Source organism: Mitsuokella sp. AF33-22 (assembly GCF_003475755.1).
In the GTDB taxonomy this organism is placed as follows: Bacteria; Bacillota; Negativicutes; order Selenomonadales; family Selenomonadaceae; genus Mitsuokella.
Genome location: NZ_QRQA01000001.1, coordinates 172,122 through 229,792, shown reverse-complemented (window position 1 = coordinate 229,792; position 57,671 = coordinate 172,122). Strand labels below are relative to the sequence as shown.

Below are 57,671 nucleotides of genomic sequence, written 5' to 3'. Positions count from 1 at the left end.
TTCGAGGCGCAGGTCGATAGCCGTCTTGAGGACATTCTTGAGCGTCTTGACGCCGGCCTTATGCCCGGCCGTGCGCACGAGGCCGCGTCCCTGGGCCCAGCGCCCGTTGCCATCCATGATGATGGCCACATGGCGCGGCAGACGTTCCCAGTTGATTCTATCGAACAGCGGGTTGGCGAGTTCCTCCTCGTTTGGCTGTGCCTTGCCGCCAAATATCTTTTTCCACATCTTTGCTTCTCCTCCATCCTGAGGATATCTACACAATAAGGAAAAGCCCCTCTCGACTTTCATAAGAGGGGCCGCTCATCATGCATCAAGGAGCTTCGATTGCGGATACCGGGCAGCCGGCAGCGCAAGCACCGCACTCAACGCATTTGTCTGCATCGATCTCGTAGTGCTCAGCACCCTCGCTGATTGCCTCAACCGGGCAAGTAGCAGCGCAGGAACCGCAAGAAATGCAATCATCCGTGATTTTGTATGCCATAACTTATTTCGCCTCCTTTCTCTGCTTAGCCGCAAGGGTAAGCATGATACTGCCCTGCGGCAGAGTCTTCTGCCGCACGACATAGAGACAGTGTTCATCTGTCTTGAAAAAATCACGCACAGGGCGTGTAATTTCCGTCTGCCAGGCACAGCCCGCCTGCGCGAGCAGATGCTCGGCCTCGTCAAGGGGTCTTCCCAGTACGTCTGGTATCATATCAGACTTCCATGACCTCTTTTTCCTTGACGGCCTTGGCGCTGTCGGCCAGTTTCACGTACTTGTCGACGAGTTTCTGCATGGCTTCCTGGCCGCGCTTCGACTCATCCTCCGTGATTTCCTTGGCCTTCTCGAGCTTCTTGAACTCTTCGTTGCCATCGCGGCGCACATTGCGCAGCGCAACCTTCGCCTCTTCCGTCTTCTTGTTGACAGCCTTGACGAGCTCCTGGCGGCGTTCCTGCGTGAGGGCAGGGATTGCCAGGCGGATGGCCGTGCCATCGGAGTTCGGATTCAGGCCGAGATCCGATTTCATGATGGCCACTTCAATATCATGCAGGATGGATTTCTCCCACGGCTGAATCAGAATCATGCGCGGTTCCGGAACGGAAACCTTCGCAATCTGATTGACCGGCGTCGGCGCACCGTAGTAATCCACCATGACCTTATCGAGCAGGGACGGCGTAGCGCGGCCTGCACGCAGGGAAGCGAATTCATGCTTGAGCGCTTCAATGCTCTTTTTCATGCGTTCCTCATGGGACGCGAGAATCTCATTGGTCATCTGTCATTTCCTCCTACCGTCGTGCCGATTTCCTCACCGAGGGCAGCGCGCACGATATTTTCATGATCGTCGATGTTGAATACGAGCAAGGGAATCTTGTTGTCCATGCAGAGGCTCGTAGCCGTCGTATCCATGACCTGCAGGCCCTTGTTGATGATCTCGATGTACGTCAGAGAATCGAACTTCTTGGCATCTGCATTCTTGTTTGGATCGCAGTCGTAAATGCCGTCCGTGCCCTTCTTGGCCATCAGGATGACATCGGCTTCGATTTCGGCGGCACGCAGTGCAGCCGTCGTATCCGTGGAGAAATACGGATTGCCCGTGCCAGCGCCGAAGATGACGACGCGGCCCTTCTCCATATGACGGATGGCCTTGCGGCGGATGTAGGGCTCAGCGACCTGACGCATCTCGATAGCCGTCTGCACGCGCGTATCGACATCCATCTTCTCGAGTGCATCCTGCAGAGCCAGGGCATTCATAACCGTGGCCATCATGCCCATGTAGTCGGCCGTAGCGCGTTCCATGCCCTTGGCGGAACCGGCCAGTCCGCGCCAGATGTTGCCGCCGCCGACGACGACAGCGACATCGACACCGTGTTCGCGCACCTTCTTGATCTGCTTGGCGATATCCTCAACCACAGACGGATTGATGCCGAAACCCTGCTCACCTGCCAGGGACTCACCACTGAGCTTCAGGACGACTCGTTTATATTTCGCTGTATCCAAAATGCTTACCTCCATCAACGCCAATGCGCCACTCGATACACTACTGCATCTTCCCTTATTATAACCTTTAAAAAAAGAGAACACAATCCATTATGTGTTCTCTTTCTTTCACCGTTTCCAGTCGATTATTTCATCTGAGCAGCAACTTCAGCAGCAAAGTTCTCCTGCTTCTTCTCGATGCCTTCACCGAGCTGATAGCGCGTGAATGCCGTTACCTTGACATCTCCGAGGATATCCTTGACCGTCTTGTCGGAATCCTTGACGAAAATCTGCTCGTTGAGGCAGACTTCCTTGTAGTACTTGTTGATGCGGCCTTCGACCATGCGCTCAACAATCTTCTCCGGCTTGCCCTCTTCGAGAGCCTGCTTGCGGAGAACTTCCTTCTCGTGCTCGAGAGCTGCTGCATCGACGCCGCTGCGGTCGATGGCTGCCGGAGCAGCTGCAGCAATCTGCATGGCAACATCCTTGCCGAGCTCTTCATCGCCGCCCGTCAGGTCAACGAGGACACCAATCTTGCCGCCCATGTGGATGTAGCTTGCCACACGGCCTTCGCTCTGATAACGGACGAAGCGGCGCAGGGAAATCTTCTCGCCGATCGTAGCCGTAGCTTCCGTGATGAGGGCAGCAACCGTCTTGCCATCGAGCTCGCTGTTGTTCAGCGCATCGAGGTCAGCCGGATTCGTGTCAGCGATGTGCTTGGCAATCTTGGCGACGAGAGCGCGGAACTGCTCGTTGCCGGCAGCGAAGTCCGTCTCGCAGTTGACTTCGACGAGAACACCGACCTTGGCATCATCGCTGATGTAAGCTGCGACAGCACCCTCTGCAGCGATGCGGTCAGCCTTCTTCTCAGCCTTCGAGATGCCCTTTTCACGGAGCCAGTCGATTGCCTTGGCCTTGTCGCCTTCCGTAGCCGTCAGGGCCTTCTTGCAGTCCATCATGCCTGCGCCAGTGGTCTCGCGCAGCTCTTTTACCATTGCAGCCGTAATCTTTGCCATTGGTTTTATTCCTCCTATTAAAAAAGAGGAGCAAGGGATAACTCCCTTACCCCTCCCGGTCTATTCTCGATATGGATTACTCAGCAGCCGGAGCTTCTGCAGCTTCCGCCTCGCCATCTTCACCCTGACGACCCTCGAGGACAGCATCAGCCATGCGGCCCGTGAGGAGCTTGACAGCGCGGATTGCGTCGTCATTGCCCGGGATGACGTAATCGATCTCATCCGGATCGCAGTTCGTATCAACGATGGCAACGATAGGAATGTTGAGCTTGCGAGCCTCAGCAACGGCGATGCGCTCCTTGCGCGGATCGACGATGAAGAGTGCGCCCGGCAGCTTGTTCATGTCCTTGATACCGCCAAGGTACTTCTCGAGCTTCTCCATCTCATGACGGAGGCCCTGGACCTCTTTCTTCGTGAGGACTTCAAACGTGCCATCTGCTTCCATGGCCTCGAGTTCCTTCAGACGAGCGATGCGCTTCTGGATCGTCTGGAAGTTCGTCATCATGCCGCCGAGCCAGCGCTCATTGACATAGAACTGGCCTGCACGCGCAGCCTCTTCCTTGATGGCTTCCTGTGCCTGCTTCTTCGTGCCGACGAAGAGAACGCTCTTGCCTTCCTGAGCAACGCTGCGCAGGAATGCATAAGCCTCGTCAACCTTCTTGACCGTCTTCTGCAGATCGATGATGTAGATGCCGTTGCGCTCCGTGAAGATGTACTTTGCCATCTTCGGGTTCCAACGACGCGTCTGATGTCCGAAGTGGACACCTGCTTCAAGTAACTGTTTCATGGAAATAACTGCCATGTTGGTGCACCTCCTGTTTTTTTCTTCCGCGATCTTCATTTCTCCGCACCACCCGCTTGGGGCACAGGGCGGCGATCGAATCGCGTGCTATTTTTACACCGTCAACGATTATATCATACTCCGGCAGGGAAGACAATCCACCTGGAAAATTTATTTTTCATCTCATTCATTCTCTTTTCCTTATTTATAATTACAATTTATCATTATTTCATTATGTATCTTTGATGTATTTCTATGTATACCGTATACTTGCCTTTGATTCGTGGACAAAATACAGTCTTTTCCCTATAATTTAGTCATAAGGATGAGGAGATGTCATCATAATTCATACTAATGCATCATAAAAAGGAGTGATTGCTATGAACCTCTCTATCAAGATCTTTATATCCTTGATCCTGTCTGTCATCGTCGGTCTTATCGTGGGCGAATCCGCCCTGCCATTCATCAACTGGTGGATTGCACCAATCGGCACGATCTTCATCAACCTCATCAAGATGATGATCGTCCCCGTTGTCTTCTGCTCCCTCGTCGTCGGCATGACGAGCCTGGGTGACACGAAGAAACTCGGCCGCATCGGCCTCAAGACGATTGGCCTCTATCTCGTCACCACGGCTATCGCCATCGTCATCGGCTTTGGCATCGCCAGCCTCGTCCATCCGGGCGTCGGCCTCCAGATGACGTCGGATGCTGTCGTCAAAGTCAAGGAAGCACCTTCCATCATGCAGGTCTTCGTCGCCATGATTCCGGCAAACCCGGTCGCATCCATGGCTAAGGCGGATATCCTGCCGGTCATCGTCTTCTCGCTGTTCGTCGGCGTCGGCATCCTCAAGGTCGGCGGCGAACGCGCTGAGTTCCTCGTCAAGTTCTTCGATGCCTGCGCAGAAGTCTCCTATAAGATCATCGGCATCGTTATGCAGTTCGCTCCGTACGGCGTCTTCGCCCTGCTGCTGCCGGTTGTCGCCAAGAACGGCCCGTCTGTCCTGCTGCCGCTGATTTCCGTCATCGCCTGCGTCGCTGTCGGCTGCATCATCCACGCCGTCTGCGTCTACTCCTCGCTTGCCCAAATCTGGGGCGGTCATACGCCGCTGCAGTTCTTCCGCGGCATGAGTGAAGCCATGCTCATCGCGTTCACGACCTGCTCGAGTGCCGCAGCCCTGCCGGTCAACATGAAGAACTGCCAGGAAAAGCTCGGTGTCTCCCGTGACGTATCCTCCTTCGTCCTGCCGCTCGGCGCGACAATCAACATGGACGGCACGGCTCTCTACATGGGCGTCTGCTCGCTCTTCATCGCCAACGTCTTCGGCATCGACCTGACGATGGGCCAGATGGCCATGATCGTCCTCACGGGTACGCTCGCCTCCATCGGTACGGCTGGTGTGCCGGGTGCCGGCCTCATTATGCTCGCGATGGTCCTGCAGAGCGTCAACCTCCCGATGGAAGGTCTCGCACTCGTCGCCGGCATCGACCGTGTCCTCGACATGTTCCGTACCTGCCTGAACATCACGGGCGACGGTGCCGTCGCCATCGTCATGGATCAGGAAGAGAAAAAGCATGCCGCCAAGGCAGCACGCAACGGCTGATTGAATCCCCAAAACCATGCATAACAAAAGGAAGTATCCACGCGGATACTTCCTTTTTTGTATCGTTCGTATAAGCTGTCTGTGCTTACAGCAGGGTAATCATGACCACAAACGCAGCCACGATGGTAGGAATGGCATTGCGTTTTGCCAGTTCCATCGGATTGACACCGGCCATCTTTGCCAGAATGATGCCGGCTCCGGCAACCGGGCTCATGCAGCGTCCGAGTCCGGCACCAATTTGTGCCATGGAGCCGAGTTCTGCGATACCATAGCCGAACTCATTCGCAAACGGCGTGACCGCACCATTGAAGGCCAGTGCCGCCGCGTTGCCGGAACCCGAGATTGCACCAATCAGGAACGGACCGTATGCAGCGGCTACCTGTGCGATCTGCTGCGAGCTCTTCATGGCCTCGATGAGTGCATCCGTAAGGCCGATGACTTTCATGCCGGCCGTAAAGCAGGCAGCTGCCGCAATCAGGCCCACGACATCACACATGCCATCGCCAACACCGCGGAAGAACTTGCAGGTCGTCTCCTTGATATTCGGACGCACGAGGAGCATGCCAAGCGCCACACCGACCAGCATGGCCACCGGCACCGAGATTTCCGGGATCACAGCCACCTGCTTGCTGCCGAGGACCAGCAGCACAAGCGGTACGACCGGCATGACGGCCTTTAAATAATTGACGTGGAAGTCCTCGCTGTCCTCAATATCCTTCGGTGCCACATAGCCTTTGTTTTCTTTGCGCACCCAGGCAATGACCGTCAGAAGCACCGCCGCAATCACGGCCGCGAACAGGACCTGGCGGGAGAAGAGCGCGATGACACTCATGACATCCATTCCTGCCAGCTGGGCGACCTGCGGATTGAACATGAGGCCCGGGCTCATCGTACTGCCCCATGTTCCCAGGAATACGGCCGATGCAGCCATGGCCGGATGCACGCCCGTGCGGATCAGCGCCGGGATCAGGAGTGCGCCGACGGCCGCCGCACAGCCGGCTGCACTCGGCAGTGCGATGTTCACGAGAAAGGTGACGATGACAGCACCTGGTATGATGATGATGGGGACCCGCTTCAGGGCCGAGGAAATGCAGTAGACCATGTGGGCGGAACAGCTCGTATATTCCATGACATAGCTGAAACCGAGCACGGTGCAGATGGTCGGCACCAGGCCGGTATTGGTGAATTCCTTGATGAACGCCGTCGTACCGGCTGACAGCATGCCGCCAATCAGGCACATCAGCATGCCGGAGATAAACAGCACGAAACGCGTTTCATATTTCTTGACGATCAGGACGAAGGTCGCAATGACGATGACGATACCTGCAATAATCATAAAAATCCTCCTCTTATCGGCTCATGCCTCTCATTCCATTGACTTGCCCAGAAGCAGACCGGCTGCTGAGCTGGCAAGCATTTTCAGAGAATACACCAGGGCTGTTTCATCGAAGTCGAAATGTGCATCATGATGACCGGAAGCCAGATTTGCACCAATCATCATGTACGCGGCCTGGCCGCCATGAGACTGCACGCGTTCCATGAAGTACGAATAATCCTCACTGGCTCCGAACGGGCATTCATCCACGATCTTGTGGAAGATGCCGAGTGTTTTGGCCTGACGCATCAGATAGGCGGCCAGCTTTGGCGAATTGCTGCCGCCGGCTGCGCCGCCGACCTGCTCAATCTTGTACTGTACATCGTACATGGCGGCAGCTGCCTTGATGATGCGCAGGGCCTCCTCTTCCATATAGTGATTGATGGCACTGGAACCGCCGCGCGTCTCCAGCTTGATGAGGCCGGTATCGCCGATGATGTTGCGGCCGCTGCCGGCCTCAAGATGTCCTACATTGATGCGGGTAATGCCCTGCGAATGACGGGAAATGGCATGCAGGTTCAGCGTTGCGCAGGCGGCGGCCAGCAGGGCATTCTTCCCCTTTTCCGGTGCCGCTCCAGCATGAGCCGGTTTGCCGATATAGTGGGCATCGTATTTGCTCGTGGCCAGGAAGCCCGTTACATTGCAGGCAATGCTGCCCGTTTCCTTCATCTTGAAGCCGAAATGTGCGCCCAGCATGAAATCCACATCGTCGACCACGCCGCGTTCCACCATGGCGCGGGCGCCGCGCACCCCCTCCTCCGCCGGCTGGAAGACCAGCTTGATGGTTCCCGCCAGCTCATCCTTCAGCGAGGCCAGGACCTTGGCAACCCCGATGCCCACCGTCGTATGGCCATCGTGGCCGCAGGCGTGCATAGCGCCGGGATGCAGGCTGGCAAAGCCTTCGGCATTCGGGCGATGCTTCTCATCCTGCGTTTCCGATACGTCGTTGCAGTCCATGTCAAAGCGCATGCCCACGACGGGCCCGGGCCGCTTGAAATGCATGATACCCACGACACCGGTCATGCCGCCCTGCATGCGTTTCACCCAGGCAGGATCCGCGCCCTCGCGGATTGCACGGGCCTGTGACTGCTCCAGGACTTCGGCAGTCGGCACACCCATCATGTATTCTTTGGCCACGGCCTGTTCGCCCGCCAGTACCTCGTAGCCGAGATCATGCAGCTGCTCCGCCACGAGTGCCGCCGTGCGGAATTCGGTCCACGCCGGCTCCGGATGCATGTGCAGATCGCGGCGCTGCGTCACGAGCTCATCTTTCATGCCATCTGCCATCTTCATGATTGTTTCTTGGATATCCACTGTCATCTTCTCCTCTCTTATGCAAGACCATCGATTGAAACAGCTTTTGTCTGACAAGCCAGCAGCGCCGTCAGAGCTTTCACGCCATAATAAATGCTTTCCAAACTGGCGAATTCATCAGGAGCGTGACTGACGCCATTGCGGCAGGGAATATGCAACACGACGGCCGGCATTCTGCGGGCAATTTCCTGTGTATCGTGTCCGCCGCCGCCCACCATATTAAGATAGGGAATATGATTCTCTTCGCATATCCTGGCAGCCAGTTGAATCAGATGATCGTTCAGATGAACAGGCTTAGCGACAGAAATTGTGTCAATGGATACATTGTTTTTTTCCTCTCTGGCAATGCTCAGGAGGTCGGCACGCACGAGATCGATGACATGGCTCGTCCGTGAAAAATCCCGCCCGCGTACATCAATCCAGAACTCCACTTCACCAGGAATGATATTCATCGCATTGGGCTTGACCTGCATATATCCCACCGTACCGACAATGCCTTCTTCCGCATAGGAACGCGCCCGTTCCCGCACGGAAAGGACCATGCGGGCAGCGGCGGCCAGCGCATCATGACGATTGTCCATCGAGGTCGTACCGGAATGAGCAGCCATCCCCTTCACCTGTACGGACAGGCGGATGGGCGCTGCAATATCGGTTACGATACCAATGGGTGTATGATGCTGTTCAAGCACCGGCCCCTGTTCGATATGCAGTTCTGTAAAGGACGCGAGCTGGGAAAAATCACGTTCACAGCTGGCAAGCTGAGAAAAGTCCAAACCGCATTCCCGAAAGACTTCCGGAATGGTCTTTCCATAGCGGTCAACCAGTTTGCTCCATTTTTCCGTCTCGGTAAAGCCACAGATTGAGCGGCTGCCCAGATGCGCAAAGCCAAAACGGCTGGATTCATGACCGGCGAATACCCATAATTCCATGGAACGAAGCGGCCGCCCTTCCCGCAAAATTCTCCGTATGGCACAAAGTGAACCAATCACTCCGACTGACCCATCAAAATTTCCTCCGGAAGGAACCGTATCGATATGTGACCCTGTCACAACAGCCGGCAACTCCGGCCGACGTCCTTCCAGGCGCCCGATGAGATTGCCCGCAGCATCCATATGGACGACAAGACCAGCTTGTTCCATGGCATCCCGGATCAGCTGCTTCGCCTGCCAGTCGTTCGGCGTATATGCCACGCGCTCATATCCATGCCCAGTCTTCCCGATCTCAGCGAGCTGAGCAAACATCCTCTTAATCCAGTCACGATCTTCCTGCGAAAGAATTTGCTCTCTTGCCATCAAGACTCCCCCTTACCATTTATATTTATTATCGTTTCATAATTTATATACTCATTATAATAGAATTTTCTGCCTATATTATAGATAGATTGAATCAAATCATAGGAAACGTCAATAATAAGAGGTATCATAAATGAGTGAAGTCTATATTATAAGCCGTTCTCCTGTTATACTAATAACATCATAACAAAACCATTACCGGAGGATTGGTCATGGAACTGAAACAATTAGAATATTTTTTAGCGGTCAGCAACACCGGGAGTTTTACGCGCGCCGCAGAACAACTCTACGTTTCCCAGCCGTCCGTCACGACAGCCATCAAGAAACTGGAGGATGAACTCGGACTGGTCCTGTTTGACCGCAATAAAAAGCAGGCCATCCTGACGAGCGAAGGCAAGATTTTCTATCAGCACGCGGGCACCGTCATGAAAGATATTTCGCTGGCCGCGCAGAAGGCCGCAGAACTCAAGAATCTGTCCAGCGGCATCATCCAGATCGGACTTTCACCACTGACCGGCTTAGCCGTGAGTTCGTTCCTGCTGGCAAAATTTCACAATATGTATCCCACGCTGCGGTTCCGTTTCCTTGAGGCCAACACCAAGGAGTTGCGCCACGCACTGGAAGAAGACCAGATTGATCTCGCCTTTCTCCCTCTCCTGCCGCAGGAAGTTGATGCAGAACCTTCACTGGAATGCGCAGTCATTCACCAGGAGCACCTCTCCGCCTATCTTCCCCAATTCCATCTGCTTGCACACAGGCAGGAACTTCATTTCAAGGATTTGAGACAGGAATTGCTCCTGCTGCCCCCTGAATCCTGCGGCTACCGGCAGGTCATCGATCACTGCTTCCAGCAGCAGGATCTGACGGAACGTCCGATATTTGAAACGACATATCCTCAGATGATCGCCAGTCTCATCATTTCAGGCAGCGGCATTGCCATCCTGCCGTCCGGCGCCATCCAGAACGAAATGGTCAAAGAAGTGCCTCTGGCTGACAGTCCGGTCATCGTATTGACCATTGCACGCAAACAAAAACGGACGATTGCCCATGCCGCTGAAAAGTTATATGCATTTTTACAGGAATCCTATGATGGTTGAGAGAGGAAGGATCCACATGACAACTCGCATCATTGCTGCCGGCAGCAACGAGCTCAACGCCGCAGAAGTATTGCACGTCGTACGCCGGATTGTCGGCGGCTCCGTCTACATACGCAGTATGGTCAGTGAAAACATCACCGGTCACGAAGACACGGATCTTTATGTATGCGCACTGACACAGCGGGAGAAAATGCTCTCCCTCATCCCGCCTGAATCCCTCGTCGTGCTCGATTTGAGGCCTACGGCGGAATTCTTCATTGCCCTTTCGCATATTCCTGCCGGTGAGCGCGTCTACATTTTCAACTCCAATGACCGCTTTGCCAAACTCATGGTGAAGATGTGCCGCGATTACCATATCAACGATATCCATTTCGAGATCATCGCCTATGAGGACATGCCGGCCAAGCAGGTCATCCAGAAATTGCGGCAGGCCCGCTATATTATAGGCGTCGGCCATCTCGTCGATAAGGAAGTCCTGCTTTCTCCACAGTACAGCTCCTATCTGAGGGATGACGTCACAATCATCGGCTGTGTGCGTATGGCCACGATGGTGTCGGCCTGTGAACTGATTGAAAGGATGGCATCGATTGAAGGTGATTGTCTCAACAACACCCGCCTCCAAAGGCAGCTGCTGAATTCGCTGGCCGGCCAGTTTTCCGATACGCTCCATGCCGTCAACGGCTTCGATGCCAGCAAGAACAAACAGGCCCTGACCTCCATGCTCGAGAATCTTGAGACGATCATCAAGCAGGCTGCCCATAAAGAAAGCCATTAAAAAAAGCCATTGCCCGGCAAAATCAGGCAATGGCTTTTTTATTCAGTGGATACCGTATTTGGCATTGAAGCGGCGATTAATCTCCCGAATCTCCATCTTGCCCTCGATGTACGGCTTGTACATCTCGAAAGGATCGCCTGCTCCCAGTGCGCAGCCGGAGCAATTCTCACAGCCCGATTCGCAGGAGAGCGTCCTGCGCACGATTTCCTCGCGCTCCTCACGCGTCGTATCCTTGATCAAAATACTCATGCAGATTTCTCCTTTCCAAATACCTCAGCCCTGCTGAAGGATGGTATAGTTTTCCGGATGCATGCCCGGCTTGACCGTTACCTTGATATCCGTGCCGAACTCAGCCGCCAGATTCATCATGAGCTGATTCTGGCGCAGTTCTTCAGCCACGCTTTCGTGGACCTCGATCTCGTAGCCCTCCCTGGCGTGCGATGTGCGCTCCATGCGACGGATATCACGGCTGATGCGGATGGATACCGTTTCCGGCGATTCCACGCGGCCGCGGCCATGGCAGGTTGGGCACTCACTGTAGACAATGCTGTCGATATTCTGGCGGGACTTCTTGCGCGTGATCTCGACGAGTCCAAGACTCGTGATGTCGACGATATTCGTCTTCGTGCGGTCATGCCTGACCTGTTCGCGCATATAGGTCAGAAGCTGCTCCTTCTGTTCCTCCTTCTCCATATCGATGAAATCGATGACGATGATGCCGCCGATGTCGCGCAGGCGGATCTGCTTGAGAATTTCCGCCGCAGCCTCGAGATTCGTGCGGTAAACCGTCTCGGCAAGATTCGATTTGCCGACGTATTTGCCCGTGTTGACATCGATGACGGTCAGTGCCTCCGTCTTGTCGATGACCAGGAAGCCTCCCGAGGGCAGCTCCACCTCCCGGTCTCCGAGTTTCTCGATTTCTTCTTCGATATGATAGGCCTTGAAAATCGGCTGCTTTTTGTCGTAGCAGTGCACGCGGTCCACGAGCTCGGGCGAAAGCCCTGCAACGAGGTCGCGTACCCGCTGGCAGGCCTCGGCGTTATCGATGACGAGTTCATCGATGTCCGCCGTGAAATTGTCCCGCACGAGCCGGATCAGGAGGTCCGCATCGCGGTAGAGCAAAGAAGAGCTCTTCAGTTTGTAGCGCGAAAGGATGGATTCCCAGAGCCGCACGAGATACTGCACGTCACGCCGCAGGCTTTCCTCGCTGTGACCGGCTGCCACCGTGCGGATGATGAGCCCCATGCCCTCCGGGCAGATGCGTTCTGCTATCGCATGCAGGCGCTGGCGTTCCGCTTCATCCTCGATGCGGCGCGACATGCCGATGTAAGCGGCAGTCGGCATCAAGACGACCGTACGACCCGGCAGGGAGATATGCATGGTCGCCCGCGGCCCCTTTGTCCCGATGGCATCCTTAACAATCTGAATGGGCAGACTCTGGCCGATGTGGATGCGCGTGTGCGGCGGCATGGCTTCGATTGTCTCATGGGGAAGGCCATCACCGATGTAGAGGAAGGCGTTCTTCTCCATGCCGATATCGATGAAGGCTGCCTGCATACCGGGCAGGACATTCTGCACCCGCCCCTTATAGATGTTGCCGACGAGGTGGGAATGCGAGGCACGTTCCATCTCCACCGCTTCGAGTTCGCCATCCTCCAGGATGGCCATGCGCGTTTCCTCCGGTACAATATTCACGATGATGGATTTCATCTTTTCACTTCCAATCACGAAATCCTGCTCAAACCAGATCGATGAGCTTGCGCCCCTTGCTCCAGATGCCCTGGCGTTCAATCAGGGCTTCCGCGGGCTTGACGGCAAGCTTGTAATCCTGTTGCAGGAGGGTCAGGATTTCCAGAGGCTTGACGCTGCCCGATGGCGTAATCGCAATGTCCATCGTCAAGTCCAGAGCCCCATCCGTCCATACGGCAGTCACTGGTTTCTTCATGTACTGCTTCGTCTCGATATCGCGCGTCTTCTTCGGCGTCACGCGGTGCCAGACGGCTTCGGGTGCGGCGTTATAGGCGGCAAGCACCCGCAGTGCCTCCTTCTCCGTTCCCGCATACGGAACATGGAGCGTGTAGATGGCTTCATCGGCTTCCGACATCAGTGCCTTGTGCCGGCCCTTGATTTCCCGGAGTTTCAAGAGGCGCACGCCCGGCGGCAATTCCGCCTGCAGGCGGTCGAAGATTTCCGGCTGGCAAAGCGGCTTCGTCAGCTCAAAATCCATATACTCCGAAGCGCTCGTCACACCGAGAGAAAGCGCCGAGGCAAACGATACCTTCATATGCGGATTGAAGCCTTCGGAATAAGCCATCGGCAGCTTCGCGCGGTCAAAGGCGCGCAGGAAGATATTGGCATAGTCGAGATGCGAAACGTAGCGAAGCTCCTCGCCCTTGGTGATCTCTGCACGCCAGGCAAAGAGCTGGCGCGGCCGGCCCGGCCCTCTCGGATCACGCTGCTGCGTCTCTGCATCGACGGCTGGTTCCGTATGCATCGGTTCAGATTCAGCCTCATTTCCTTTTTTCGCTGCCAGGCGCGCCATTTCCTGCTTCTGATAATCGATGACGTGAACGCCAAGATTCGGGCAGATACCGCAGGCACTGCACTTGCCGCGGCGGCAATCCTCGGTGAGCGCCGCGGCCATCGCATGATGCCATTCGCGCAGCAGGAATTCCTGATTGACGCCCGGCGAGGTAATCAGCCACGGCAGCGGCTCCTGGAAGCTGCGCGTGCGCAGATTGTAATATCCCATGTCCACGCCGCATTTGCGAAATGCTTCATGCCAGATTTCATCCTTGTAATGATCGGACCAGCCGTCAAACTTTGCGCCATCCTGCCATGCCTGATAAAGGACGCGGGCAAGCCGGCGGTCGCCGCGTGCGAAGACACCTTCGATCACCGAAAGGCGGGCATCGTGGTAATTGAACGTGATGGCGCGGTCGGTGATGTGTTCCTTCAAGAGCTGCTGGCGGCGCTGGAACTCCTCGATGGGCAGCTGGCCGAACCACTGGAACGGCGTATAGGGTTTCGGCACAAAGCAGGCCACGGAGATCGTGACCTTGCAGCCGCGCCTGCCCTTGATTTCCGTATAGAGATCGACGACCTTCTTGGCGAGCTTGGCAATGCCGATGACGTCTTCATCCGTTTCCGTCGGCAGTCCCATCATGAAATAGAGCTTGACCTGCTTCCAGCCCTGACGGAAGGCCGCGCCGCATGCCTGCATGAGGTTTTCTTCCGTGACGCCCTTGTTGATGACGTCGCGCAGACGCTGCGTACCAGCTTCCGGCGCGAACGTCAGGCCCGATTTCCGGACCTGCTGCATCTTGTGTGCCAGCTCGATGGAAAAGCTGTCAATGCGCAGGGACGGCAGCGAAAAACTGACTTTTTCATCCTGGAAATCCGTCATAAGGTCATCGACGAGGCGGCCGAGGCAGGAATAATCCGCCGAAGAGAGCGAGGTCAGGCTCATCTCATCGTAACCCGTGGCATCGACAAGACCGCGGGCCATCTTGCGCAGATTCTTCTCCGTGCGCTCGCGGGCCGGACGATAGCAGATGCCGGCCTGACAGAAGCGGCAGCCGCGCGAGCAGCCGCGGAAGAGCTCCAGCATGATGCGGTTGTGGACGATATCCATGTACGGCACGACAGGATGCTCCACTGAGATCGCATCATCCATGTCCTTGACCACACGCTTGTAGATGACGGGCTGTGCCTGCTCTGCCAGCGGGCGCATCTCCTGATAATTCCCCTTGTCGTCGTAAACGGGCTCATAGAAAGACGGCACGTAGATGCCATCGACGGCGAGCAGGCGCTGCAGGAAGCCGCGGCGGCCGCCCGGCCGGCCTTCCTTCTTCCAGGCTATCAGCGCATCCGAAACCTCGACGATGACTTCCTCGCCTTCACCGATGATGAAGAAATCAAAGAAATCCGCCACAGGCTCCACATTGTAGACGCAGGGGCCGCCACCGACCACGAACGGCATATCCTCACCGCGGTCCTTCGCCCAGACCGGTATGCCGGAAAGATCCAGCATGTTGAGTACATTGCTGTAAATCATCTCGTACTGCAGGGAAAAGCCCAGGAAGTCAAAGGCGGCGATCTCCGTCTTCGTCTCCAGCGAGAAGAGCGGGATATGGCTCTTGCGCATCTCATCTTCCATGTCGACCCATGGCGCATAGACACGCTCGGCTGCAATGTCCGGCCGACGGTTCAAGATTTCATAAAGGATGGCCAGGCCGAGATTGCTCATGCCGACCTCATAGACATCGGGCAGCGCCAGGGCCCATGTACAAGCCACGTCCGCGTGGTCCTTCCTGACTGCATTCCACTCCCCGCCCGTATAGCGGGCAGGCTTCAATACCGACTGGAGCACTTCATGTTCGAGTCGTACCATTCGTTCATTCCTCCGTTAATCTGTTTGCTCATATGTATTCATTCCGTAAAAAAGCCCTCCCCGATCCACACGATGGAGCCGGGAACGGCGGACGCAGCCGCCAGCAGATCCCGTTGCGGGGAAGGCTTTGCTGTGACGCCTGCCGCAATCGGTCAGACGTGCACTAGAACACCAATTTCTGTCTTCGCCTCTGGATGTTCAGCAGGATGGCGATGGACATGATATTTGTCGTCAGCGAGCTGACGCCGTAACTCATCAGGGGCAGCGGGATGCCCGTGACCGGCATGATGCCCATGGTCATGCCGACGTTGACCAGCACGTGGAAGGCCAGCATCGAAGTGATGCCGACGGCCAGCAGGCGGCCAAAGGTATCACCGGCATCACGGGCTGTCACGATGCCGCGCCAAAGGACCAGCAGGTACAGCAGCAGCAGAAACGTCACGCCGATGAAGCCCAGTTCCTCGCCGACCACGGCGAAGATGAAGTCCGTATGGTTCTCCGGCAGGAAGTTCAGCTGGCTCTGCGTGCCGTGGAAGAGGCCCTTGCCAAAGAGCATGCCCGAACCGATGGCGATTTTGGACTGGATGATGTGATAACCGGAACCAAGCGGATCGACATTCGGATTCATGAAGACCGTCAGACGCATCTTCTGGTAGTCCTTGAGAAAATGCCAGAGAATCGGGCAGGCGGCCACACCCGCGACAAAGATGCCGCCAAGCAGGCGCATGTTGATGCCTGCCGCAAAGACCATACCGAAGAAAATGGCCATGAAGACGAGTGACGTGCCAAGATCCGGCTGCTTGAGGACCAGCAGGAACGGGATGCCCAGGTAAATGGCCACGGGCAGGAGATCGCGCAGCGTATTGAGCTTCCCAACCTTGTCGTCGAGCATCGTCGCCAGCGAGATGATCATGATGAGCTTGGAGAACTCCGACGGCTGTATGCTGATCGGGCCGATCATAATCCAGCGCTGTGCGCCGAGAGCCGACTGGCCGACGAGCATGACGGCAACCAGCAGGATCAGGTTGAACACGTAAAGTTTGTTGCCGTAACCTTGCAGGACCTTGTAGTCAAAATTCATGAGAAAAGTCGCCAGAGCCACATTGACCAGGGCAAAGATGCCCTGCCGCTGCACAAACCAGTAGCGTTCCTCACTTGGTGTATTGATATGCGTCGCACTGCCAATAATGACCAGGCTCATGATGATGATGCCTGCCGTGGCAGCGATGAGAATGAAATCGGTACGACGCCAATAGCGTTTCTTCATCATTTATGCTGCACTCACTTCTTGCCCGCATCATGCTTCATGCGGTTTACCGGGATATTGGCCACGAGGGCAACAGAGTCCTCATCGTTCTCGAGGGCGATATCCATATCCTGCTGATTGATCTCCATGTAATTCGAGATCACCTGAATGATGTCATTCTTGAGATTTTCCATGACCTCCGGAGAAATATTGGCGCGGTCGTGGATCAGGACGACCTTGAGGCGGTCATGCGCAATGCGGCCCGATTTCTCCTTCTTGCCAAAGATCTTCTGCATCAAGTTGTCAAGCATGCCTGTCTCTCCTCCTTAATCTCCGAATACACGGCGCTTGAGGCGCTGGAAGAACGTTTCCTTCGGGAATTCCATGAACGGAATTTCCTCACCGCAGATGCGGCCCACGATATTGCGGTAAGCCTGGCCTGCCTGGGAATTTTCCATCGTGATGCAGGGCTCGCCCTTGTTCGTGCTCGTGACGACCATCTCGTCGTCCGGCACCTGGCCGATGCAGTCGATGGACAGGATGTCGTTGATGTCATTCATGTCAAGCATGTCGCCGCTCTCGACCATCTGCGGGCGGATGCGGTTGACAATGAGCTTGATGTCTTCTTTTTCTGCACGCGCGAGCTCGCCGATGATCTTGTCAGCATCGCGCACGGCCGAGATTTCCGGCATGGTCACAACGATGGCCGTATCGGCGGCGGCAATGGCTGTCTTGAAGCCCTGTTCAATGCCAGCCGGGCAGTCGATGAGGATGTAGTCAAACTCCTTGCGCAAATCCTCGCAGAGCTTCACGAGCTGCTCCGGATTAACGCTCGTCTTGTCCTTGACCTGTGAAGTCGGCAGAAGGAAGAGCGTCTCATACTTCTTGTGGCGCACAAGGGCTTTCTTGTAATTCACGCGGCCCTCGGCCACATCGATGAGATCGTACATGATGCGGTTCTCGAGGCCCAGCAGCAGGTCGAGGTTCCGGAGGCCCGTATCCGTATCGACGAGAACAACCTTCTTGCCGCGCATGGCAAGGCCAACGCCGAGATTTGCCGTGGTCGTCGTTTTGCCGACGCCTCCCTTGCCTGAAGTGATTACATAAATTTTGCTCATACCCCTTGTCCTACCTTTCTATCGGTTCGATAACAATCTGGCCATCCTTGATGGAAGCGCGTTCCGCACGCTCGGTCATCTCCATGTGATCGGGCGATCTGGCAATGAGATTCGCAATGCGGATCTGTGTCGGCATCAGGTGATCGGCGATGATGAAGGAACTCGTATCCCCTGCTGCACCGGCATGCACGAGGCCGCGGCAGGTACCGCGAATGTCGATGCTGCCGCCTGCGATGATCTGCGCGCCCGGATTCACATTGCCGCAGACAAGCACCGAGCTGTCCGTGCGGATCTCCTGTCCACCGCGCAGCGTGCGGTTAACGACCACCATCTCCTGTACCTGTTCCGCCGCCTGTTTGGAAGCTGCGGCCTTGCGGGCAGCTGCCGGCTTCTTCGCAGCCGGTGCCTGCTGCTCTTCCTGCGGAACTGCAGTCCGGCAAATCAGGCCATGTGCATGGAACAATTTCTGGAGTTTTTCGAGTTCCTCGTGCAGGAAACGCTCACGCGGCACCAGCACCAGGGTGCCGCGCAGGAAAAAACCGGAACCGGACTCGAGCTTTTCCTCGATATGTGCCCGGATATCCTCAAATGATGCATCCTCTGCAAAACTCAGCTGCAGTCCCCGTTTTCCGCCTTTGATCTTCACAATCTCATCTTGCATGACGATTCGACGACTCCCCTCTCCCTTACCTCAAGGATCTTCTCTGCTTATTTCTTTTCATCGCCGTTGTCCTGGTTGAGACCGAATGCAGCCTCGAGGATCTTGCGGCCAATCGGTACGGCCGACTGGGACCCGTAACCGCCGTTTTCGACGATGACGGCGACGACGATATTCGGATTGTCAAACGGACCATATGCCACGAACCAGCCGTGATCGCGGCCCTGCGAATTCTCAGCCGTACCGGTCTTGCCGGCGATATCGACGGTAAACCCGCGGAAGCTCGAAGCGGCCGTACCGTACTTCGTGACATCGTGCAGGCCATCCTGCACCAGCTTGATATCTTCTTCCGGCACATCGAGTTGCGACAGCAGCTCTGGCTGGAACTCCTTGACGACACTGCCGTCCGGTGCCAGAATGCGGTTGACGACATGCGGCTTATAGCGCTTGCCGTCAGCTGCAATCTCGCCCATGACCATCGCGGCCTGCAATGGTGTCACAAGGTTGAAGCCCTGGCCAATGGCCGCATCGAACGTCTCGGACAGATACCACTCACCGTCATCGAAGTTCTTTTCCTTATACCGGCGGTTGGCGACAAGGCCCGTGGCCTCATAGGGAAGATCGATGCCCGTCTTCTGGCCGAGCCCGAACATGCGCGCGTACTTCTCGAGGCGGTCGATGCCGAGGCGGTTGCCCATTTCATAGAAATAAACGTTATCGGAGTGTGCAAGAGCCGTGCGGAAATTCAGCCAGCCGAGCGCTTCGCCGTCGGCGTTGCCCTTCGGGATGATCCAGTGGTGACCCGAGTCAAAAATCTGTTCATCCGGCGTCACGACGCCCTCGGTCAGAGCCGCTGTGCCCGTGACGATCTTGAACGTGGACCCTGGCGGATATTCGCCCGTGATGGTCTTGTTGTCCATCGGATGATACGGATTGTTGTTGAGCTGATTCCAGTCCTTCGACGAGATGCCGTGTGCAAAGAGATTTGGATCAAAGGCCGGACGGCTGACCATCGCGAGGATCTCGCCGGTCTGCGGGTTCATGACGACGGCAGCCGCCGCATGAGCGCCGATCTGCGTCAGCTGATCGTCGACAGCCTTCTCCGCAGCCTGCTGCAGTTTGATGTCAATCGTGAGCTCGAGATCATCACCCGGCACAGGCTCCTTGCGGCCAAGGATCTGCACGGGTTTGCCCGAAACGTCGACCTCGACCTGCTGGCCGCCGTTCTCGCCGCGCAGCTCCTTGTCGTAGACCTTTTCGAGACCGAACTTGCCGATGATATCGCCGGATTTATATCCCTGGTCTTTCATTTTCTCAAGCTCGGTGTCATTGATCTCACTGACGTAGCCGAAGGTATGCGCACCCTCCTGCTTGAGAATGTAGTCGCGGATTGGCGTGACCTCGATGACGACGCCGGGGTACGAGCTCTTCTGTTCCTCGATGATCGAAACGATATCCGGCGTGACATCCGTCTTGATGCGAATGGGGTCAAAGCCGCTGTGGCCGGCTATCTTCTTCTTGATATCCTCGGCCGGTACCTTGAGCAGGTTGGAAAGGCGCTCAATGACATCATCCGAGATTGGTGCCGTCAGCGGCAGCAGCGACACGGAAAAGCCCGGACGATTCGTGACGAGGAGCTCGCCATTGCGGTCGTAGAAGGTGCCGCGCGGTGCCATGGCCGGCACGATGCGGATGCGGTTGCCGTCGGCAAGGCCCGCATAATACTCGCCCTGATAGATCTGCAGGTAGGCGGCTCGTCCGATAAGCACGGCGATGACCAGGACCGACACGATCATCAGGGTCCTCAATCTGCTGTTGAAATCGTCTTTATCACCCAAAATAGTACCTCTTCCATAACGAAAGGCACCCCGCAAGGTGCCTTAATCATTGCCAAAAACCATTGCTGCCCGCAAGGGCCGCCATCACGCCTTTTTCCGGTATCGCTTGTCAAGCTCATAGGCCAGACGATGGACCGGATAAGCAAAGGCCAGCTGATAAGCGAGCATCGGCAGCAAGGTATACTGCAGATGTGCCATCAGATTAAAGCGATACCCTAATAATAGCATAAGTAACGCCAAAATAAAATAGTTCGCGAGTGTCACGAAGATCGATGCGAATACCGGCAGGAAAAACTGCTCTTTAAAGACCTGATTGGAGAACTTGCCTATGAGATAACCGAGCAGAAGGCGCGTAAACGCATTCATGCCGAGAAACGTACCACTTGCCAGGTCCTGCAGCAGGCCGACGGAGAAACCAGCCAGCGCGCCAAAGCGCGAGCCCTTGAGAAACGCCGTCGACGTCACGAACAGCAGCATGAAATCTGCCGTCACGCCATGGTAAGCGATGCGTGGCATCAGAGAGGTCTGAAGCGCATAAAGAACGATGACGAGCAGCGCCGTCATGCCAAACTTCTTCATTGTGCCGTTCCCTCCCCGGCTGCCGTACTGCTGCTGTCTGCGGACGCATCCGCCGCCGTATCCGAACTGCTGTCATCGCTGCCTTCCGCAGCCGCCTGCGCAGCTGCGGCCTGTGCTGCCGGATCCGTTTCTGTTCCCGGCGTCTGCGGCGGCGTCTTCAGCGGTGCCGGCGGTGCTTCACGCGAAGCCGTGATGACCATGACATCTTCCAGACGCTGGAAGTCGACGGCCGGCTCCAGGATGGCAATCTTCAGCAGGCCGCCCTCATCGTTGCGCATCTCCGAGACCTTGCCCACCATGAGCCCCTTCGGATAAACGCCGCCGAAGCCGGACGTGACAATGATATCGCCTTCGTCCACATCAGCCGTCTTCGGGATGTTGACCATGCGCGGCATCGTCGGATTATTCATATCGCCTTCCACGATGCCGGCCACGCGCGAATCCGCGCGCTGCACGAGCGTGCCGACTGACGAACGCGGGTCAAGGATCAGCTCGACCTTCGAGGAGGTCGGTCCAGCCTCGATGATGTGACCGACAAGGCCCTTATCCGTCACGACAGCCATGTCGACATCCACGCCGTCGCGCGTGCCGCGATTAATCTCGATGACACTCGACCAGGTTGCCGATTCACGGCCGATGACCCTGGCAGCCACGAGGTCAAACTGCGTCGCCGACTGCTTGTAGCCGAGCAAAGCCCGCAGGCGCTGGTTCTCCGCATCGTATTCACTGGCGTGAAGATTCTGGATGCGCAGCTGCTCGACCTCATTGCGCAGCATCTTGTTCTGCTGATGCACGGTGACAATCTCCCAGATGTTGCTCGTCACATAATTGAGCTGGCTCCCCACCCAGGAGATGGCACTCTGGAAAGGCGTCACAATGACGGAGACCGCCTGATTGAGCACGGGGGCCTGGAATCTGCCGCGTGCCGAAAAGAAGATAATGCAGAACAGGCTGATGAGGACAACGAGCAAAATGCCGATTTTCTTGCCCGTGCCTCTGTTTTTCCGATACTTGCCACTCATTGTCTCAGCTTCTTCGAAGTCATGACCACGCGTTTCAGGAGCTCGATGTTCTCGAGCGATTTGCCCGTACCTTCACCGACACAGGACAGAGCATCCTCGGCCACAAGGACCGGCATGCCCGTCTCATGGGCCAGCAGCTGGTCGAGGTTCGTCAGCAGCGCACCGCCGCCCGTCATCATGATGCCGTGATCCATGACATCAGCAGCGAGCTCCGGCGGCGTCTTCTCGAGCGTGGCCTTGACCGCATCGACAATCTTGTAGATTGGCTCGCTCAGGGCCTCGCGAATCTCCTTTGCCTGGATTGTCAGCGTTTTCGGCAGGCCGCTGACGAGATCGCGGCCGCGGATCTCCATGGAAACGTCCGTTTCCGGCGTCACGATGGCCGTGCCGATGTTGATCTTGATCTCCTCAGCCGTGCGCTCGCCGATCATGAGGTTGTACATGCGCTTGATATACTGGACGATGGCAGAATCCATCTCATCGCCGCCGATGCGGATGGAGCGGCTCGTCACGATGCCGCCGAGCGAAATGACAGCAATCTCCGTCGTACCGCCGCCGATATCCACGACCATGTTGCCCGTTGCCTCCTCGACAGGGAGTCCGGCACCAATGGCTGCTGCCATCGGCTCCTCGATGAGATACGCCTCGCGCGCACCAGCCTGCTGGGCAGCATCGATGACCGCACGCTTCTCTACTTCCGTAACACCTGAAGGAACACCGACCACGACGCGGGGACGGACAAAGGACTTCGTATCCATGGCCTTGCGGATGAAATATTTAAGCATGGCCTGCGTGACATCGAAATCGGCAATGACACCATCCTTCATCGGACGAATGGCAACGATATTGCCAGGCGTGCGGCCTATCATCTGCTTGGCCTCTTCACCGACGGCCAGGACATCCCCCGTATCACTCTTTATGGCGACAACAGAAGGCTCACGCAGGACAATCCCCCTGCCTTTCACATGGACGAGCGTATTGGCCGTGCCAAGGTCAATACCCATATCGTGAGATAAACCACCAAAAAGACTCCACATTGTACTGATAAACTCCCTTCAGATTTCCTATCGAAACAATACATACTATTGTAACACATCTCATAGATGAATGTAATGGGAAGACCTGGAATTGTCAAGAATTATTTAAGAAAGCATGCCTTTTTCTTTTAAACTCAGGAACCGGTCATCTCCCAGGATGATGTGGTCGAGAACTGGGATATCCATGATGCGTCCGGCCTTGACGAGGCGGTTTGTCACGGCCAGATCTTCCCGGCTCGGGCTCGGATCGCCGCTTGGATGATTGTGCACGAGGATCATCGCCGCGGCCGCGTAGCGGATGGCCATCTGGAACACCTCGCGCGGGTGCACGATGGAGGCCGACAGGCTGCCGACCGATACATCCCGCAGACCAAGCACATGATTCTTCGTGTTGAGCAGCAGAACGGCGAAATGCTCCTTGCGCTCATAACGCAGATGCGGCATCGCCACACGGGCCGCGTCCTCCGGGCCATGGATGGCCTCCACCTGACGGGCCGCGCGCGTAGCCAGACGCCGTCCGAGCTCCACGGCGGCCAGGATGGTCGCCGCCTTGGCAAGGCCGATGCCCTTGACCTCCGTCAGCTCCTGCGCCGACATGTGGATGATGGCCGGCAGCCCGAGGTCCTGGTATTTCGCGAGGACGCCTTCGGCCAGATGCAGGACGGACGCTTCCTGCGTGCCCGTCCGCAGCAGGATGGCCAGGAGCTCCGCATTGCTCAGGGCCGAGGCACCGTACGCAAGCAGTTTCTCACGCGGGCGTTCCTCCCGCGGTAGGTCTTTCACCATGATGGTCATAGAGATCGATACCTGCCTTTCTGGCCAGCCGGCAGACATCGAAGAGAGGCAGTCCGACGACATTGGAAAAGGAGCCCTCGATCGACTCGATGAACGCCGCCGCCCGGCCCTGCACAGCATAGGCCCCGGCCTTGTCCATCGGCTCGCCCGTCCGGATGTACGCATCGATGTCCGCATCGCTCAGCGTGCCGAAGAAGACACGGGTCGTCACGACTTCCGTGAGGACGTCGCTGCCCTTCACCCAGGCAAAGCCCGTCGCTACCTCGTGCTCGCGCCCCGACAGCGTGCGCAGCATGTCTCTTGCCTCCGCTTCATTCTGCGGCTTGCCGAATACCCGGCCGTCCAGGAAGACCACCGTGTCAGCACCAAGCACCGGCAGCCCCGGATGCTCGTGTGCCACGGCCTCAGCCTTGCGGACGGCGTTTTCCTTCACCAGTTCCCCGGGCGGCAGCGAAGCGCCGGAAAGCTCTTCGGCCTCGCTCACCACCACCTCAAAACTGGCGCCGATCTGCTGCAGGAGTTCCCTGCGGCGAGGAGAACCAGATGCCAAGATAAACAATGTAATCCTTCCCTTCCTCAAATTCAGCAATATTTCCGATACAGGACGACGGCCACGATGATGCCGAGCATGCTCATGATATTGGGCGTGAACGACAGGGCCAGCGTCAGGCGAATGACATAGAGATCAATCGTCACGGGTGATTCCATAGCAAAAATCGGGAAGGATGCCGTAAGAGACGGCATGACGCCGGACAAAGCCGGAACGCTTTTCAAAAGCTCTCCGAGCATGCCGCCGAGGACTGCACCAATTACGATGAAAAGGATACACATGCCGTATCCACGCCCACCAAACCTAGACAAATAGAACCCCTCCAAACATATCATACTGTATCATTATATTCTTGTCACGCCTGTAAAATCCTGCCAATACGGCAAAAACTTATCACAATCTGCCATTCCCTGCCATTTTCGCCATTCCCCGTCAGATTCGGAGATGGAAAAAGGCCTGCATGATGCAGGCCTCAACAGCACGTTTCTCAGAGGAGATAACGCAGATAAACGTAAATGGTCGAGAGGACGATCGTCAGGATCATGATGGGGAAACTGATCTTGAAGTAATTCAGGAACGAGATCTTGATACCCCGGTCAGCTGCCATGCCGGCCACGATGAGATTGGCCGAGGCACCGACCAGCGTGCCGTTGCCGCCCAGGCAGGCGCCGAGAGAGAGGCTCCACCATACAGGTTCGAGATTATCGACGCCCATTGCCCCCATGTTCTGGATCAGAGGGATCATCGTCGCCACGAACGGGATGTTGTCGAGGACGGATGAGACGAGTGCCGAGAGCCAGAGCACGAGCAGCGAGGTCTTCGTCACATCGCCTTCGGTCAGAGCCACAGCCTGCGTCGCGAGGTCACGGATGATGCCCGTCTCGCTGAGGCCGCCGACCGCCACGAAGAGACCGACAAAGAAGAAGATCGTCGCCCATTCCACCTTGCGCATCGAGAAGTCCACATCGTGCTGGCTGCCGCCGGCGAGCAGCAGAAGCAGGAATGCGCCGAACAGGGCGACGACCGACGATTCGATATGCGTAAAGGAATGCGTGAAGAAGCCCAGGATGGTCAGGCCGAGCACGAAGAGCGAGCGCGCCAGGAGTTTCCTGTCCTTCAGCGATTTCTTCTCATCCATCTGCATGATTTCAGCCTGGAGTTCCGGCTTCGTGACCATCTGCTTGCGGTAGAGCACATCCATGACCAGCAGGACGGCGATCATGCAGACGATGACAACCGGCGTGAGGTTCTCAATGAACGCCACGAATGTCAATTCCTTGACGGCGCTGCCGATCATGATGTTCGGCGGATCGCCGATGAGCGTGGCCGTACCGCCGACGTTCGAGGCCAGAATCTGCGTGAGCAGGAACGGAACAACGGGGATGTGGAGCTTGCTCGTAATGGCAAAGGTGACCGGCACCATCAGGAGCACCGTCGTCACATTGTCCAGGAAGGCCGAGAAAATCGCCGTGATGAAGCCGAGATAGATGAGCAGGCGGCGCGGCTTGGCTTTGGCCGCCTTGGCCGTCTTGATGGCCACGTAGTCAAAGAGTCCCGTCTTGGCCGTGATGCTCACGAGGATCATCATGCCGATGAGCAGTCCGAGTGTGTTGAAATCAATATGGTGCAGGGCCGTTTCCACTGGCATGATGCCGACGATGATCATGAGGATGGCACCGAGCATGGCGACAATCGTGCGATGAACCTTTTCTGAGACGATCAGCACGTACATCAGCACAAAGATAATGGCTGCTAAAGTTCCCATTCCGAAAAAATTCCTCCTTTGATGGCAAATGACATAAACTTTTCTTCCCCGCATCTGCAAAAATAGACGGAGCCCATGGTTGAACAGACTCCGCCTAAAATTTACCTATGCAATTCTCTTATACCATCATACCATAAAGTCATACTTCATAGCAAGCAAAAGATCCGGTACATACAAAAAAGCCCCGGCTGCGCCGGAGCTGTCGTATACATGGTGCGTCTGGCAAGATTCGAACCCGCGACCCACGGCTTAGAAGGCCGTTGCTCTATCCAGCTGAGCTACAGACGCAAAATAGATGGTCGGGATGACAGGATTCGAACCTGCGACATCCTGCTCCCAAAGCAGGCGCGCTACCAAACTGCGCTACATCCCGTTAAGTACCTTACTATTATAACGGGTTCTCATTCGCTTGTCAACGCTTCTATTGGGAAAAGACTGGCATCTTTGCTGCCGTATTTGTCCTTTCCTTATCATATGGCGGGCAGGTCAAAAGCATCTTGTTGACAACGTTACACATGAATGGTAAGGTTAGCAGTAATAGCCCCTGACTTTGAACAGGCAGGAAGAATGGAGGCACAGTATGATTAAAGAAGCGATTGAAAAAATTGTCAGCAAGGAAGACCTCAGCTATGATGAGGCGTATACCGTCATGAACGAAATCATGAATGGCCAGACGACGCAGGTGCAAAATGCCGCCTACCTGGCTGCCCTCTCGACAAAGAGCACCAAGGCGGAGACCATAGACGAGATTTCAGGTTCGGCCATGGCGATGCGCGACCACGCCCTGAAAGTCGAGCACGATATGGATGTGCTCGACATCGTCGGCACCGGCGGCGACCATGCACACAGCATCAACATCTCGACGACAGCCGCCATGATCATCGCCGCGGCCGGCGTCAAGGTCGCCAAGCACGGCAACCGTGCCGCCTCCTCCAAATGCGGCGCCGCCGACTGCCTCGAGGCACTCGGCGTCAACCTCGACCAGCCACCTGCCAAGGTAGTCGAAGAGCTCGATAAAATCGGCATCTGCTTCATGTTCGCTCAGAAATACCACGCATCCATGAAGTACGTCGGTGCCATCCGCAAGGAACTCGGCATACGCACGGTCTTCAACATCCTGGGTCCCCTGACGAACCCGGCCCATCCGACGCGCATGGTGCTCGGCGTTTACGATGAATACCTGCTCGAGCCGCTGGCCAAGGTTCTCTTGAACCTCGGCGTCAAGAACGGCATGGTCATCTACGGCCAGGACTGCCTCGATGAACTCTCTTTGAGTGCACCGACGAGCATCTGCGAGTTCCGCGACGGCTGGTACCGTCGCTACACGATCAAGCCGGAGGACTTCGGCTTTAAGCGCTGCACCAAGGATGATATCAGGGGCGGCGACCCCGCCGAGAATGCACAGGTCACGCTTGATATCCTCAAGGGTGCCCAGGGACCCAAGACCGACATCGTCCTGCTCAACGCCGGCGCCGCCATCTACGTCGGCGGCAAAGCCCGGGACATCGCCGAAGGCATCGAAACAGCCCGCCAGATGATCGCATCCGGCGCCGCCCTGCAGAAGCTGGAAGAATTCAAGCAGCTCTCGCATGAGGCCTGACTCATACGAAAAACCGGATATACGATATAAAAAACGCTGCCTCAGACGAAAGCTGAGACAGCGTTTTTTTTGCTGGCACTTACTCGTTGCGAAGCTTCTGCACTTCGTCGAGCAAATACTCATTGAGGACCTTGATGTACGTGCCCTTCATGCCGAGCGACTTCGACGAGATGACGCCGGCCGATTCAAACTTGCGCAGGGCATTGACGATGACCGAGCGCGTGATCTTGACCTGATCGGCGATTTTCGAAGCGACGAGCAGGCCTTCCGTGCTGTCGAGCGCGGAGAGAATGGCAAAGGCTGCCTTGCGCTCCGAGAACGAAAGCGTGTTGATGGCAATCTGCACCGTGGCTTTCTTGCGGGCCTCAATCTCGATTTTCTCCGCATGATCGCGCAGCATCTCCATGCCGACTACGGTTGCCCCGTACTCGCAGAGCAGCAGGTCGTCATCGGTGAATTCCTCATCGTATTTCGCGACAATCAGCGTGCCGATGCGCTCGCCCACGCCGTAAATCGGCACGATAGTCGTATTCTTGCCGTTGAACAGGCACTTCGTGTTCTCCTCGTAAGCACACATACCGGTCTTCGAGCGCAGGTTGGCATTCGTCTCATCCATGCGCATGAGCCAGTTGACATAGTGCTTCGGGAATTCGCCGCGGTCAATGACCTTGTCGATCATCAGATCGCACTCGAAGTCATCGACAAATGCGTAACCGTAAATCTTGCCCTTTTTATTGGTAATATAGACGTTTGCATTGAGCACATTGCTCAGGACACGCGAAATACCATCGTATTCCACATTTTCCGAACGCTGCAGCAGACGATTGATTTTACGGGTTTTCTCCAATAAAGATGCCATAACGTATTCTCCTTTGATACATGCTACGATTCAGTTCCGATAAAAATTTTCCACTCCTATTTTATCACACTTTTCAAAATAGTCAAAGATGTATCCGAGAATTTTTCAAGAATTTCACGAAAAAGAAACAAAAAAGGATGCAGGATACAACAAGCAACATCATCGCTGGCTGTATCCCTGCCTCCTTTGCCATTACAGGATGAACTGAGAAAGGTCGCGGTTCACGACGATATCTGACAGGCGCTGATCCACATAGGCCGCATCAATGACGACGTGCTTGTCCTCAAGCTCCGGCGCGCGGAAGCTGACATCTTCGAGCACCTTTTCGAGTAGAGTGTGCAGGCGGCGGGCACCGATGTCCTCGGCCTGCTCGTTGACAGCGCAGGCCAATTCCGCAATCCGGCTGACGGCTTCCGGCTGGAATGTCAGGCTGACGCCTTCCGTTGCCAGCAGGGCTTCATACTGCTTGAGCAGTGCATTCTGCGGTTCCGTCAGGATGCGTTCAAAATCTTCCTTACGCAGGGACTTGAGTTCCACGCGGATGGGGAAACGGCCCTGGAGCTCGGGAATGAGATCGGACGGCTTCGCCATGTGGAAGGCACCGGCCGCAATGAAGAGGATGTGGTCCGTGCGCACCTGGCCGTATTTTGTCGAGACTTGCGAGCCCTCGACGATTGGCAGGATATCGCGCTGCACGCCCTCACGCGAAACATCAGCACCCGAGCTTGCCCCCTTGACGGCGACCTTATCGATCTCGTCGAGGAAGACGATGCCGCAGTACTCGGTGAGGCGCACAGCCTCTTCTGCCACGGCTTCCATATCGATGAGCTTGCCCGCCTCTTCCTGCGTGAAGATCTTGCGGGCCTGCTCGACGCTGACCTTGCGTTTCTTGTGGCGCTTCGGCATGATGTTGCCGAGCATGTCCTGGAGATTGTCGCCCATGCCCTCAAGGCTGGAGCCGGCGAACATGCCGATCATCGGACGGCCGGATTCTTCCACATCGATCTCGATGAGCTCCTTTTCAAGCTCGCCCTTGTGCAGGCGTTTGCGCACCCACTCGCGGCCGGCCTGGTACTTGGGCTCGCCCTCTTTCTTCTCCTCCGGCTCCTCGTCGCCGCCGAAAAGACGGCCCAGCGGATTCTGGGACTTCTTCGGTTCCGGCACGAAGACATCGAGAATACGTTCCTCGGCGAGCTCTGCCGCCTTGTCCTGTACGGCATCCAGGCGCTGCTGGCGCACCATGCGCACGGCCGTTTCCGTGAGGTCACGGATGATGGATTCGACATCGCGGCCCACATAGCCGACTTCCGTGAATTTTGTCGCTTCCACCTTGATGAACGGGGCCTTGACGAGCTTGGCAAGGCGGCGGGCGATCTCCGTCTTGCCGACACCCGTGGAACCGATCATCAGGATGTTCTTCGGAATGACTTCTTCCTTCATGCTGCCTGTGAGCTGGCGGCTGCGCCAGCGGTTGCGCAGCGCGATGGCAACGGAACGCTTGGCTTCATCCTGACCTACGATGTAGTGATTGAGTTCTTCGACAATCTCGCGCGGCGTCTGCTCATTGACGCCGATAGTCTCGATATGATTTTCCATCAGTCCAGTTCCTCCACTCTGATATTGTGATTGGTGTAGACGCAAATGTCAGCGGCGATGGACAGTGCTTCCTTGGCGATGTCCCGGGCCTCCATGTCCGTATGCTTGACGAGCGCACGCGCAGCCGACAGCGCAAAGAAACCGCCCGAACCAATGGCGGCGACGTCGCCGTCCGGCTCGATGACCTCGCCATTGCCGGAAAGCATCAGCAGCGTATTGGCATCGGCCAGCAGCAGAAGGGCTTCAAGCTTGCCCATCATCTTATCCGTGCGCCATTCCTTGGCGAGCTCGACGGCAGCACGCGTCAAATTGCCGTTATAGGCCTCGAGCTTGGCTTCGAACTTCTCGAACAGCGTAAAGGCATCGGCAACGGAACCGGCAAAACCGGCCAGCACTTTGCCATGGTAGATCCGGCGCACTTTGCGGGCCGTTGATTTCATGATGGTATTCTGGCCAAACGTAACCTGGCCGTCGCCGGCAATGGCCGTCTTGCCATTCTTGCGCACGGCGCAGATGGTCGTGGCATGGAATTGTACTTCACTCATACGATCTCCTCATTTCTGGATGCTCAGCCGCTTCAGCAGCCAAAGATCTGTGGTTTGAACGCTTCAATCGCTGCCAGCGCATGTTCGGCCAGCAGCTGTTTCTTCATCTTCTTGTCGCGGATGCGGCGGCCGTTGGCATCCCGGGTCGACACGGGCGGCAACAGGCCGAAATTGACATTCATCGGCTGGAAGTGCTTGGCCTCGCTCGTCGTGATGTAATGGCAGAGTGCGCCGTGGCAGCTTTCCTCAGGAAATACGAGAGGCTCTTCGCCGCGGGCCAGCCGCGCCGCATTGACGCCGGCGACGAGGCCCGAAGAAGCTGATTCGATATAGCCTTCCACCCCCGTCATCTGACCGGCGAACAGCAGATTGTCGATGCCCTTGAACTGCATGGTCGGCAGCATGTGGCGCGGCGAATTGAGGAATGTATTGCGGTGCATGACGCCGTAGCGCAGGAACTCCGCATGTTCGAGTCCCGGGATCATGCCAAAGACGCGCCGCTGCTCCGGCCATTTGAGATGGGTCTGGAAGCCCACGATGTTGTAAAGCGTAGCACTGGCATTGTCCTGGCGCAGCTGCACGACCGCATAAGGCCGCACGCCCGTCTCCGGATGCTCAAGGCCGACGGGTTTCAGCGGGCCATAGAGCAGCGTATCGATGCCACGGCTGGCCATGACCTCAACGGGCATGCAGCCTTCAAAGAACTTTTCTTTCTCAAAGTCTTTCGTCGGCGCCTTTTCGGCCGTGGTCAAAGCCTGCCAAAAGGCCTCGTACTCTTCCTTGTTCATTGGGCAGTTGATGTAGGCCGCCTCGCCCTTTCCATAGCGGGAAGCGCGGTAAGCCTTCGTCATGTCGATGGATTCCAAGCTGACAATCGGCGCTGCTGCATCGTAGAAATACAGGGAATCACCGCCGGTACGCGCCGCGATGTCCTCAGCAAGCGGGCCTGCCGTCAGCGGGCCGCTTGCGATGATTGTGACGGCATCTTCCTGCAGGGGAATCTGCGTCACTTCCTCGTGCAGCACCGTGATGCGCGGATGCTCCGTCACCCTGCACGTGATGTAGTCGCTGAATCCGTGGCGGTCGACGGCCAGTGCACCGCCAGCCGGCACGCGCGTGGCATCTGCGGCTTCCATAACGATGGAGTGAAGGCGGCGCATCTCTTCCTTGAGCACGCCGACGGCATTCTCGAGGCCCGCGCCGCGCAGGGAATTGCTGCAGACCAGTTCCGCAAAGCCTGCCGTCTTGTGTGCAGGCGTCGATTTCACGGGACGCATCTCATAGAGCGTGACGTCCACGCCCTGCTGTGCCGCCTGCCATGCGGCTTCGGAGCCAGCCAGGCCGGCCCCGACAATGATGACATGTTTCATATTATCTTCCCTTATTGCTTGTCGTTTCCTGCTGCCGATGCATCGGCAGCAGCCTTCTCTTCCTCGCGCTTCTTCTTCGCCTCAGCCCGCTGGCGCATCTTCTCCAGCTCCTTGTTGATCGGATGGTCGATGCGCGTCTCGCAGGCATCGTTGCTGCAGTAGAGCATGCCGCGGCCATTCTTGAAATGATGCTTGAGCAGGAAGGACCCGCATTTCTCACAGGTTTCCTTCTGCGGCGTATCCCAGGTCGTATAGTCGCAGTCCGGATAATTTTCACAACCGTAGAAGACGCGGCCGCGGCGCGTGCGGCGTTCCACGATGCTGCCTCCGCACTTCGGGCACTTGACGCCCGTATCGCGCAGCAGCGGCTTCGTGTTGCGGCACTCGGGGAAGCCCGGGCAGGCCAGGAACTTGCCAAAGCGCCCCTGCTTGACCACCATCATGCGGCCGCAAAGCTCACATTTGACATTCGAGACTTCAACGGGCAGTTCCACGTGGCCGATGGCCTTATCCGCTTCCTCAAGCGTCTCCTCAAAAGGGCCGTAAAATTCGCGCAGCAGCTGATTCTTGCCGACCCTGCCCTCGGCAATCTCATCGAGCTCATTCTCGAGATTGGCCGTGAATTTAACATCGACGATATCCTTGAAGTACGTTTCCAGCATATCGACCACGACGAAGCCCAGTTCCGTCGGCTGGAAATGCTTGTCGATGCGCTGCACGTAGCCGCGGGCCTGGATTGTCTCGATGATGGGCGCATACGTGCTCGGACGGCCGATTTCCTTTTCCTCCAGCGTCTTGACGAGCGAAGCGTCGTTGTAGCGCGGCGGCGGTTCCGTAAAGTGCTGCTGCGGCAGGGTCTTGGCTAGGCTCAATGCATCCTGTTCCTCAAGATCCGGCAGCAGGACATCCTTTTCCTTCTTCGTCGCATCAGCGCCGGCATACACCTTCGTAAAGCCGGCGAATTTAAGCTGAGAACCGGCTGCCCGCAGCTGGTAGCGGCTGCCGGCCCCGATGGTCACGCTCATGGTATCATAGACAGCCGGCGTCATCTGGCTGGCGGCAAACCGCTGCCAGACAAGCGTATAGAGGCGCAGCTGATCTTTGTTGAGATATTTCTCCAGGGATTCCGGCGTGTGCTGCAGGCTCGTCGGGCGGATGGCTTCATGGGCATCCTGGGCCTTCTTGCCCGTCACGTAGATATTGGGCTTCGCCGGCACATACGATTCACCGAAAGACTCCGTCAGGAATTCCTTGGCCTCCTGCTGAGCGAGCTCCGAGATGCGCGTGGAATCCGTACGCATATAGGTGATGAGACCCGTCGCGCCATGGCGGCCGAGCTCAATGCCTTCATAGAGCTGCTGGGCGAGCATCATCGTCTTGCGCGAGGTGAAGCCGAGCTTGCGCGCTGCATCCTGCTGCAGGGAGCTCGTCGTAAATGGCGCCGACGGCTTGCGCTTGCGCTCGCTGCGCTTCACGCCAGCCACCACGAAATCCTGCTGAGAAAGGTCTTCAACCAGAGCGGTCGTCTCCTTCTCGCTGTGCAGGGCAAATTTCTTGCCGCCCTCTTCGTTGACGCCGAGTTTCCTGCCATCGACCTGCGTGAGTTCCGCCTGGAACATCGCCGAGCGGCCCTTGCGCAGCTTGACGCCGACAGACCAGTATTCCTCCGACTGGAAGGCCTGGATCTCCTTTTCGCGGTCACAGATGAGCCGTACCGTCACGGACTGCACGCGCCCGGCCGACAGGCCCTTGCGCACCTTTCGCCAGAGGAGCGGCGACAATTTATAGCCGACGATGCGGTCGAGCATGCGCCGCGCCTGCTGGGCATCGACCTGGTCGAGATTGATGCTGCGCGGATGCTTGACGGCTTCCTGGATGGCCGGCTTCGTGATCTCATTGAAGACAATGCGGCAGTCAGAGGCCGGGTCAATGCCGAGGATGAAAGCCAGGTGCCAGGCGATTGCTTCTCCTTCGCGGTCCGGATCGCTTGCCAGATAGATCTTATCGGCATTCTTGGCGTCTTTCTTGAGTGCCTTGATGAGATCGCCCTTGCCGCGAATATTGATGTATTTCGGAGCAAAATCATGCTCTACGTCGATGCCGAACTGACTCTTGGGCAGATCGCGCAGATGCCCCATCGAAGCGCGAACCATGTATTTCCTGCCGAGGTATTTCTCGATGGTCTTAGCCTTGGCCGGCGACTCGACGACGACCAGCGTCTTCTTCGTTTTGGTCTTTGCTTTGGATCTTGACTTTGCTTTAGCTGATGTTGTGGTCTTTGCTTTCGTTGCAGCCAAACCTTCACTCCCTCTCAGCACGCCGATAAGCATGCAATTCATTTTCGATAATCAGGCCCTTCAGCTCCATATTGAGGAGCGTAAAGGATAAATTCGGCATCTCCCCATCGGGCAGACTCAGGATGATCTCATCCATACTCAGTGCATGGTCAAACGACAGGACCTGGTAAACCCGGTGTTCCTCCGGCGTCATCTGCTTCTGCGTCCTGCGCGGCGGCAGCGGCATGACGCCGCAGTCCTCCAGGATATCAGAGGGACGCGTCACGAGTCTGGCACCCTGCTGGATCAGATGGTGGCATCCCTCGCTCGTCGGCGAACAGACACTGCCGGGTATCGCATAGACATCACGTCCTTCGGAAAGAGCCTGGTCGGCCGTAATCAGCGAACCGCTGCGGCGCGCAGCCTCCACGACGAGCGTCCCCTGTGCCAGCCCGCTGATGATGCGGTTTCTGGCCGGAAAGAAGGCCGGCAGCGGCGGCGTCCCCGGCGCGTACTCCGACAGGACCGCTCCGCGCTCGGCAATGGCTTGAAGCAGGCGGCGGTTTTCCCGCGGATAAGCGACATCGGCGCCGCAGCCGAGCACTGCCACCGTCCGGCCGCCTGCTTCGAGTGCTCCGCGGTGCGCACAGGTATCGATACCGCGCGCGGCGCCGCTGACGACCGTAAGGCCTGCTGCTGCCAGCTTCCGGCCGAATTCCACGGCCAGCGCTTCCCCGTAATGGCTCATGCGCCTCGCACCGACCATCGCAATGCGCAGGGCATCTGGCACCAGCATCCCGCGATAGTAGAGGACCATCGGCGGTGAGAAAATTTCCTTCAATATATTAGGATATTCCTCGTCTTCGATGGTGCAGAGACGGATATCCCGCGACGTGCAGAGATCCAGGATCTCAGCCGGACGGTCCGGATGACCGCGCCGGAACGCATTCACATTCGCACAGAGCTGCCGGGGCATCGGCACGCGCCGTACGAGCTCAGCTGCCGGCAGATGCCAAATCAGCTCAGCATCTCCATACGCCTCCAGCAGGAGTTTCAAACGGTGGCTGCCAAGTCCGGGACATTCCGCCAGCGCAGCCAAGTGGAAAGCCTGTTTCGATTCCATACCATCGCCTTCTTCCTGACCTGTACGTTATACCATCTTACAAAAAAAGCTTTCAATATGCAACTGCTTACACGAAAATTTCAGAATAATTTCGGTTTCCTCTACAAGAAAAGCCATCCACCGGATACCAGTGAACGGCCGACTGTGTCACTCCGTGAAGAGCTCATCCCAATACGCGTAAGCAATCATCAGGAGGATCAGGAAGACAAGGAAGATATCGCCCAACATTCTCATCCTTTCCGAAAAAAAGGGAGAGAGACTTCCGCCCCTCTCCGAAAAAATTACATTACGCGACGGGCACCAATATAGCAGGAACCCCAATAAGAACTGTACAGGGAAGCAATGGACACGCCCTGGCTCGACGAGGCATTGATGAACTCACCATCGCCAAGGTAGATGCCAACGTGAGACGGACCCGGTTCATACGTGGAGAAGAACACGAGATCGCCTGCCACGAGCTCACCTGTGGACACCGGATAGCCGCATTCATACTGTGCATCGGCCGTGCGCGGCAGATAAATGCCGGCATGAGCAAATACATAGCGGACGTAACCGGAGCAGTCAAAACCGCTCGGCGTCGTGCCGCCAAATACGTACGGCACACCGAGGTAATTCATCGACTCCGATACGACACGGCGCGAGATGTAGTTTGTGCCACGGCTGACTTCCGGCATGGACTTGCCGAGCAGTGCCGCATAGGTGGACGGACCGACGAGGCCGTCTGCACTGAGGCCCTGAGTGACCTGGAAGGCCTTGACTGCTTCTGCCGTAGCGGGACCGTAGTCACCATCTGCTGCGACATCATAGCCCAGGCTGGCCAGCTGCCCCTGGATCTCTGCTACATCGCTGCCCTGGTCTCCAACGCGGAATGCTGACGCCCCCGCTACAGAAAACCAGCACATAAGGATCATGGATAGTGCGAAAATACGCATTGCTTTACTCAAAAAGCCACTCCTCTCTCTCTTCGCTTACGAGGTTAGCTGCCGGGTTAGGGTAGAGAAGACCACCCTCGCCTTTTTCACCATGAAGACCTTTGCGGTCTGACACCGTGAGCCAGACGTTCACCCCAAAAACTTGGTTCCCCCGCTCCTGGGCTGGACTCAGCTTATTCTGTTAAACCCAATTCTAATATATATAATACGACAAAAGTCGTCGTATTCCTGTCACTTGATGATTCTTTTTTGCGTTTGTATGAAATTCTTTCAGATTGTTTTCAGATTCCCCCCAGACATGAAAACAGGCTGCCAGAAGGGGCAGCCTCGTTGCATGCATCGTGTTATAAGTCATCAGTAAGCCGAGTTCTGTTCCGCTTGCGCGGTGACAATCATTTATCTAGGCACGGCAGTTACCTGCCGGCTCAAGCGACTCAACCCGGAAGGTTCCGCGGGCCGCATCATCCCTTCCCTATTCGGTCTTGCTCCGTGTGGGGTTTACCAAAGCCAGCCAGTCACCTGGTCCGCTGGTGCGCTCTTACCGCACCTTTCCACCCTTGCCTGACAAGTCAGGCGGTCTAAATCTCTATAGCACTTTCCCTGAGGTCACCCTCGCTGGACGTTATCCAGCACACTCGCCCTATGGAGCCCGGACTTTCCTCATCAGCCTCGAGGGCTGCCGCGATTGTCCTGACAACTTATATCAACATCTCGGATTATAACATATTTTTCATCTATTTGTCAATTTTTGTCTCAACGTTACAAGTCTGTACATCCAACAGCGATTCGGCGGGATTTTGTACATGTGTACGTGGATAACACCAGGATTCATGCGGAATCGTCATGGGAAAAAGGGACAGGTGGGCTTTTCTTATTCCCTATTTTTTTTTATAATTAGGCCATAGGTTTTAAATTTTCAGAACAGATAGCATTTTATCTGCACGGAACATGTAAAGGAGAATGACCATGGCTACACCTCATATTGCTGCTGAAAAGGGCGAGATCGCCGAGCGCATCCTGCTGCCGGGCGACCCGCTGCGCGCAAAATTCATCGCGGAAAACTTCCTTGAGAACCCGAAACAGTACACATCGGTCCGCAACATCCTCGGCTTCACGGGCACCTACAAAGGCGTCCCCGTCTCCGTACAGGGCACGGGCATGGGCATCCCTTCCATCTCCATCTACACTCATGAGCTCGTCAAGGAATACGGCGTCAAGAAACTCTTCCGTGTCGGCACCTGCGGCGCCATGCACAAGGACCTGAAGCTCCGCGACGTACTCATCGCCCAGGCGGCCAGCACGGACTCCTCGATCATCCGCAACATCTTCGGCGGTTCGATCAACTACGCACCGATTGCCGACTACAGCCTGCTTGAAAAAGCCGTCGCCAATGCGCGCAACCTGAATCTGCCTGTAAAGGTCGGCAACATTCTCTCGGCAGACCGCTTCTACGACGATGAGATCGACAACGACAAGCTGCGCCAGTACGGTGTACTCGCCGTCGAGATGGAATCCGCCGCACTCTACACGATTGCCGCCCAGTTCCATGTCCAGGCACTCGCCCTCTTCACCGTCAGCGACCATCTGCTGACCGGCGAGAGCTGCTCGGCAGAAGAACGCCAGACGTCCTTCAACGACATGATCAAGATTGCCCTCGAAACGGCCATCGAAGACTAAGATACAAAATAAAAAGCCTGCATCATCCCAATCAGGATGATGCAGGCTTTTTTGTTATACGAACAGCCGAGATGTCATACCTCTCACAGTGCCTTTATGCTTCGAGCAGAAAGGCCGTATATCCCTTGCGCGTCTCATAGATATCGACCTTGCTCGTGGCCTCCCACGGAGAATGCATGCTGATGACGCCCACGCCGCTGTCGATGACCTGCATGCCGTAAAGACTCATGATGTAGGCAATCGTACCGCCGCCGCCGAGGTCGACACGGCCGAGTTCCGCCAGCTGATAATGCACCTGGTGCTTGTTCAGGATGCGGCGAAGCTCCGCGAGATATTCCGCGTTGGCATCGTTCGACCCCGATTTGCCGCGGGCACCCGTGAACTTGTTGAAGACCATGCCATGGCCGAAATACGCCACGTTCTTCTTGTCAAAGGCCGAGGCATACAGAGCGTCATAAGCACTCGAGACATCCGACGAAAGCATCTTCGAATTGGCCAGCGTGCGGCGCAGTGTCAATTCGCTGTACACGCCCATAGCATTGAGGAGCTCCGCAACCGTATTCTCAAAGAAATGCGACTGCATGCCCGTAGCGCCGACGCTGCCAATCTCCTCCTTGTCGACGAGCAGGCAGCAGGCCGTGCGGCGCACATGCTCCGTCTCGAGCATCGCGCGCAGGGACGTGTAGGCACAGACACGGTCATCCTGCCCGTAAGCCAGGATCATGCTGCGGTCAAAGCCGAGATCACGCGCCTTGCCGGCCGGCACAAGCGCCAGCTCCGCCGACTCGAAATCCTCTTCATCGATATCGTATTTCTCCTTGATGAGCTTCAGAACGCCGGCCTTGACGGCCTCCTTGTCCTCACCCGCAAACGGATGATTGCCGACGAGAATGTCGAGGTCCTCGCCTTCGACCACCTTGGCTGCATTCTTCTTCATCTGCTCCTGTGAGAGATGGATCAGAAGGTCCGTGACGCAGAATACCGGGTCGCCTTCATCCTCGCCGATGCAGACCTCGATGACCTTGCCGTCCGGCTTCACCACGACGCCGTGCAGGGCCAGCGGCAGCGTGACCCACTGGTATTTCTTGATGCCGCCATAGTAATGCGTATCGAGATACGCGAGGCCTCCATCTTCATAAAGCGGATTCTGCTTCACATCGAGACGGCACGTATCGATATGGGCACCAAGGATATTCATGCCGTAGGCAATCGGGGCCTCGCCGACCTGGAACAGCACGATGGACTTCTTCATGTTGACGGCATATACCTTGTCCCCGGCTTCCAGCTTGTGACCGGAGGCAATGACTTCCTTGAGGTCGCGGTACCCGGCCTCACGTGCCTGGCGCACGGCTTCTTTGACACTCTCGCGCTCCGTCTTGCAGGTGGACAGGAATTCACGATATCCCGTGCAGAGTTTCTCGAGTGCCTGCTTTTCCTCCTCGCTGTACTGATTCCAGACTGGAACCTTCTTCGTTTCCGCCATGAAAATCATCCTTTCTTGAAATATGCATCGATGATCGCGACAAAGTCCTGCCGCGTCACCGCCTTGTTGAACAACTCGCGCAGCACAGCACCATGCGTGATGCCCCGCGTGTACCAGGTCGCATGCTTGCGCATCTCTCTGGGACCTACATAATCGCCCTTATATTGGAGCAGGAGGTCGAGATGGCGCAGCAGCACCTCCGCGCGTTCCTGCATCGTCGGCCCCGGCAGGCGCTCGCCGGTTTTCCAGTAATGCGTCAGCTGCCGGAAAATCCAGGGATTGCCCTGTGCGGCCCGGCCGATCATGACACCGTCGCAGTTCGTCACACGGCGGATTTCGTCGAGATCGTCTTCCGTGCGCACATCGCCATTCGCAATGACGGGGATGCTGACGCTCTCCTTGACACGGCCGATGATTTCCCAGTCGGCATGCCCGCGGTAAAACTGCTCACGCGTGCGTCCGTGAACCGCGATGGCATCGACGCCGGCTTCTTCCGCCAGCTTTGCCATCTCGATCACATTGACATGATTGTCATCCCAGCCTTTGCGCATCTTCACGGTAAACGGCATCTTTACGGCCTTGCGGACAGCCGAGAGGATCTCATAAGCCAGACGCGGCTCGCGCATCAGTGCGGAGCCCTCGCCGTTCTTAACGATCTTCGGTGCCGGGCAGCCCATATTGAAATCGAGGATGTCCGCCGTGCCGAGCGCTTCGACATAGCGGGCCGCTTCCGCCGCCATCTCCGGCGTATTGGCAAAGATCTGCATGGCAAGCGGCCGCTCCTCCGGCTCCGACTGCAGCATGGAGAGCGTGCGCTCGTTGCGGAAATGGATTCCCTGACAGGATACCATCTCCGCATAGCAGAGCGGGCAGCCCATATCGTGCGCGATGACGCGGTAGGCCGTATCCGTCACGCCGGCCATCGGCGCGAGGAATACCGGCGTATCAAAATGGAACTTGCCGATTTTCATTTATTATGCCTCTCCTGTACACGTTCCTGATTGCGTTCATAGAGCACCCGCAGGCCCGTCAGTGTCAGGAAATGGTCGATGGTATCGATGGTCGAGGATTCGCGCGAGATCATGCGGGCCAGGCCGCCTGTCGCGATGACCTTGACCGGCTTCTCGCCGCCCATTTCCTGCTTGATGCGGCGCACGATCTCATCGATCTGCCCCACGTAACCAAAGATGATCCCCGCCTGCATGCCCTGTATCGTGTTGCGGCAAATGATCTGCTTGGGCGGCACGAGTTCGATGCGCGGCAGCTGGGCAGCGCGCTGGAACAGGGCGTCGGCACTCGTGCCGATGCCGGGTGCGATGACCCCGCCGAGGAAATCCCCGTTCTCCGCCACGACATCAAATGTCGTCGCCGTGCCGATATCAATGACGATCAGGGGGCCGCCGTACTGTTCATATGCACCGACCACATTGACGATGCGGTCGGCACCAATGGCGCGCGGATTCTCATAGTTCAGACGGATGCCCGTCTTGATGCCGGGGCCGACGACGAGCGGCCGCAGGCGGAAATAACGCTCGCACATCTTGACGAGCGGCACGACAAGCGGCGGTACGACCGAGGAAATGATGATGGCCTCGATATCCGTCATCTTGATGCCCTGATACGCAAACAGAGCATTGATGAGCATGCCGTATTCATCACCGGTCTTCTGGCGGTCCGTCGAGATGCGCCAGTGTTTCATGAGCTGGCGACCTTCGTAGGTCCCCATGACGATATTGGTATTCCCGATATCCAAGACTAATAACAAAGGGATTCCTCCTGTAGAACTCTTACTCCATATGACTGGGTCGGATTGACACATCGCCCGCCAGCACGCGGCGGCGGCCGTCCGGCGTATCGACGAGCAGGGCGCCGTCGGGATCGATGTCGACGGCTTTGCCCGTAAAGCTCTCACCGCTGCGGACGCCGATGACGCGTACTTCGCGGCCGAGCGTGATGCTGAATTCGCGCCAGGCGTCAAAAACGCCGTCAAAGCCCTGTTCCTTCACGAGCTGATAGAGCACATCGAATTCGTGCAGGACTGCGCGGAAAAACGGCACGCGCGGTATTTTCTCCCCCTTCATCTCCTGCAGGGACGTCGCGACGGCGCGAATCCCTGCGGGGAATTCTTCCTGCGCGATATTGACATTGATGCCGGTGCCGATGATGACATAATTGATGCTGTCCATCTCCGCACTCATCTCGGTCAGGATGCCCACGAGTTTCCTGCCCTGATACAGGATATCGTTGGGCCATTTGATCCCGGCCTGCAGGCCGAAGGATTGCATGGCACGGGCCACGGCCACAGCGGCCAGCAGCGTGCATTTTGGCGCTTCCTGCGGCAGGAAGGGAGGACGCAGCAGCACGGAAAACCAGATGCCCCTGCCGCGCGGCGAAAAGAACTGGCGCTCCAGCCGGCCTCGTCCGGCGCCCTGCTCCTCGGCTACCACGACAGTGCCGTCTGGCGCCCCCTTCTGAGCCAGCCGTTTCGCCTCAAGGTTGGTCGAATCGATGGACTCGTAGGCATGGATTTCCCTGCCGACAATCCGTGTCTGCAGGCCATGCCGGATCTCTTCCGCCAGCAGGCGGTCCGGCGCCTCCCGCAGCGAATAGCCACTGCGGGAATGGCTCACGATATCGTAGCCGCTCTCCCGGAGCTCCTGGATGTGCTTCCAGACGGCCGTACGCGAAACGCCTAGCCGCTTTGCGATTTCTTCACCGGAAAGATAGGAATCCCCTGCCGAGCGCAGCAGGGAAAGTATTTTTGCGCGCAAATACGCCACCTCCCCATTCTTCAATACATCGTTTTATTATACACCGTAACGGGCGATAAAAAAAGCGAAGGACACACCTCCCGGCATGTTCTTCGCCAAAAATTGCACCTTATTTGCTGTAATGCGTCACATTGAATTTCGGTTCTGCATTCTTTGCCTGCTGTTCATCGCGTTCATCCGACGTTTCCTTTGCGGCAGGCTCCGCGTCATCCGTGACAGGCAGCGGCGTTACGGCCGGCGTTCCATTCTGCGGGCCGTCGCTTTCTCCGGAATCCTCATCGTTCTCATCATGGATATGCCCCGTCGTCAGGAGTTCTTCCAGTTCCTTGGCCGTGAGTGTCTCACGTTCCATCAGGGCCTGTGCGATGAGTTCCAGCTTATCGCGGTTCTCCGTGATGATCTTGCGGCATGCCTCATAGGCATCCTCCATGTACTTGCGGACTTCCTTATCGATCTCGCTGGCCACTTCTTCCGAGTAGTTGCGCTGATGATTGAGGTCGCGGCCGAGGAATACCTGATGATTCTGGCTCTCACCATATGCGACAGGACCGAGCACTTCGCTCATGCCGTACTGCATGATCATGCTGCGCACGATGCGCGAAGCCTGCTGGATATCCTGCGATGCACCGGTCGAGATTTCTTTGAGGACGACTTCCTCCGCCACGCGGCCGCCCATTGCCACCTTGAGGCGGTCGAGGAGTTCCGAGCGCGTCGCGTAGTTGCGGTCTTCCTTCGGCAGCATCAGCGTGTAGCCGCCGGCACGGCCGCGCGGAATGATTGTGACCTTGTGCACGGGGTCGGCATGCTTGAGCATCATGCCGACCAGCGTATGACCGCCCTCGTGATAAGCCGTCAGGCGCTTCTCCTCTTCACTCATGACATGGGATTTGCGCTCCGGACCTGCGATGACGCGTTCGATGGCTTCCTCCATCTCGACCATGCCGATCTGATGCTTGTTGCGACGCGCAGCCAGCAGGGCCGCCTCGTTGACGAGGTTCGAGAGATCCGCACCCGTAAAGCCCGGCGTGCGACGGGCGAGGATGTCGAGGTCCACATCCTTGGCAATGGGCTTGCCCTTCGTGTGAACCTTGAGGATGGCCAGGCGTCCGCGCACATCCGGCTTGTCCACGACGATCTGGCGATCGAAGCGGCCGGGGCGCAGCAGAGCGGGGTCCAGGATATCCGGACGGTTCGTCGCCGCGATGATGATGATGCCTTCATTGGCAGCGAAGCCATCCATCTCGACGAGCAGCTGGTTAAGGGTCTGCTCGCGTTCATCGTGACCACCGCCGACACCGGCGCCACGCTGGCGGCCGACGGCATCGATCTCATCGATGAAGACGATGCACGGCGCGTTCTTCTTGGCCTGTTCAAAAAGGTCGCGGACGCGGGAGGCGCCGACGCCGACGAACATCTCGACGAAGTCGGAACCCGAAATCGAGAAGAACGGCACGCCGGCTTCGCCGGCAACGGCACGGGCCAGCAGGGTCTTGCCGGTGCCCGGAGGGCCGAAGAGCAGCACGCCCTTCGGGATGCGGGCACCGAGATCATTGAACTTCTTCGGATGCTTGAGGAACTCGACAACCTCCTCGAGCTCCTGCTTGGCCTCATCGGCACCGGCGACATCGCGGAACGTGACCTTGATCTTATCCGCACCACTCATGCGCGCCCGGCTCTTGCCGAACGACATGACGCGGCCGCCGCCGCCCTGCGTCTGCTGCATGATGAAGAACCAGACACCGATGAGCAGCAGGATGGGCAGGACAGACGAGAACATCTGCGACCACCAGGGCGGCTCCGGCGGATTCTCCGCCGCGATGTCAATGCCCTTCGAGGTGAGCTTCTGATAGAGATCCGGGTCATTATTCGGCGCATCCGGCGTGATGGTCGTGAATTCCGTACCATCCGACAGCGTGCCGCGGATGGTGTTCTGAATGATGACCACCTTGGATACCTTGCCCTCATCCACCTGATGCAGGAACTGGGTGTACTCCACTTCCTGCCGGTTCGTATTCCTGGTCGAGAAATAATCGATGATGGATATCGCCACCAGGATGATGAGCAGATAAAACCCTACATTGCGTAGAAACTTATTCAAACCATTGTCCCCCTTCGTTCCAGAGTCGAGGCGTACCGGTTCTTCATGCGTAGACCTCAGGCTTCAGCACACCGATATATGGCAGATTCCGGTACTTCTCTGCATAATCAAGGCCATAGCCCACCAGGAACTCATCCGGCACCGTATAGCCGCAGTAATCGATGTGCACATCGACCGTACGGCGGGACGGCTTGGAAAGCAGGGAGCAAAGCTTGACGCTTTTCGGTTTGCGCTCGCGGAAATACTTCATGAGGTAATTCATCGTCGTACCCGAGTCTATGATATCTTCGATGATGATCAGGTGTTTTCCTTCCACATCGTAATCAAGATCCTTGAGAATCTTGACCGTACCGCTCGTTTCCGTGCCGTTGCCATAGCTCGAAGCAATCATGAAGTCGAAATGCACAGGCAGATTGATGCTGCGCACGAGATCCGTATAGAATACCACCGCACCCTTGAGAATACCGACGCAGTAAATCGTTTCCTTGGCATCCTTGTAATCTTCCGTAATCTGAGCGCCAAGTTCCGCTATGCGCTTCTTGAGTTCTTCTTCTGTGAATACGATTTTCTCGATATCATCTTTCATCATGGTCTTTATCCTCTCTTCTTTCTAGCCGAACATACAGGATTTTTCCAGTATCTTCAGCGACAGGATACCGGGAGCCGCGCCGATGACCGATCACCCAGAGGACCTCGCGGCCCGATGCCAGGAGCGGGATGCTGTCGCGCGTTTCACGCGGTATCTTGTCGTCAATCCATACATCTTTAAGTTTTTTATGACCTGCCGGCAGGCTCATGATATCGCCCGGCCGGCGCGTCCGCAGGAAAAGCGGTCCATTAGCGAGGGCCCCGGCGTCCAGATAAAACTCCATTGGCCCCGTCCGGGAAGGCAGTTCATCAAGCAGGCTGGCCGAAAGGACCCAGGGACCGAAATGCGTTTCACCCGGTATGGTTACGGGCACCGCCTGATGCGGTTCCGCGCAGGCCGCCCGTTCTGCCTGTTTTCGCAGGCAGAGGCGGCCGTACGATACATGCGCCTGCCAGCGGCCGGGAAGGGCAAGTGATGAGCCCGTCCTCCCGCCTGCCGCCAGGCGTTCCATCGCCTGGACATGCGGGAAGCCAAGGTCCTTTGCCGTGCCCGAAACTTCCCGGAAAAAGCGGCGCAGCGCCCGGCGGCGCATGGCAGGATGAAGCTTCTCAAACGGGGCAAGCAGCAGAGTATCCGCCTCTCCCGGAGGCTTGAGCTGAGACCAGGAAGCGGTGAGTTCCGCTTCGAGATAATCGTCCTCGTCTGACGCGAGCTCTGCCAGCTGGCAGAGTGCCCGGGAAACCTCGGGATTGGCGTGCGCGCGCAGATACGGCAGCACCAGGAGGCGCATGCGGTTGCGCGTGCAGTCCGGCAGATCGTTCGTCACATCGTGCCGCGGCGTCAGCTGACGCATCCTGCAATACGCTTCAATATCCGCGCGCGAGGTGCCGAGCAGCGGCCGAATCTGACGCCCGCTTTTGGGGCGCATGGCCGCAAGGCCATCGGGGCCCGTGCCGCGCAGGATACGCATGAGCACGGTTTCGGCCTGGTCATCGGCATGATGCGCCGTCGCGAGGACATCTGCCCCCGCCTCATCACAGGCCTGCCAGAGGAACCGGTAGCGCAGCGTACGCGCCGCCAGTTCGAGAGAAAGCCCCCGCTCTCTGGCAAAGGCCGGCACGTCGTCAGCTCCAGTCAGGCAGGCAATGCCGCGTTCCTGACAGAACCGCTGCACAAAGGCCGCATCGTCGCGCGATTCCTGCCCGCGAATGCCATGCTCAAAATGAGCCGCCGTGATGGTCAGGCGGCGCATTGCGCGCAGCTGCAGCAGGATATCGAGCAGGGCCAGGGAATCCGGGCCGCCCGAGCAGGCCACCAGGACGTGCATGCCCGGCTGCAATAAGCCATGATTGTCACAATACTCCAATACCTTACCGATCATTGCCTGCGCTCCATCCGCCGGCCGTGCAAACAGGCACCGGCATTTTCATCATAAAGCACAAAAGCACCCCGTAAGAGTGCTTTGATCATACCGATTATCAGTCCGAACGGCGGGAGCCACGGCCTCCGCGCTTGGAATCCGTCTTGCGGCGCAAATCCGTCAGCCGCTCGTCGCTGTCCTTGAGGAACTTCGAGAGCTTATCCTCAAAGGATGCCGTAGAATTGTTGAAGCGGTTTGACTTGCGGAAATCCCGCGGTCCACGGTTCGGGCGCTGTGGACGGAAGGAAGAATTGCCCGTGCGGGCAGGCATCTCCGGCTTCTTTTCCTGAAGCTGCTTGATGGAAAGCCCGATCTTGCCGCGCTCATCCACACTCAACACCTTGACCTTGACTTTATCCCGTTCCGAGAGAAAATCATGGACATCCTTTACATAAACATCCGCTACCTCAGAGATATGGATCAGACCGGTCTTGCCCTCTGGCAGTTCCACGAACGCACCGAAATTCGTGATGCCCGTGACAACACCTTCTACTACATTGCCGACTTCAATGGACAAATTAATTCTTCCTCCTTAAATCGCGATGGAAAATACACGCTTTATTATAACCTTGCGTGCTCAAGAGTGTCAAGGAAAGAACGTCTTTTCAGGCTCTTCATTTCCCTTCGACCGATTTGCCCGGATTGTACGGCAGTTCTCCCCTGCGCGTCATGCCCAGCTGCTCACGTGCGATCTTCTCGATGTAATCAAGGCGGCTCAGATCATCCTTCTCCTTGACCAGCTTGTCGTGTTCTTCCTGTGCAGCTGCCAGCCTTGCCTCCGCCGCAGCCTGATCCTCATTGACCTGGCTCAGATAGATCTGCTGCGATATCAGGATTGACGAAAAATATACGATGATGGCAATCAGCAGGAAATTAAACCAGCTGAACCAGCTTTTTTTCCGTTTTTCTCTCGGCCTCATAACCTCTTCTCCTCTCCGCTCCTGCAAGTCTCCTCTTTATCATACGGAGAAACAGCGGGCAATGCAAGCACTCCGAACATTATTTCTGCCGAACCTCCTGCGGCCGCGCCATCATCATCTCCGTCAGGCGCTGCGCAATGGCTGCAGCCGCCAGCGGACGGCTGCAGCAGATTGCCGCATGGCTCATCGACTGGAGCCGTGTGCCCTGCAGAAGGCGCCTGACGGCCAATGCGATGTCCTCTCCGGGATGGAGCCAGACCGCCGCACCATGATGCGTCGCATAAATGGCATTTTCCGTCTCCGGCCCCGGAATGGGATCATGCAGCAGCATCGGCAGTCCGAGCACGAAGGCCTCACTGATGGTCAACGCACCGGGCTTCGTGATTAAAAGATCGGCACCGCGCATGAGGAAATGGACCTGGTCGGTATAGCCCCAGACGAGCACCTGATGATGCGAGGCGTCAGCAAAGTCCTGTACTCTGCCCAGGAGCCGCTCGTTGCGCCCCGCCACGACGAGCAGGGTCAACCGGCTGGGAATGGCCTCCAGCGCACGGAGATTCTCTTCAATGCCGCCGAGCCCCAGACCGCCGCCCATCAGCAGGACAGCCGGCTGCCCCTCGGGAATGGCCAGCGCGCGGCGCACACCTTCCTTATCCGTCATCTCCTGCAGAATGCCCGACACCGGGATGCCCACGGCGACGAGCCGGTCCTCAGGAAAGCCATGCTGCATCATGCCCGTGCGCATCTCCTCCGTCGCCATGAAGTAGCAGTCCACGCCTTCATAAAGCCAGATCTGGTGCAGCGAATAATCCGTCATGACCGTCCCCAACAGATAATCGGCCTCTCCATGGCATTTGAGACGCGCTGCGGCACCTTCCGGGAACGGATGCGTGCAGAGCACGAGATCAGGCCGGTACCGCCTGGCAAGATGGCGCATGACAGGGCTCATGACCAGCGCGAAGGCCTCCTGCACGAAACGTCCGCCCGATGCTCCCCCCGACAGATGATAGAAGACATCGTAAAGATTGGGCACGAAAGCCAGCATGACGAGGTAAAATTTTTTCATGAACCAGTGCAGGCGCGACGTGCGGCGCGACATGAAATCGATCGTCGTGATCTCTGCCTCGGGCTGCAGGCGTCGAAGTTCCGTCTCCACCGCCTCGGCCGCCTTGATATGACCGGAACCGATGGAAGCCGTCAATATCAGGATATTCATGATATGCTCTCCTTTTCCTCTGACTACAAAACAACGGCATCAGGCCGTCAGTCCGCCGTCCACGCCATAAATCGCTCCCGTGATGAAGCCTGCCCGGGCGGAAGCCAGGAAGACGATGAGAGAAGCGGCTTCCTCCGGCGTGCCGATGCGTCCGAGCGGATAGACCGACGCCATCTCGCGCAGGGCCTGCTGCGGGTCAGGAGCTCCCTGAAGCTGCGCCTGCGTCAGGGGCGTCATGATGTCGCCAGGTGCTATGGCATTGACGCGCACGCCGAAAGACGCGAGCTCAAGTGCCAGTGCACGCGTGAAGAGCACCACGGCCCCCTTGCTCGCACAATAGGCCGCGCAGAAATAATTGCCGTGAACACCGGCGTCTGACGCAACATTCACGACAGCGCCGCGCGTGCTGCGCAAAGCGGTAAGCGACGCCTGCGTCAGATAAAACGTCCCCTTGACATTGGTCGCCAGGATATCATCAAGTTCTGCAGGTGTAAGGTCGTCAAGCGCCCCTTCCTGATAAATGCCGGCCGAATTGACGAGGACATCCATTCCTCCCCAACGGTCCATCATCTGGCGGACGCAGGAAATCCCATCTTCCCGTCGCCTGACATCGCCGGCAGCAAAGAATACCTCTGCCGCAGGAAAATCCCGCTGCAGGAAGGCCACCGCCGCCTCGCCGCGCATCTGCGTGCGGCCCATGATACAGACCTTTGCACCTTCCTCGAGGAACTGGCGGGCCGCTGCCAGGCCAATCCCGGAAGACCCTCCTGATATCAGCACGCGTTTCCCCTGTAAGCCAAGCTCCAAAATCGCTCCTCCTCACCCAAAATACCGGCAGGTATAACAAGAAGCCGGGCTCCCGAAGGAACCCGGCTTCTCCATGAATCAAGCAAACTTATGCATTGACCGCATCTTTCAGAGCCTTACCAGCCTTGAATACCGGATTCTTGGAAGCCGGAATCTGGATCGTCTCGTTCGTGCGCGGGTTGCGGCCCGTACGAGCAGCACGCTCCTTGACTTCAAACGTGCCGAAGCCAATCATCTGTACTTTATCGCCTTCAACCAGTGCCTGCTGTACACTCTCGAACAGTGCGTTTACAGCCTTCTCAGCATCTTTCTTCGTCAGACCTGCTTTTTCTGCAACGCTAGCTACCAATTCAGTCTTATTCACAATCGTAGCCTCCTTAAAAGTTGTTTTGCTTACGATGGCAGGTATTCGCGACACAGGGCGCTTATTCCTGCCTGCTTATCAAAATTTAACAGAAAACCCTTGAAAAATCAAGGGTTTTCGGAAAAATAACCACTGGAATCGTCTGGATTCCGCCTCTTATTCCTGAGGTGCCGGCACAAAGAGACTGGTCAGGTGATCGACATCGTGCTGCCGGTCAAGCTCATAGAGCGGGATCCTGCGGATGGATTCATCGGGCAGAGCCAGGTTGTGGATGTACGTCACCTCGTACTCATCCGGATAGAGCTCCATGAGCATAAGCTTGGTGTCCGAGGCGATGATGGGATCGTAAATCTGCGTGATGACCAGCGATTGCGCCGGGCACCCCGTGAGCGTGCCGACATCCTCCGCATCGAGGATCGTGAGTCCGTCGATCGGGTCAATGCCGAGACGCGTGTAGAGGACCTCCACAAAGCTCATGCCCGGCAGGATCTCGACCTCCACATCGGAGCCTGCCGCCAGCTCGCGCAGCAGGACGACCGTGCGCTCTGCCACAAGCGGGCTGCCGGGCACCGCATAGACGAGATTCCCCATCTTGCGGGCACGCTGCATCAGGTCGCCGGCAATCGTTCGATAGAGCGTTTCAAAATCCGGTGCTTCCTGGTAAAAATCATCATACGTCGCAAAGGACAGTCCCTCTTTCTCAAGCGCTGCCACCGTGGGGTGAATGCGCGTGCGCAGGATGAGATGCTGCGCCTCCTTCATGAGCTGCCAGGATTCCATGGTAATGAGTCCGGGGCGGCCCGGGCCGAGCCCGACAACCGTTATTTTTGGCATGCTTGTGCTTCCTTTCTCTTCTGTGTCTTGGCCTGCATCGTCTTCATGGCCATTTCATCGCCGGCGGCCATCATCAGGACACGCGTGACGAAATTCGTGATGTTCTTCCGGTTGTGCTCGTCGACCGTGAAGCGAATACCGTTCTTATCCGGCAGGCTGCGCATGCGCCGGCCGAAGAACTTCGAGAGTTCCAGCATCGCTTTGGCCGGCAGCTTCCTGCCCGGCAGGAAGCAAATATCAAGGGCCTGCGGCAATTGCACAATGGAGCGTACAGAGAGGTCGCGTGCATAATTCTTGATGCGTGCGACCTCGAGGAGGTGCATGACGGGTTTGGTCGGTTCCCCGAAACGGTCGATGAGTTCATCGAGCAGAGCGCGCAGCTCCTCGTTGTGGCGGATGGCAGCAATGCGCTGGTAAATCTCAATCTTGTGCATCGCATCACTGATAAAATCACCGTCGATATAGGCTTCCGTCTGCAGATCGATCAAAGGCTCAGGCGGCGCTTCTTCCACCTTCCTGCCATGACGCAGATTCTCAACGGCTTCCTCGAGCAGCTTGCAGTACATCTCAAAGCCGACGCTGGCAATATGGCCGTGCTGCTGGGAACCGAGCAGATTGCCGGCGCCGCGGATCTCCAGGTCGCGCATGGCGATCTTGAACCCCGCCCCTAGCTCGGCAAACTCCTTCATGGCCTGCAGGCGCTTTTCCGCCGTCTCGGTCAGGATCTTGTCCGCCTGATAGACGAAATACGCAAAAGCCATGTGATGCGAACGCCCGACGCGCCCGCGCATCTGATAGAGCTGCGAGAGACCGAAACGATCGGCATTGTAAACGATGATCGTATTGGCATTCGCGACATCGAGACCGTTCTCGACGATGCTCGTTGCCAGCAGGATATCATAATCGCCTTCATAGAAGTCCATCATGACGTGCTCGAGCATTTCTTCCGGCATCTGTCCATGGGCCGTCTGAATGCGCGCTTCCGGCACGAGAGCCTGCAAATGGTCGCGCATGCGGTCAATCGTGTCGACGCGGTTGTAGATGAAATAGATCTGGCCGCCGCGGCGCAGCTCACGCTTGATGGCATTGGCGATGACCGTATCATCATTTTCCACCACATACGTCTGCACGGGGAAGCGCTCTGCCGGCGGAGTCTCGATGATGCTCATGTCACGCGCTCCAACGAGAGACATGTGGAGCGTGCGCGGGATTGGCGTCGCGGAAAGAGTCAGCACGTCAATTCCCGCGGCCAGGCTGCGGATCTTGTCCTTCTGCCGTACGCCAAATCGCTGCTCTTCATCGACGATCAGCAGGCCGAGATCCTTCCACTGTATCTTTTTCTGGTTGAGAATGGCATGCGTGCCGATGAGGATATCCACCTGCCCGAGACGCACCTTCTCCATCGTCTCTTTCTGCTGCTTCGGCGTGCGGAAGCGGCAGATGACATCGACGACCGGTGCAAAGCCTGAAAAGCGCGTCGTGAACGTCTGATAATGCTGCTGCGCGAGGACCGTAGTCGGCACGAGCACGGCCACCTGCTTGCCGTTCATCGCGGCCTTGTAAGCTGCACGGATCGCAACTTCCGTCTTGCCAAAGCCCACATCGCCGCAGAGCAGGCGGTCCATCGGCCGCGGCTTCTCCATGTCGGCCTTGATCTCCGCAATGGCGCGCAGTTGATCCTCCGTCTCCTGATAGGGGAACGTCTCCTCGAACTCCCGCTGGCTGCTGTCGTCCGGGCCAAAGGCAAAACCCTTCGCATCCTTGCGCTTGGCATAGATCTCGATGAGCTTCTGCGCGATGTCCTCAACGGACTTCCTGGCCTTGGCCTTGGCCTTGACCCATTCCGTGCCGCCCATGCGGTGCAGGCGCGGCACTTCCCCCTCCGCACCAATGTACTTCTGCAGCAGGCCGACCTGGTCGGTCGGGACGAAGAGTTTGTCATCGCCGCCATACTTGATGTGCAGATAGTCCTTGTGGATGCCGCCGACTTCCAGCGTCTCGACGCCCAGGTACTTGCCGATGCCGTGATTCTCATGGACGACGTAATCGCCGGGCTTGATATCCCGGAAATGCGTGATCCGTTCGCCGGCATTCTGCGGCCGCCGGACCGTGCGGCGCTTATGGCGTCCGAAGATATCCTTCTCAGTCACGACGACGAGACGGGCCGAAACGAGCTCAAAGCCCGTGAGCAGCGAACCCAGGCGAATGTTCAGGGCATCGTCGCGCAAGGGATCTTCGAGCCTGCCGATGAGAGATGGCAGGCGCCTGTGTGCGAAGAACTCCCGCAGACTGTTGGCTTTCTCCTTGTCGCCGACCAGAAGCAGCACGCGTTGCTTCTGGGAAAGCCAGCGATTGGCTTCATTCTCGAGGAGATCCATCTGGCGCTGGAACGGCGTCATCGTCGTCACGGTGATGCCCAGCGTCTCCTGCGGCTCTGCGCCCGGAATCTGCTGCAGCATCAGGGAGGAATAGACGAGACGGTTGCCGCGCGCTGCGGAGAGGAGATCTTCCCAGGCAAAGATCTTGCCCTGTATCTCCGGATTCTCCTTGACCATAGTCCGAATTTCATCGCGGATGCGCGCCGGCTCGTCGAAAATGACCGTACCCTTCCCCTCCAGATAGTTGAGGAAGAGCTCCGGACGGCCGACGGCATCCGTCTGTGCCAGCGGCATGATGGTGACATCGGCGATGTTGCGCACGGAGCGCTTCGTGTCGAGGTCGAACTCCCGCATTGAGTCGATCTCGTCATCAAAGAACTCGATGCGCACGGGCGCCTGCCCGTTGATGGCAAAAACGTCGACGATGCCGCCGCGCACGGAGAACTGCCCGATGCTCTCGACCTCCTCGACATGCTCATAGCCGAGTTGCACGAGGCGTTCCATGAGCGCTTCGCGCGGCAGGACCTCGCCCATCTTGAGCGTGAGGGAGAGCCGCTGGAATTCGTTGCGGCTCATCTCCTTCTGTACGGCAGCGGCTGCGCGCGCGAGCACGATGACCGGTTCACCGCGCACGAGCCTGCCGAGTACCTCCATGCGGCGGGCAGCGCGCTCCTGGCTCCTGGCCTCTGCCTTGACCTCCATCGTATCGAGCTCGGGCAGCTCGACAACGGACACGCCGGGCAGCAGCAGTGAAAGGTCCTCCCGCCAGTCAGAAAGCACCGCGGCGCTGTGCACCAGGATGACCGTCATCTGCGGCCGGTTCGCATAACAGGCCGCAAAGGCCGTGTGTTTCTGAGAGCCGCCCAGGCCGTATACCAGAACCTCCGACGGGCCTCCTCCTATGTAATCGCGCAAGTTCTGCAGGACACGGTCCTGCATCATGGCGGCGAATAATGCGTTCATGCTTACACCTCACGACAAAAAGACCCGGAAAACCGGGTCTGTCTCGTTTTGTAAATTATTTCTCCAAAGCCGCCTTGACAAAATCACGGAACAGCGGATGCGGGTTGTTCGGGCGGGATTTGAGTTCCGGGTGAGCCTGCGTGGCCACGAACCACGGATGATCCTTGACCTCGATCATCTCGACGAGACTGTCATCCGGCAGAGTGCCCGCAATGACGAGGCCCTTCTCCGTCAGGGCGCCGCGGTATTCGTTGTTGAATTCAAAGCGATGGCGATGGCGTTCCTGGATGAGGTTCGTGCCATAAGCTTCCTTCGCATGCGTGCCGTTCGTTATCTTGCACGGATACGAGCCCAGGCGCATCGTACCGCCCTTCTTGACGATTCCCTGCTGGGACTCCATCAGTGAAATGACCGGATGCGTCGTCTCCGGATTGAACTCCGTCGAATGCGCATCTTCCATGCCGCAGACGTGACGGGCAAACTCGATGACGGCGCACTGCATGCCGAGGCAGAGGCCGAGGAACGGAATCTTGTGCTCGCGCGCATACTCGATGGCCTTGATCTTGCCTTCAACACCGCGGTCGCCGAAACCGCCCGGCACGAGGATGCCCTTGCAGCCCACGAAAACCTCATCGAGGTCCGTTTCCGGGTCCTCAATGTTCTCGGCATTGACCCAGTGGATCTTGACTGCGGCATCATTGGCGATGGCACCGTGGTGCAGGGCCTCCGTCACCGAGATGTAGGCATCGGGCAGCTCGACATACTTGCCGACAACGGCAATCTTGACGCGTTTCTGCGGATGATTGATCTTATAGACCATCTTCTCCCATTCGCTCATGTCAGCAGGACCGTAATCCATATTGAGCTTCTTCAGGGCAAACCGGTCAAGGCCTTCCTTCTGCATCATCAGCGGCACTTCATAGATGGTCGAAGCCGTGCGGTTCTCGATGACCGCTTCCGGCTGGACATCGCAGAACATCGCAATCTTATCCTTCATCTCCTTGGAGATCGTCTTCTCCGTGCGGCAGACGAGGATATCCGGCTGGATACCGATGGCACGCAGTTCCTTGACGCTGTGCTGCGTCGGTTTCGTCTTGAGTTCGCCGGCAGCCGAGATGTACGGCAGGAGCGTCACATGGATGTAGAGCGTATCGTTCGGGCCGACTTCCTTCTTGACCTGACGGATGGCCTCGAGGAACGGCTGGCTCTCGATATCGCCGACCGTGCCGCCGATTTCCGTGATGACGACGTCCGCGCCATCAGCCTTGGCAACATCGTATACCTTCTGCTTGATCTCATTCGTGATGTGCGGGATGACCTGCACCGTGGAGCCGAGATACTCGCCCTTGCGCTCCTTGTTGAGCACGGACCAGTAAACCTTGCCCGTCGTGATGTTGGAGTTCTTCGTCAGGTTGATGTCGATGAAACGCTCGTAATGGCCGAGGTCCAGATCCGTTTCCGCGCCATCGTCCGTGACAAATACCTCACCATGCTGATACGGGCTCATCGTGCCCGGATCGATGTTGATGTACGGATCGAACTTCTGGATCGTGACCTTGATCCCCCGGCTCTTGAGTAGTCGGCCGAGAGAGGCGGCTGTGATGCCTTTTCCCAGGGAAGAAACGACGCCACCGGTAACGAAAATATACTTTGCCATGGAACTGCCTCCTGTTTCACTCTTTAACACATGCTGACTATTCTAACCCCTTTCCCGAGGGGTGTCAACTCACTCCTGGATGCTCTCGAGCTTCTTTTTGCGGTTGCTGCTGGCACGTGCTGCAGCCTTGCTGGAACCGGAGCTCGTCGAGCGGCTGGCATGGGAGCGCTTGACCTCGGGCGGATTCCACTCCGTGAGGCCCCACTGACCCTCGCCTTCATAATGGAAACGGCTGTCCATATTGATGAGCGTATAAACCTCTGAGATTGCAGCCGAAAGCGACTGGACCGGCTTGCACTTCTTCTCGATGACCTCGAGCACGAGATCCTTGTAATACATCGTCTTTCCTGCCTGCGTCAGGATGTAGTAGGCGACATCGACTTCTGAGCTATTGATGAAATCCATTCTGATGGTTCTCCCTTCTTGATTGGCATGCCTGCAGCTGCCTGCAAATTACATGTGTTCCGGTGCCGATACGCCGAGGATGCCGAGGCTGTGGCGGATGACATGGGCCGTAACCGTCACGAGGGCCAGGCGGGCCTCTGCCAGATCATGGTCGACGCCCATGATGCGGCACTTGTTGTAGAAGCTGTGAAAGAGTGCGGCAAGATCGTAGCTGTAGCGGGCAATGCGCTGTGGCGCGTAATCGGCTGCGGCCTTTTCGATTTCTTCCGGATAGCTCTCGATTTTCTTGATGAGGTCAATCTCACTCTCATCCGTCAGCAGGAAAAGCTTCGGCGCCTTGCCGAGCACCAGCTTCGTCTCCTCCGCCTGACGGAAGATGCTGCAGATGCGCGCATGCGCATACTGGATGTAGTAGACCGGATTGTCATTCGACTTCTTCTTGGCGAGATCGAGATCAAAATCGAGCTGGCTGTCGAGCGAGCGCATCAGGAAGAAGTAGCGGGCTGCATCGGTACCGACTTCTTCCATGAGCTCGTTGAGCGTGACGCTCTGGCCCGTGCGCTTGCTCATCTTGACGAGTTCGCCGCCGCGGTAGAGGCTGACCATCTGCAGCAACAGGACCGTGAGCTTCTCAGGATCATGGCCAAGCGCCTGCATGGCGGCCTTGACGCGGCAGACATAGCCGTGATGGTCAGCGCCCCAGATATTGATGAGGCGGTCAAACCCGCGTTCATACTTGTTGTGATGGTAGGCGATATCGGCGGCGAGATACGTCGGCACGCCATTGTCGCGGATGACGACGCGGTCCTTGTCGTCGCCGTAAGCCGTGGACTTCAGCCAGAGCGCGCCGTCCTTCTCATAGATGTCGCCCTTTTCCTGAAGGATTTCCACGACCTTGCGCACGGCATCGGGATGCAGCGTGCGCTCGCTGAACCAGTTGTCGAACGTCACGTGGAATTTCTCCAGATCTTCCTTGAGAATGGCCAGTTTTTCATGATACGCGAGATCCTTGAAGATGGCCAGACGCTCTTCCTCGCTCAGCGAAAGGTACTTGTCGCCGTCGCGGTCGAGGATGCGCTGAGCCGTATCAATGATGTCCTGTCCATGGTAACCGTCCTCGGGGAATTCGACATCCTGTCCGAGGAGTTCCAGGTAGCGGGCATTGACGGAGCGGGCCAGATTGTTCATCTGGTTGCCCGCATCGTTGATGTAATACTCGCTCTCCACCGGATAGCCGGCAGCGCGCAGCAAATTGACGAGCGCCGAGCCGGCTGCCGCACCGCGGCCATGGCCAACGTGCAGCAGGCCCGTCGGATTGGCACTGACATACTCGACCTGGATCTTCGGAGCATCCTTCTTCGGGAGATTGCCGAACGACTCTCCGGCGTCGAGGATGGACTGGAAATTATCGTAGAGCACATTGCCCTTGAGGTAGAAATTCAGGAAACCAGGGCCGGCGATCTGTGTATGATCCAGCCAGTCCCCCGTGATGCGCCCTGCTATCTCCTCAGCAATCTGGCGCGGGTTCTTGTGGAACACGCGTGCCGACTGCATGGCAAAGTTGGTGGCGAAATCG

The 57,671-nt window shown here is 57.1% G+C and carries 54 protein-coding genes, 2 tRNA genes, 1 other RNA gene and 1 riboswitch (2 of these 58 cut by a window edge); of the genes, 5 read left to right on the top strand and 52 right to left on the bottom strand.

Annotated features, from left to right (window positions below; translation table 11 throughout):
- From DWZ54_RS01215 to rpsB, 7 genes are all read right to left on the bottom strand, one after another.
- Window positions 1–228, bottom strand: partial view of an isoprenyl transferase gene (locus DWZ54_RS01215; protein ID WP_118474148.1) — the beginning only. 561 nt of this gene lie to the left of the window's left edge; only the first 228 of its 789 coding nucleotides appear in the window; it begins with the start codon at window positions 226–228; the stop codon falls past the left edge of the window.
- Between the two features lie 85 nt (window positions 229–313).
- A complete protein-coding gene (locus DWZ54_RS01210) occupies window positions 314–484 on the bottom strand; it encodes a DUF362 domain-containing protein (RefSeq protein WP_036378266.1) in 171 nt (56 codons plus the stop codon).
- Window positions 485–487: 3 nt separating this feature from the next.
- Window positions 488–697, bottom strand: coding sequence for an RNA-3-phosphate cyclase (locus tag DWZ54_RS01205; protein ID WP_118015802.1), 210 nt, complete (start codon window positions 695–697; stop codon window positions 488–490).
- A gap of 1 nt (window position 698) precedes the next feature.
- Window positions 699–1,256 carry a ribosome recycling factor gene (frr, locus tag DWZ54_RS01200; RefSeq protein WP_118015803.1) on the bottom strand — a complete coding sequence of 186 codons (558 nt, stop codon included), beginning with the start codon at window positions 1,254–1,256 and terminating at the stop codon, window positions 699–701.
- Window positions 1,253–1,996, bottom strand: a complete 744-nt coding sequence (gene pyrH / locus DWZ54_RS01195) for a UMP kinase (RefSeq protein ID WP_233519524.1) — start codon at window positions 1,994–1,996, stop codon at window positions 1,253–1,255. The genes frr and pyrH overlap by 4 nt, the downstream gene beginning before the upstream one ends.
- A gap of 110 nt (window positions 1,997–2,106) precedes the next feature.
- Entirely contained in the window at window positions 2,107–2,976 is an 870-nt protein-coding gene (gene tsf / locus DWZ54_RS01190) for a translation elongation factor Ts (RefSeq protein WP_118474147.1), read from the bottom strand.
- 76 nt (window positions 2,977–3,052) lie between these two features.
- A complete protein-coding gene (gene rpsB / locus DWZ54_RS01185; protein ID WP_118474146.1) occupies window positions 3,053–3,778 on the bottom strand; it encodes a 30S ribosomal protein S2 in 726 nt (241 codons plus the stop codon).
- Window positions 3,779–4,137: 359 nt separating this feature from the next.
- Here rpsB and DWZ54_RS01180 point away from each other — a divergent pair, with 359 nt between their 5' ends.
- Window positions 4,138–5,358, top strand: a complete 1,221-nt coding sequence (locus DWZ54_RS01180) for a dicarboxylate/amino acid:cation symporter (RefSeq protein WP_199663143.1) — start codon at window positions 4,138–4,140, stop codon at window positions 5,356–5,358.
- 85 nt (window positions 5,359–5,443) lie between these two features.
- On the opposite strand, the gene dcuC is transcribed toward DWZ54_RS01180, so the two are convergent.
- Genes dcuC through DWZ54_RS01165 form a run of 3 tightly spaced genes read right to left on the bottom strand, consistent with a single transcriptional unit; the run spans window position 5,444 to window position 9,339 of the window.
- Window positions 5,444–6,694 carry a C4-dicarboxylate transporter DcuC gene (gene dcuC, locus DWZ54_RS01175; RefSeq protein ID WP_118474144.1) on the bottom strand — a complete coding sequence of 417 codons (1,251 nt, stop codon included), beginning with the start codon at window positions 6,692–6,694 and terminating at the stop codon, window positions 5,444–5,446.
- 30 nt (window positions 6,695–6,724) lie between these two features.
- Window positions 6,725–8,053 (bottom strand): amidohydrolase, encoded by a 1,329-nt coding sequence (locus DWZ54_RS01170; RefSeq protein WP_118474143.1) that lies wholly within the window; start codon window positions 8,051–8,053, stop codon window positions 6,725–6,727.
- 11 nt (window positions 8,054–8,064) lie between these two features.
- Window positions 8,065–9,339, bottom strand: coding sequence for a M20 family metallo-hydrolase (locus DWZ54_RS01165; protein WP_118474142.1), 1,275 nt, complete (start codon window positions 9,337–9,339; stop codon window positions 8,065–8,067).
- 212 nt (window positions 9,340–9,551) lie between these two features.
- On the opposite strand from DWZ54_RS01165, the gene DWZ54_RS01160 reads away from it, so the two are divergent.
- Window positions 9,552–10,436: a LysR family transcriptional regulator gene (locus DWZ54_RS01160; RefSeq protein ID WP_118474141.1), complete on the top strand. Its 885-nt coding sequence runs from the start codon at window positions 9,552–9,554 to the stop codon at window positions 10,434–10,436.
- 16 nt (window positions 10,437–10,452) lie between these two features.
- On the top strand, window positions 10,453–11,211 hold the full coding sequence (locus DWZ54_RS01155) for a hypothetical protein (protein ID WP_118474140.1): 759 nt from the start codon (window positions 10,453–10,455) through the stop codon (window positions 11,209–11,211).
- 42 nt (window positions 11,212–11,253) lie between these two features.
- Here the strand turns inward: DWZ54_RS01155 and DWZ54_RS01150 are convergent, their stop codons facing one another.
- The 17 genes from DWZ54_RS01150 to DWZ54_RS01070 all read right to left on the bottom strand — a co-directional run bounded on the left by DWZ54_RS01150 (window position 11,254) and on the right by DWZ54_RS01070 (window position 26,585).
- A complete protein-coding gene (locus tag DWZ54_RS01150) occupies window positions 11,254–11,460 on the bottom strand; it encodes a hypothetical protein (protein WP_118474139.1) in 207 nt (68 codons plus the stop codon).
- Between the two features lie 24 nt (window positions 11,461–11,484).
- Window positions 11,485–12,921: an Rne/Rng family ribonuclease gene (locus DWZ54_RS01145; RefSeq protein ID WP_118474138.1), complete on the bottom strand. Its 1,437-nt coding sequence runs from the start codon at window positions 12,919–12,921 to the stop codon at window positions 11,485–11,487.
- Window positions 12,922–12,949: 28 nt separating this feature from the next.
- On the bottom strand, window positions 12,950–15,604 hold the full coding sequence (locus DWZ54_RS01140; protein ID WP_118474137.1) for a TIGR03960 family B12-binding radical SAM protein: 2,655 nt from the start codon (window positions 15,602–15,604) through the stop codon (window positions 12,950–12,952).
- Between the two features lie 163 nt (window positions 15,605–15,767).
- Window positions 15,768–16,871 (bottom strand): rod shape-determining protein RodA, encoded by a 1,104-nt coding sequence (rodA, locus tag DWZ54_RS01135; RefSeq protein ID WP_370245705.1) that lies wholly within the window; start codon window positions 16,869–16,871, stop codon window positions 15,768–15,770.
- 14 nt (window positions 16,872–16,885) lie between these two features.
- A complete protein-coding gene (minE, locus tag DWZ54_RS01130; protein ID WP_118015816.1) occupies window positions 16,886–17,161 on the bottom strand; it encodes a cell division topological specificity factor MinE in 276 nt (91 codons plus the stop codon).
- Between the two features lie 15 nt (window positions 17,162–17,176).
- Complete coding sequence (minD, locus tag DWZ54_RS01125; protein WP_118015817.1) at window positions 17,177–17,968, bottom strand: septum site-determining protein MinD; 792 nt, start codon at window positions 17,966–17,968, stop codon at window positions 17,177–17,179.
- Window positions 17,969–17,978: 10 nt separating this feature from the next.
- Complete coding sequence (gene minC / locus DWZ54_RS01120) at window positions 17,979–18,629, bottom strand: septum site-determining protein MinC (protein ID WP_118015818.1); 651 nt, start codon at window positions 18,627–18,629, stop codon at window positions 17,979–17,981.
- A gap of 47 nt (window positions 18,630–18,676) precedes the next feature.
- Window positions 18,677–20,464 (bottom strand): penicillin-binding protein 2, encoded by a 1,788-nt coding sequence (gene mrdA, locus DWZ54_RS01115; protein WP_118474135.1) that lies wholly within the window; start codon window positions 20,462–20,464, stop codon window positions 18,677–18,679.
- 84 nt (window positions 20,465–20,548) lie between these two features.
- Entirely contained in the window at window positions 20,549–21,043 is a 495-nt protein-coding gene (gene mreD / locus DWZ54_RS01110; protein ID WP_118474134.1) for a rod shape-determining protein MreD, read from the bottom strand.
- Window positions 21,040–22,065, bottom strand: a complete 1,026-nt coding sequence (gene mreC / locus DWZ54_RS01105; RefSeq protein ID WP_118474133.1) for a rod shape-determining protein MreC — start codon at window positions 22,063–22,065, stop codon at window positions 21,040–21,042. Before mreC ends, mreD begins: the two co-directional genes overlap by 4 nt.
- Window positions 22,062–23,102, bottom strand: coding sequence for a rod shape-determining protein (locus DWZ54_RS01100; RefSeq protein WP_118015822.1), 1,041 nt, complete (start codon window positions 23,100–23,102; stop codon window positions 22,062–22,064). The genes mreC and DWZ54_RS01100 overlap by 4 nt, the downstream gene beginning before the upstream one ends.
- Before the next feature lie 105 nt (window positions 23,103–23,207).
- Window positions 23,208–23,897, bottom strand: coding sequence for a DNA repair protein RadC (gene radC / locus DWZ54_RS01095; protein WP_118474132.1), 690 nt, complete (start codon window positions 23,895–23,897; stop codon window positions 23,208–23,210).
- Window positions 23,851–24,456, bottom strand: a complete 606-nt coding sequence (locus DWZ54_RS01090; protein WP_118474131.1) for a nucleoside triphosphate pyrophosphatase — start codon at window positions 24,454–24,456, stop codon at window positions 23,851–23,853. The genes radC and DWZ54_RS01090 overlap by 47 nt, the downstream gene beginning before the upstream one ends.
- A 23-nt stretch (window positions 24,457–24,479) precedes the next feature.
- Window positions 24,480–24,758 carry a DUF4321 domain-containing protein gene (locus DWZ54_RS01085; protein WP_233541573.1) on the bottom strand — a complete coding sequence of 93 codons (279 nt, stop codon included), beginning with the start codon at window positions 24,756–24,758 and terminating at the stop codon, window positions 24,480–24,482.
- A 176-nt stretch (window positions 24,759–24,934) separates the two neighbouring features.
- Window positions 24,935–26,212 (bottom strand): sodium:proton antiporter, encoded by a 1,278-nt coding sequence (locus DWZ54_RS01080; protein WP_118474129.1) that lies wholly within the window; start codon window positions 26,210–26,212, stop codon window positions 24,935–24,937.
- A gap of 211 nt (window positions 26,213–26,423) precedes the next feature.
- Window positions 26,424–26,500, bottom strand: a tRNA-Arg gene (locus DWZ54_RS01075).
- An 8-nt stretch (window positions 26,501–26,508) separates the two neighbouring features.
- Window positions 26,509–26,585 (bottom strand) — tRNA-Pro (locus tag DWZ54_RS01070).
- Between the two features lie 207 nt (window positions 26,586–26,792).
- On the opposite strand from DWZ54_RS01070, the gene trpD reads away from it, so the two are divergent.
- A complete protein-coding gene (gene trpD, locus DWZ54_RS01065) occupies window positions 26,793–27,812 on the top strand; it encodes an anthranilate phosphoribosyltransferase (RefSeq protein ID WP_118474128.1) in 1,020 nt (339 codons plus the stop codon).
- 79 nt (window positions 27,813–27,891) lie between these two features.
- On the opposite strand, the gene codY is transcribed toward trpD, so the two are convergent.
- The 8 genes from codY to rnpB form a co-directional block, all read right to left on the bottom strand.
- The gene (codY, locus tag DWZ54_RS01060) at window positions 27,892–28,671 is read right to left on the bottom strand and encodes a GTP-sensing pleiotropic transcriptional regulator CodY (RefSeq protein WP_118015583.1); all 780 of its coding nucleotides are present in this window, start codon (window positions 28,669–28,671) and stop codon (window positions 27,892–27,894) included.
- A 192-nt stretch (window positions 28,672–28,863) separates the two neighbouring features.
- The gene (hslU, locus tag DWZ54_RS01055) at window positions 28,864–30,267 is read right to left on the bottom strand and encodes an ATP-dependent protease ATPase subunit HslU (protein ID WP_199663141.1); all 1,404 of its coding nucleotides are present in this window, start codon (window positions 30,265–30,267) and stop codon (window positions 28,864–28,866) included.
- Window positions 30,267–30,812 (bottom strand): ATP-dependent protease subunit HslV, encoded by a 546-nt coding sequence (gene hslV / locus DWZ54_RS01050; protein ID WP_118015582.1) that lies wholly within the window; start codon window positions 30,810–30,812, stop codon window positions 30,267–30,269. Before hslV ends, hslU begins: the two co-directional genes overlap by 1 nt.
- 32 nt (window positions 30,813–30,844) lie before the next feature.
- The gene (trmFO, locus tag DWZ54_RS01045) at window positions 30,845–32,182 is read right to left on the bottom strand and encodes a methylenetetrahydrofolate--tRNA-(uracil(54)-C(5))-methyltransferase (FADH(2)-oxidizing) TrmFO (protein WP_118474127.1); all 1,338 of its coding nucleotides are present in this window, start codon (window positions 32,180–32,182) and stop codon (window positions 30,845–30,847) included.
- Window positions 32,183–32,193: 11 nt separating this feature from the next.
- Entirely contained in the window at window positions 32,194–34,521 is a 2,328-nt protein-coding gene (gene topA / locus DWZ54_RS01040) for a type I DNA topoisomerase (protein ID WP_118474126.1), read from the bottom strand.
- Window positions 34,484–35,581 (bottom strand): DNA-processing protein DprA, encoded by a 1,098-nt coding sequence (dprA, locus tag DWZ54_RS01035; RefSeq protein WP_118474125.1) that lies wholly within the window; start codon window positions 35,579–35,581, stop codon window positions 34,484–34,486. The genes topA and dprA overlap by 38 nt, the downstream gene beginning before the upstream one ends.
- A gap of 281 nt (window positions 35,582–35,862) precedes the next feature.
- On the bottom strand, window positions 35,863–36,513 hold the full coding sequence (locus DWZ54_RS01030) for a C40 family peptidase (protein ID WP_370245704.1): 651 nt from the start codon (window positions 36,511–36,513) through the stop codon (window positions 35,863–35,865).
- A 17-nt stretch (window positions 36,514–36,530) separates the two neighbouring features.
- Window positions 36,531–36,697, bottom strand: a riboswitch (cyclic di-AMP (ydaO/yuaA leader).
- Between the two features lie 159 nt (window positions 36,698–36,856).
- An RNA gene (gene rnpB, locus DWZ54_RS01025) (RNase P RNA component class A) lies at window positions 36,857–37,214 on the bottom strand.
- Window positions 37,215–37,479: 265 nt separating this feature from the next.
- Between rnpB and deoD the strand changes: the two genes are divergently transcribed.
- On the top strand, window positions 37,480–38,190 hold the full coding sequence (deoD, locus tag DWZ54_RS01020) for a purine-nucleoside phosphorylase (protein WP_118474123.1): 711 nt from the start codon (window positions 37,480–37,482) through the stop codon (window positions 38,188–38,190).
- Between the two features lie 94 nt (window positions 38,191–38,284).
- Here the strand turns inward: deoD and DWZ54_RS01015 are convergent, their stop codons facing one another.
- From DWZ54_RS01015 to argS, 17 genes are all read right to left on the bottom strand, one after another.
- Complete coding sequence (locus DWZ54_RS01015) at window positions 38,285–39,673, bottom strand: aminopeptidase (RefSeq protein WP_118474181.1); 1,389 nt, start codon at window positions 39,671–39,673, stop codon at window positions 38,285–38,287.
- A 5-nt stretch (window positions 39,674–39,678) separates the two neighbouring features.
- The gene (gene dusB / locus DWZ54_RS01010; protein WP_118474122.1) at window positions 39,679–40,644 is read right to left on the bottom strand and encodes a tRNA dihydrouridine synthase DusB; all 966 of its coding nucleotides are present in this window, start codon (window positions 40,642–40,644) and stop codon (window positions 39,679–39,681) included.
- Window positions 40,641–41,438, bottom strand: coding sequence for a type III pantothenate kinase (locus DWZ54_RS01005; protein ID WP_118015575.1), 798 nt, complete (start codon window positions 41,436–41,438; stop codon window positions 40,641–40,643). The genes dusB and DWZ54_RS01005 overlap by 4 nt, the downstream gene beginning before the upstream one ends.
- Before the next feature lie 22 nt (window positions 41,439–41,460).
- Complete coding sequence (locus DWZ54_RS01000; RefSeq protein ID WP_118474121.1) at window positions 41,461–42,444, bottom strand: biotin--[acetyl-CoA-carboxylase] ligase; 984 nt, start codon at window positions 42,442–42,444, stop codon at window positions 41,461–41,463.
- Between the two features lie 109 nt (window positions 42,445–42,553).
- Complete coding sequence (gene ftsH / locus DWZ54_RS00995; protein WP_118474120.1) at window positions 42,554–44,542, bottom strand: ATP-dependent zinc metalloprotease FtsH; 1,989 nt, start codon at window positions 44,540–44,542, stop codon at window positions 42,554–42,556.
- 43 nt (window positions 44,543–44,585) lie between these two features.
- Window positions 44,586–45,131, bottom strand: a complete 546-nt coding sequence (gene hpt, locus DWZ54_RS00990) for a hypoxanthine phosphoribosyltransferase (RefSeq protein WP_118015572.1) — start codon at window positions 45,129–45,131, stop codon at window positions 44,586–44,588.
- A complete protein-coding gene (gene tilS, locus DWZ54_RS00985) occupies window positions 45,118–46,512 on the bottom strand; it encodes a tRNA lysidine(34) synthetase TilS (protein ID WP_118474119.1) in 1,395 nt (464 codons plus the stop codon). Before tilS ends, hpt begins: the two co-directional genes overlap by 14 nt.
- Window positions 46,513–46,609: 97 nt before the next feature.
- Window positions 46,610–47,068, bottom strand: a complete 459-nt coding sequence (locus DWZ54_RS00980) for a S1 domain-containing RNA-binding protein (RefSeq protein ID WP_118015570.1) — start codon at window positions 47,066–47,068, stop codon at window positions 46,610–46,612.
- Between the two features lie 97 nt (window positions 47,069–47,165).
- Entirely contained in the window at window positions 47,166–47,471 is a 306-nt protein-coding gene (ftsL, locus tag DWZ54_RS00975) for a cell division protein FtsL (protein ID WP_118015569.1), read from the bottom strand.
- Between the two features lie 79 nt (window positions 47,472–47,550).
- On the bottom strand, window positions 47,551–48,687 hold the full coding sequence (locus tag DWZ54_RS00970) for a glycosyltransferase (RefSeq protein WP_118474118.1): 1,137 nt from the start codon (window positions 48,685–48,687) through the stop codon (window positions 47,551–47,553).
- A gap of 39 nt (window positions 48,688–48,726) precedes the next feature.
- The gene (locus DWZ54_RS00965; protein WP_233541572.1) at window positions 48,727–49,494 is read right to left on the bottom strand and encodes an SDR family NAD(P)-dependent oxidoreductase; all 768 of its coding nucleotides are present in this window, start codon (window positions 49,492–49,494) and stop codon (window positions 48,727–48,729) included.
- Window positions 49,495–49,582: 88 nt separating this feature from the next.
- The gene (locus DWZ54_RS00960; RefSeq protein ID WP_118015567.1) at window positions 49,583–49,858 is read right to left on the bottom strand and encodes an HU family DNA-binding protein; all 276 of its coding nucleotides are present in this window, start codon (window positions 49,856–49,858) and stop codon (window positions 49,583–49,585) included.
- Window positions 49,859–50,014: 156 nt separating this feature from the next.
- Entirely contained in the window at window positions 50,015–50,692 is a 678-nt protein-coding gene (locus tag DWZ54_RS00955; protein WP_118474117.1) for an SAM-dependent methyltransferase, read from the bottom strand.
- Window positions 50,680–54,033 (bottom strand): transcription-repair coupling factor, encoded by a 3,354-nt coding sequence (gene mfd / locus DWZ54_RS00950; protein WP_118474116.1) that lies wholly within the window; start codon window positions 54,031–54,033, stop codon window positions 50,680–50,682. Before mfd ends, DWZ54_RS00955 begins: the two co-directional genes overlap by 13 nt.
- 55 nt (window positions 54,034–54,088) lie before the next feature.
- Window positions 54,089–55,690, bottom strand: a complete 1,602-nt coding sequence (locus DWZ54_RS00945) for a CTP synthase (protein WP_118015564.1) — start codon at window positions 55,688–55,690, stop codon at window positions 54,089–54,091.
- 69 nt (window positions 55,691–55,759) lie between these two features.
- Window positions 55,760–56,095 (bottom strand): DNA-directed RNA polymerase subunit delta, encoded by a 336-nt coding sequence (gene rpoE, locus DWZ54_RS00940; RefSeq protein ID WP_118474115.1) that lies wholly within the window; start codon window positions 56,093–56,095, stop codon window positions 55,760–55,762.
- A 48-nt stretch (window positions 56,096–56,143) separates the two neighbouring features.
- Window positions 56,144–57,671, bottom strand: the 3' portion of a protein-coding gene (argS, locus tag DWZ54_RS00935; protein ID WP_118474114.1) for an arginine--tRNA ligase. Its footprint extends 128 nt past the window's final position; only the last 1,528 of its 1,656 coding nucleotides appear in the window; the start codon falls outside the window, past its right edge; its stop codon occupies window positions 56,144–56,146.

Coding starts and splice junctions, on each gene's coding strand:
- minE (WP_118015816.1), bottom strand. CDS start 17,161: ATGCTTGACAACTTGATGCAGAAGATCTTTGGCAAGAAGGAGAAATCG.
- codY (WP_118015583.1), bottom strand. CDS start 28,671: ATGGCATCTTTATTGGAGAAAACCCGTAAAATCAATCGTCTGCTGCAG.
- DWZ54_RS01015 (WP_118474181.1), bottom strand. CDS start 39,673: ATGGCGGAAACGAAGAAGGTTCCAGTCTGGAATCAGTACAGCGAGGAG.
- DWZ54_RS01030 (WP_370245704.1), bottom strand. CDS start 36,513: ATGCGTATTTTCGCACTATCCATGATCCTTATGTGCTGGTTTTCTGTA.
- mfd (WP_118474116.1), bottom strand. CDS start 54,033: ATGAACGCATTATTCGCCGCCATGATGCAGGACCGTGTCCTGCAGAAC.
- trmFO (WP_118474127.1), bottom strand. CDS start 32,182: ATGAAACATGTCATCATTGTCGGGGCCGGCCTGGCTGGCTCCGAAGCC.
- hpt (WP_118015572.1), bottom strand. CDS start 45,131: ATGATGAAAGATGATATCGAGAAAATCGTATTCACAGAAGAAGAACTC.
- rpsB (WP_118474146.1), bottom strand. CDS start 3,778: ATGGCAGTTATTTCCATGAAACAGTTACTTGAAGCAGGTGTCCACTTC.
- dcuC (WP_118474144.1), bottom strand. CDS start 6,694: ATGATTATTGCAGGTATCGTCATCGTCATTGCGACCTTCGTCCTGATC.
- hslV (WP_118015582.1), bottom strand. CDS start 30,812: ATGAGTGAAGTACAATTCCATGCCACGACCATCTGCGCCGTGCGCAAG.
- rodA (WP_370245705.1), bottom strand. CDS start 16,871: ATGAAGAAACGCTATTGGCGTCGTACCGATTTCATTCTCATCGCTGCC.
- rpoE (WP_118474115.1), bottom strand. CDS start 56,095: ATGGATTTCATCAATAGCTCAGAAGTCGATGTCGCCTACTACATCCTG.
- DWZ54_RS01160 (WP_118474141.1), top strand. CDS start 9,552: ATGGAACTGAAACAATTAGAATATTTTTTAGCGGTCAGCAACACCGGG.
- hslU (WP_199663141.1), bottom strand. CDS start 30,267: ATGGAAAATCATATCGAGACTATCGGCGTCAATGAGCAGACGCCGCGC.
- DWZ54_RS01145 (WP_118474138.1), bottom strand. CDS start 12,921: ATGAAATCCATCATCGTGAATATTGTACCGGAGGAAACGCGCATGGCC.
- DWZ54_RS00955 (WP_118474117.1), bottom strand. CDS start 50,692: ATGCCAAAAATAACGGTTGTCGGGCTCGGCCCGGGCCGCCCCGGACTC.
- pyrH (WP_233519524.1), bottom strand. CDS start 1,996: ATGGAGGTAAGCATTTTGGATACAGCGAAATATAAACGAGTCGTCCTG.
- DWZ54_RS01210 (WP_036378266.1), bottom strand. CDS start 484: ATGGCATACAAAATCACGGATGATTGCATTTCTTGCGGTTCCTGCGCT.
- DWZ54_RS01150 (WP_118474139.1), bottom strand. CDS start 11,460: ATGAGTATTTTGATCAAGGATACGACGCGTGAGGAGCGCGAGGAAATC.
- frr (WP_118015803.1), bottom strand. CDS start 1,256: ATGACCAATGAGATTCTCGCGTCCCATGAGGAACGCATGAAAAAGAGC.
- dusB (WP_118474122.1), bottom strand. CDS start 40,644: ATGAAAATCGGCAAGTTCCATTTTGATACGCCGGTATTCCTCGCGCCG.
- DWZ54_RS01100 (WP_118015822.1), bottom strand. CDS start 23,102: ATGTGGAGTCTTTTTGGTGGTTTATCTCACGATATGGGTATTGACCTT.
- tilS (WP_118474119.1), bottom strand. CDS start 46,512: ATGATCGGTAAGGTATTGGAGTATTGTGACAATCATGGCTTATTGCAG.
- DWZ54_RS01155 (WP_118474140.1), top strand. CDS start 10,453: ATGACAACTCGCATCATTGCTGCCGGCAGCAACGAGCTCAACGCCGCA.
- mreD (WP_118474134.1), bottom strand. CDS start 21,043: ATGAAGAAGTTTGGCATGACGGCGCTGCTCGTCATCGTTCTTTATGCG.
- tsf (WP_118474147.1), bottom strand. CDS start 2,976: ATGGCAAAGATTACGGCTGCAATGGTAAAAGAGCTGCGCGAGACCACT.
- DWZ54_RS01165 (WP_118474142.1), bottom strand. CDS start 9,339: ATGGCAAGAGAGCAAATTCTTTCGCAGGAAGATCGTGACTGGATTAAG.
- ftsL (WP_118015569.1), bottom strand. CDS start 47,471: ATGAGGCCGAGAGAAAAACGGAAAAAAAGCTGGTTCAGCTGGTTTAAT.
- minC (WP_118015818.1), bottom strand. CDS start 18,629: ATGCAAGATGAGATTGTGAAGATCAAAGGCGGAAAACGGGGACTGCAG.
- DWZ54_RS01080 (WP_118474129.1), bottom strand. CDS start 26,212: ATGGGAACTTTAGCAGCCATTATCTTTGTGCTGATGTACGTGCTGATC.
- DWZ54_RS01140 (WP_118474137.1), bottom strand. CDS start 15,604: ATGGTACGACTCGAACATGAAGTGCTCCAGTCGGTATTGAAGCCTGCC.
- DWZ54_RS01205 (WP_118015802.1), bottom strand. CDS start 697: ATGATACCAGACGTACTGGGAAGACCCCTTGACGAGGCCGAGCATCTG.
- DWZ54_RS00970 (WP_118474118.1), bottom strand. CDS start 48,687: ATGAATATCCTGATATTGACGGCTTCCATCGGTTCCGGTCATATCAAG.
- DWZ54_RS00945 (WP_118015564.1), bottom strand. CDS start 55,690: ATGGCAAAGTATATTTTCGTTACCGGTGGCGTCGTTTCTTCCCTGGGA.
- mreC (WP_118474133.1), bottom strand. CDS start 22,065: ATGAGTGGCAAGTATCGGAAAAACAGAGGCACGGGCAAGAAAATCGGC.
- topA (WP_118474126.1), bottom strand. CDS start 34,521: ATGAATTGCATGCTTATCGGCGTGCTGAGAGGGAGTGAAGGTTTGGCT.
- minD (WP_118015817.1), bottom strand. CDS start 17,968: ATGAGCAAAATTTATGTAATCACTTCAGGCAAGGGAGGCGTCGGCAAA.
- radC (WP_118474132.1), bottom strand. CDS start 23,897: ATGACCATCATGGTGAAAGACCTACCGCGGGAGGAACGCCCGCGTGAG.
- deoD (WP_118474123.1), top strand. CDS start 37,480: ATGGCTACACCTCATATTGCTGCTGAAAAGGGCGAGATCGCCGAGCGC.
- trpD (WP_118474128.1), top strand. CDS start 26,793: ATGATTAAAGAAGCGATTGAAAAAATTGTCAGCAAGGAAGACCTCAGC.
- dprA (WP_118474125.1), bottom strand. CDS start 35,581: ATGGAATCGAAACAGGCTTTCCACTTGGCTGCGCTGGCGGAATGTCCC.
- DWZ54_RS01180 (WP_199663143.1), top strand. CDS start 4,138: ATGAACCTCTCTATCAAGATCTTTATATCCTTGATCCTGTCTGTCATC.
- DWZ54_RS01170 (WP_118474143.1), bottom strand. CDS start 8,053: ATGACAGTGGATATCCAAGAAACAATCATGAAGATGGCAGATGGCATG.